Origin of the sequence: Streptomyces sp. NPDC050423 (genome assembly GCF_040655445.1) — a bacterium.
Taxonomy (GTDB): Bacteria; Actinomycetota; Actinomycetes; order Streptomycetales; family Streptomycetaceae; genus Streptomyces.
On record NZ_JBFAJY010000048.1, the window covers coordinates 1 to 57,126 of the forward strand.

The 57,126-nt window shown below is 71.0% G+C and carries 49 protein-coding genes, 2 pseudogenes and 1 riboswitch; of the genes and pseudogenes, 36 read left to right on the forward strand and 15 right to left on the reverse strand.

What is annotated here, in order from left to right:
* The first annotated feature begins 122 nt into the window (after positions 1-122).
* Both AB0I52_RS28555 and AB0I52_RS28560 read left to right on the forward strand, forming a co-directional pair.
* Positions 123-785: an endonuclease V gene (locus AB0I52_RS28555; RefSeq protein ID WP_363077389.1), complete on the forward strand. Its 663-nt coding sequence runs from the start codon at positions 123-125 to the stop codon at positions 783-785.
* A gap of 79 nt (positions 786-864) precedes the next feature.
* On the forward strand, positions 865-1,008 hold the full coding sequence (locus tag AB0I52_RS28560) for a hypothetical protein (protein WP_363077391.1): 144 nt from the start codon (positions 865-867) through the stop codon (positions 1,006-1,008).
* 7 nt (positions 1,009-1,015) lie between these two features.
* Here the strand turns inward: AB0I52_RS28560 and AB0I52_RS28565 are convergent, their stop codons facing one another.
* Positions 1,016-2,206 carry a saccharopine dehydrogenase NADP-binding domain-containing protein gene (locus tag AB0I52_RS28565; protein ID WP_363077393.1) on the reverse strand — a complete coding sequence of 397 codons (1,191 nt, stop codon included), beginning with the start codon at positions 2,204-2,206 and terminating at the stop codon, positions 1,016-1,018.
* A gap of 204 nt (positions 2,207-2,410) precedes the next feature.
* Here AB0I52_RS28565 and AB0I52_RS28570 point away from each other — a divergent pair, with 204 nt between their 5' ends.
* The 4 genes from AB0I52_RS28570 to AB0I52_RS28585 all read left to right on the forward strand — a co-directional run bounded on the left by AB0I52_RS28570 (position 2,411) and on the right by AB0I52_RS28585 (position 8,226).
* Complete coding sequence (locus AB0I52_RS28570; RefSeq protein ID WP_363077395.1) at positions 2,411-3,571, forward strand: CaiB/BaiF CoA-transferase family protein; 1,161 nt, start codon at positions 2,411-2,413, stop codon at positions 3,569-3,571.
* Positions 3,571-4,713: an acyl-CoA dehydrogenase family protein gene (locus AB0I52_RS28575; protein ID WP_363077397.1), complete on the forward strand. Its 1,143-nt coding sequence runs from the start codon at positions 3,571-3,573 to the stop codon at positions 4,711-4,713. The genes AB0I52_RS28570 and AB0I52_RS28575 overlap by 1 nt, the downstream gene beginning before the upstream one ends.
* A gap of 89 nt (positions 4,714-4,802) precedes the next feature.
* Positions 4,803-6,017: an acetyl-CoA C-acetyltransferase gene (locus tag AB0I52_RS28580; RefSeq protein WP_363077399.1), complete on the forward strand. Its 1,215-nt coding sequence runs from the start codon at positions 4,803-4,805 to the stop codon at positions 6,015-6,017.
* 37 nt (positions 6,018-6,054) lie between these two features.
* Complete coding sequence (locus AB0I52_RS28585; RefSeq protein ID WP_363077401.1) at positions 6,055-8,226, forward strand: 3-hydroxyacyl-CoA dehydrogenase NAD-binding domain-containing protein; 2,172 nt, start codon at positions 6,055-6,057, stop codon at positions 8,224-8,226.
* A 22-nt stretch (positions 8,227-8,248) separates the two neighbouring features.
* Here AB0I52_RS28585 and AB0I52_RS28590 read toward each other — a convergent pair whose 3' ends face one another.
* Positions 8,249-8,980: a MerR family transcriptional regulator gene (locus AB0I52_RS28590; protein WP_363077403.1), complete on the reverse strand. Its 732-nt coding sequence runs from the start codon at positions 8,978-8,980 to the stop codon at positions 8,249-8,251.
* Between the two features lie 259 nt (positions 8,981-9,239).
* Here AB0I52_RS28590 and AB0I52_RS28595 point away from each other — a divergent pair.
* Positions 9,240-9,601 (forward strand): annotated as a pseudogene (locus tag AB0I52_RS28595) (long-chain fatty acid--CoA ligase); the annotation flags it as partial.
* A gap of 116 nt (positions 9,602-9,717) precedes the next feature.
* A complete protein-coding gene (locus AB0I52_RS28600) occupies positions 9,718-10,350 on the forward strand; it encodes a TetR/AcrR family transcriptional regulator (RefSeq protein ID WP_363077405.1) in 633 nt (210 codons plus the stop codon).
* Here the strand turns inward: AB0I52_RS28600 and AB0I52_RS28605 are convergent.
* Positions 10,347-11,294: an oxygenase MpaB family protein gene (locus AB0I52_RS28605; protein ID WP_363077407.1), complete on the reverse strand. Its 948-nt coding sequence runs from the start codon at positions 11,292-11,294 to the stop codon at positions 10,347-10,349. The genes AB0I52_RS28600 and AB0I52_RS28605 overlap by 4 nt on opposite strands.
* A gap of 229 nt (positions 11,295-11,523) precedes the next feature.
* Entirely contained in the window at positions 11,524-12,567 is a 1,044-nt protein-coding gene (locus AB0I52_RS28610; protein ID WP_363077409.1) for a LacI family DNA-binding transcriptional regulator, read from the reverse strand.
* A 370-nt stretch (positions 12,568-12,937) separates the two neighbouring features.
* Between AB0I52_RS28610 and AB0I52_RS28615 the strand changes: the two genes are divergently transcribed.
* Positions 12,938-14,302, forward strand: coding sequence for a M14 family metallocarboxypeptidase (locus AB0I52_RS28615; protein ID WP_363077411.1), 1,365 nt, complete (start codon positions 12,938-12,940; stop codon positions 14,300-14,302).
* A 74-nt stretch (positions 14,303-14,376) separates the two neighbouring features.
* Positions 14,377-16,122, forward strand: coding sequence for a BCCT family transporter (locus tag AB0I52_RS28620; protein ID WP_363077413.1), 1,746 nt, complete (start codon positions 14,377-14,379; stop codon positions 16,120-16,122).
* An 81-nt stretch (positions 16,123-16,203) separates the two neighbouring features.
* Here the strand turns inward: AB0I52_RS28620 and AB0I52_RS28625 are convergent, their stop codons facing one another.
* Positions 16,204-17,127 (reverse strand): FAD-dependent oxidoreductase, encoded by a 924-nt coding sequence (locus AB0I52_RS28625; RefSeq protein WP_363077415.1) that lies wholly within the window; start codon positions 17,125-17,127, stop codon positions 16,204-16,206.
* Positions 17,128-17,359: 232 nt separating this feature from the next.
* Between AB0I52_RS28625 and AB0I52_RS28630 the strand changes: the two genes are divergently transcribed.
* Positions 17,360-18,997, forward strand: coding sequence for an ABC-F family ATP-binding cassette domain-containing protein (locus AB0I52_RS28630; protein WP_363077417.1), 1,638 nt, complete (start codon positions 17,360-17,362; stop codon positions 18,995-18,997).
* A 127-nt stretch (positions 18,998-19,124) separates the two neighbouring features.
* On the opposite strand, the gene AB0I52_RS28635 is transcribed toward AB0I52_RS28630, so the two are convergent.
* Positions 19,125-21,590, reverse strand: coding sequence for a Tex family protein (locus tag AB0I52_RS28635; RefSeq protein ID WP_363077419.1), 2,466 nt, complete (start codon positions 21,588-21,590; stop codon positions 19,125-19,127).
* A 155-nt stretch (positions 21,591-21,745) separates the two neighbouring features.
* Positions 21,746-22,603, reverse strand: coding sequence for a hypothetical protein (locus tag AB0I52_RS28640; protein ID WP_363077421.1), 858 nt, complete (start codon positions 22,601-22,603; stop codon positions 21,746-21,748).
* A 134-nt stretch (positions 22,604-22,737) separates the two neighbouring features.
* Between AB0I52_RS28640 and AB0I52_RS28645 the strand changes: the two genes are divergently transcribed.
* On the forward strand, positions 22,738-23,766 hold the full coding sequence (locus AB0I52_RS28645) for a GlxA family transcriptional regulator (RefSeq protein WP_363077423.1): 1,029 nt from the start codon (positions 22,738-22,740) through the stop codon (positions 23,764-23,766).
* Positions 23,767-23,786: 20 nt separating this feature from the next.
* A complete protein-coding gene (locus tag AB0I52_RS28650) occupies positions 23,787-24,422 on the forward strand; it encodes a DJ-1/PfpI family protein (protein ID WP_363077425.1) in 636 nt (211 codons plus the stop codon).
* A 42-nt stretch (positions 24,423-24,464) separates the two neighbouring features.
* Here the strand turns inward: AB0I52_RS28650 and AB0I52_RS28655 are convergent, their stop codons facing one another.
* The gene (locus tag AB0I52_RS28655; RefSeq protein ID WP_363077427.1) at positions 24,465-25,223 is read right to left on the reverse strand and encodes an enoyl-CoA hydratase/isomerase family protein; all 759 of its coding nucleotides are present in this window, start codon (positions 25,221-25,223) and stop codon (positions 24,465-24,467) included.
* Positions 25,224-25,303: 80 nt separating this feature from the next.
* On the opposite strand from AB0I52_RS28655, the gene AB0I52_RS28660 reads away from it, so the two are divergent.
* Together AB0I52_RS28660 and AB0I52_RS28665 are read left to right on the forward strand one after the other, a co-directional pair.
* Complete coding sequence (locus AB0I52_RS28660) at positions 25,304-25,939, forward strand: DUF308 domain-containing protein (RefSeq protein ID WP_363077429.1); 636 nt, start codon at positions 25,304-25,306, stop codon at positions 25,937-25,939.
* 133 nt (positions 25,940-26,072) lie between these two features.
* Entirely contained in the window at positions 26,073-26,528 is a 456-nt protein-coding gene (locus AB0I52_RS28665) for an ATP-binding protein (RefSeq protein ID WP_363077431.1), read from the forward strand.
* 40 nt (positions 26,529-26,568) lie between these two features.
* Here the strand turns inward: AB0I52_RS28665 and idi are convergent, their stop codons facing one another.
* The 3 genes from idi to galE all read right to left on the reverse strand — a co-directional run bounded on the left by idi (position 26,569) and on the right by galE (position 29,621).
* Positions 26,569-27,162 carry an isopentenyl-diphosphate Delta-isomerase gene (gene idi, locus AB0I52_RS28670; protein WP_363077433.1) on the reverse strand — a complete coding sequence of 198 codons (594 nt, stop codon included), beginning with the start codon at positions 27,160-27,162 and terminating at the stop codon, positions 26,569-26,571.
* A gap of 355 nt (positions 27,163-27,517) precedes the next feature.
* Positions 27,518-28,459 (reverse strand): cation diffusion facilitator family transporter, encoded by a 942-nt coding sequence (locus AB0I52_RS28675; RefSeq protein WP_363077435.1) that lies wholly within the window; start codon positions 28,457-28,459, stop codon positions 27,518-27,520.
* Between the two features lie 178 nt (positions 28,460-28,637).
* Positions 28,638-29,621, reverse strand: coding sequence for a UDP-glucose 4-epimerase GalE (gene galE / locus AB0I52_RS28680; RefSeq protein ID WP_363077437.1), 984 nt, complete (start codon positions 29,619-29,621; stop codon positions 28,638-28,640).
* Positions 29,622-30,373: 752 nt separating this feature from the next.
* On the opposite strand from galE, the gene AB0I52_RS28685 reads away from it, so the two are divergent.
* The 19 genes and pseudogenes from AB0I52_RS28685 to AB0I52_RS28775 all read left to right on the forward strand — a co-directional run bounded on the left by AB0I52_RS28685 (position 30,374) and on the right by AB0I52_RS28775 (position 50,574).
* A complete protein-coding gene (locus AB0I52_RS28685) occupies positions 30,374-31,978 on the forward strand; it encodes a DUF5941 domain-containing protein (RefSeq protein ID WP_363077439.1) in 1,605 nt (534 codons plus the stop codon).
* Positions 31,975-32,712 carry a phosphocholine cytidylyltransferase family protein gene (locus AB0I52_RS28690; RefSeq protein WP_363077441.1) on the forward strand — a complete coding sequence of 246 codons (738 nt, stop codon included), beginning with the start codon at positions 31,975-31,977 and terminating at the stop codon, positions 32,710-32,712. The genes AB0I52_RS28685 and AB0I52_RS28690 overlap by 4 nt, the downstream gene beginning before the upstream one ends.
* On the forward strand, positions 32,700-33,761 hold the full coding sequence (locus tag AB0I52_RS28695; RefSeq protein WP_363077443.1) for an iron-containing alcohol dehydrogenase family protein: 1,062 nt from the start codon (positions 32,700-32,702) through the stop codon (positions 33,759-33,761). Before AB0I52_RS28690 ends, AB0I52_RS28695 begins: the two co-directional genes overlap by 13 nt.
* A complete protein-coding gene (locus AB0I52_RS28700) occupies positions 33,739-34,518 on the forward strand; it encodes a CDP-alcohol phosphatidyltransferase family protein (RefSeq protein ID WP_363077445.1) in 780 nt (259 codons plus the stop codon). Before AB0I52_RS28695 ends, AB0I52_RS28700 begins: the two co-directional genes overlap by 23 nt.
* 8 nt (positions 34,519-34,526) lie before the next feature.
* Positions 34,527-35,399, forward strand: coding sequence for a glycosyltransferase (locus tag AB0I52_RS28705; protein WP_363077489.1), 873 nt, complete (start codon positions 34,527-34,529; stop codon positions 35,397-35,399).
* Between the two features lie 106 nt (positions 35,400-35,505).
* On the forward strand, positions 35,506-36,435 hold the full coding sequence (locus tag AB0I52_RS28710; RefSeq protein ID WP_363077447.1) for an ABC transporter permease: 930 nt from the start codon (positions 35,506-35,508) through the stop codon (positions 36,433-36,435).
* Complete coding sequence (locus AB0I52_RS28715) at positions 36,428-37,210, forward strand: ABC transporter ATP-binding protein (RefSeq protein ID WP_363077449.1); 783 nt, start codon at positions 36,428-36,430, stop codon at positions 37,208-37,210. The genes AB0I52_RS28710 and AB0I52_RS28715 overlap by 8 nt, the downstream gene beginning before the upstream one ends.
* A gap of 444 nt (positions 37,211-37,654) precedes the next feature.
* Positions 37,655-38,575: a squalene synthase HpnC gene (hpnC, locus tag AB0I52_RS28720; protein ID WP_363077451.1), complete on the forward strand. Its 921-nt coding sequence runs from the start codon at positions 37,655-37,657 to the stop codon at positions 38,573-38,575.
* Positions 38,576-38,604: 29 nt separating this feature from the next.
* Positions 38,605-39,525 (forward strand): presqualene diphosphate synthase HpnD, encoded by a 921-nt coding sequence (hpnD, locus tag AB0I52_RS28725; RefSeq protein WP_363028862.1) that lies wholly within the window; start codon positions 38,605-38,607, stop codon positions 39,523-39,525.
* A 119-nt stretch (positions 39,526-39,644) separates the two neighbouring features.
* Complete coding sequence (hpnE, locus tag AB0I52_RS28730) at positions 39,645-41,033, forward strand: hydroxysqualene dehydroxylase HpnE (RefSeq protein WP_363077453.1); 1,389 nt, start codon at positions 39,645-39,647, stop codon at positions 41,031-41,033.
* Positions 41,030-42,133, forward strand: coding sequence for a polyprenyl synthetase family protein (locus AB0I52_RS28735; RefSeq protein ID WP_363077455.1), 1,104 nt, complete (start codon positions 41,030-41,032; stop codon positions 42,131-42,133). The genes hpnE and AB0I52_RS28735 overlap by 4 nt, the downstream gene beginning before the upstream one ends.
* A gap of 107 nt (positions 42,134-42,240) precedes the next feature.
* On the forward strand, positions 42,241-44,244 hold the full coding sequence (shc, locus tag AB0I52_RS28740; RefSeq protein WP_363077457.1) for a squalene--hopene cyclase: 2,004 nt from the start codon (positions 42,241-42,243) through the stop codon (positions 44,242-44,244).
* Complete coding sequence (locus AB0I52_RS28745) at positions 44,244-44,903, forward strand: 1-hydroxy-2-methyl-2-butenyl 4-diphosphate reductase (protein WP_363077459.1); 660 nt, start codon at positions 44,244-44,246, stop codon at positions 44,901-44,903. The genes shc and AB0I52_RS28745 overlap by 1 nt, the downstream gene beginning before the upstream one ends.
* A gap of 5 nt (positions 44,904-44,908) precedes the next feature.
* A complete protein-coding gene (hpnH, locus tag AB0I52_RS28750; RefSeq protein WP_363077461.1) occupies positions 44,909-45,928 on the forward strand; it encodes an adenosyl-hopene transferase HpnH in 1,020 nt (339 codons plus the stop codon).
* A gap of 213 nt (positions 45,929-46,141) precedes the next feature.
* A pseudogene (locus tag AB0I52_RS28755) lies at positions 46,142-46,296 on the forward strand (4-hydroxy-3-methylbut-2-en-1-yl diphosphate synthase); the annotation flags it as partial.
* Positions 46,297-46,321: 25 nt separating this feature from the next.
* Positions 46,322-48,283, forward strand: a complete 1,962-nt coding sequence (gene dxs / locus AB0I52_RS28760; RefSeq protein WP_363077463.1) for a 1-deoxy-D-xylulose-5-phosphate synthase — start codon at positions 46,322-46,324, stop codon at positions 48,281-48,283.
* Entirely contained in the window at positions 48,280-49,674 is a 1,395-nt protein-coding gene (locus AB0I52_RS28765) for an aspartate aminotransferase family protein (RefSeq protein ID WP_363077465.1), read from the forward strand. Before dxs ends, AB0I52_RS28765 begins: the two co-directional genes overlap by 4 nt.
* A gap of 67 nt (positions 49,675-49,741) precedes the next feature.
* Positions 49,742-50,350 (forward strand): XRE family transcriptional regulator, encoded by a 609-nt coding sequence (locus AB0I52_RS28770; protein WP_363077467.1) that lies wholly within the window; start codon positions 49,742-49,744, stop codon positions 50,348-50,350.
* 47 nt (positions 50,351-50,397) lie between these two features.
* Positions 50,398-50,574 carry a DUF6126 family protein gene (locus AB0I52_RS28775; protein WP_363077469.1) on the forward strand — a complete coding sequence of 59 codons (177 nt, stop codon included), beginning with the start codon at positions 50,398-50,400 and terminating at the stop codon, positions 50,572-50,574.
* Positions 50,575-50,602: 28 nt separating this feature from the next.
* Here AB0I52_RS28775 and AB0I52_RS28780 read toward each other — a convergent pair whose 3' ends face one another.
* Positions 50,603-51,415, reverse strand: coding sequence for a tyrosine-protein phosphatase (locus AB0I52_RS28780; RefSeq protein ID WP_363077471.1), 813 nt, complete (start codon positions 51,413-51,415; stop codon positions 50,603-50,605).
* A gap of 410 nt (positions 51,416-51,825) precedes the next feature.
* Positions 51,826-52,015: riboswitch (cyclic di-AMP (ydaO/yuaA leader) on the forward strand.
* A 3-nt stretch (positions 52,016-52,018) separates the two neighbouring features.
* On the opposite strand from AB0I52_RS28780, the gene AB0I52_RS28785 reads away from it, so the two are divergent.
* Positions 52,019-52,990 carry a peptidoglycan DD-metalloendopeptidase family protein gene (locus AB0I52_RS28785; protein ID WP_363077473.1) on the forward strand — a complete coding sequence of 324 codons (972 nt, stop codon included), beginning with the start codon at positions 52,019-52,021 and terminating at the stop codon, positions 52,988-52,990.
* A 183-nt stretch (positions 52,991-53,173) separates the two neighbouring features.
* Positions 53,174-54,019: an SGNH/GDSL hydrolase family protein gene (locus tag AB0I52_RS28790; protein WP_363077475.1), complete on the forward strand. Its 846-nt coding sequence runs from the start codon at positions 53,174-53,176 to the stop codon at positions 54,017-54,019.
* A gap of 14 nt (positions 54,020-54,033) precedes the next feature.
* Here AB0I52_RS28790 and AB0I52_RS28795 read toward each other — a convergent pair whose 3' ends face one another.
* From AB0I52_RS28795 to AB0I52_RS28805, 3 genes are read right to left on the reverse strand one after another with little or no spacing between them, the layout of a single operon-like run.
* Complete coding sequence (locus tag AB0I52_RS28795) at positions 54,034-54,915, reverse strand: STM4011 family radical SAM protein (RefSeq protein WP_363077477.1); 882 nt, start codon at positions 54,913-54,915, stop codon at positions 54,034-54,036.
* Positions 54,916-54,922: 7 nt separating this feature from the next.
* A complete protein-coding gene (locus tag AB0I52_RS28800) occupies positions 54,923-56,296 on the reverse strand; it encodes an STM4012 family radical SAM protein (protein ID WP_363077479.1) in 1,374 nt (457 codons plus the stop codon).
* A complete protein-coding gene (locus AB0I52_RS28805; RefSeq protein ID WP_363077491.1) occupies positions 56,293-57,108 on the reverse strand; it encodes an STM4013/SEN3800 family hydrolase in 816 nt (271 codons plus the stop codon). The genes AB0I52_RS28800 and AB0I52_RS28805 overlap by 4 nt, the downstream gene beginning before the upstream one ends.
* Between the last annotated feature and the right edge of the window lie 18 nt (positions 57,109-57,126).

Below are 57,126 nucleotides of genomic sequence, written 5' to 3' on the forward strand. Positions count from 1 at the left end.
TGTCGCAATCCACACCGAACCCGGAAGGCCCTCACTCGTTCAAGATCCCCAAGCCGTGGGATCCGTCACCAACCTCCATGGACAGAACACCTAGGCTGGTCAGCACCGTGACAACTTTTCAGATGCCATCCGACGAGGCCGGTGCCCGCGCCGTTCAGGACTCCCTGCGCTCCCGCGTGGTGCTCGACGAGCCGGGCCCGCCGCCCGGCACCGGCCGGGTGACAGGTGTCGACGTCGCCTACGACGACGAGCGTGATGTCGTCGTGGCGGCGGCCGTCGTGCTCGACGCGGTCACCCTGGAGGTGGTGGCCGAGTCCACCGCCGTCGGCCGGGTCACCTTCCCCTACGTTCCCGGACTCCTGGCCTTCCGCGAGATCCCCACCGTGCTGGCCGCGCTGGAGTCCCTGCCGGCCGATCCGGGCCTCGTCGTCTGCGACGGATACGGGCAGGCGCACCCGCGCCGCTTCGGGCTCGCCAGCCATCTGGGGGTGCTCACCGGGCTGCCGGTCATCGGTGTCGCGAAGAACCCGTTCACCTTCTCGTACGAACAGCCCGGCCCACGCCGCGGCGACTGCTCGCCGCTGCTCGACGGGGACGAGGAGGTGGGCCGGGCGCTGCGTACCCAGGACGGCACCAAACCGGTCTTCGTCTCCGTCGGCCACCGCACCGGCCTCGACAACGCCTGTGCGCACACGCTGCTGCTCGCCCGGGACTTCCGTCAGCCCGAGACCACCCGCCGGGCGGACGCGCTCTGCCGGCGAGCGCTGCGTGAGGCGACCTCCTGAGGGCGGTGCGGGCGGGGGCGAGGGCGTCTGAGTATCCGTACGGATAGCGTTCGCCGATCATGGTCGGCACTCTGGACACATGAACGTACCTCGCACACCCGCCCGAACCGCACCTCTTCACCCCGCCCAGCGCCGCGCCGCGGTGGGCATGCTGATCGGAGGTGCGGTGGCGTTCGTCTGGGCCGGAGCGATGCTCTACACGCTTGCCTCGTGGATCTTCTAGAGGTGCGTCAGCGCACCGCCGCCACCCGGAAGCCCAGCCCGGCCGCCCGCAGGCGTTCCCCCAGCGCATCGCCCATCGCGACGGCCGTGGTGACCTGCCCCGACACCGTCGGCAGCTCGTCCAGCGCCAGACACAGCGCGGACTCCGCCAGCATCCTGGCCGTCTCGCCGTAGCCCGGGTCGCCGCCCGACACCTCGGTGAACACCCGGCGGCCGCCGCCCTCGCCGACGAACCTGACCGTGAACCAGCTGCGGCTCCTGCGCTCGGCGTCCGGGCCCGAGCCGGGCTCGTACCGGTCCATCAGCCACGCCCGCGCGGCCGGCAGCTGCGCCGCGCCCATCAGGGCGCCCAGCGCCGCCGTGCCGCCCAGCGCCACCGGCAGGTGCTTGACCGACGCGTAGTGCCGGTAGCGGAAGTCGGGGCCGTAGCGGGGCAGCGCGCGGGCCGAGCGCTCCACGATCCGCGCGTCGAGGGTGGGCAGCGGAAGCGCCCAGGTGCCGGTCTCCGTGCTGAAGTGCGGCGCGCCGAGCGGGGCGCGGGCGCGGCGGCCGACGAGGCGCGGCTCGTGCAGCCGGCGCTCCTTCGCGGCGCGCAGCATCTGCGGGCCGCGGCCCATCGCGGTGAGCGCGGAGGCGAACGTACCGCCCGAGAAGGCCGCGTTGCTGCGGACGAAACCGTCGATGCGCAGGGGCACGTCCTCGGGCAGCTGCTGGACCGTGAAGTACACCCCGAGATCGTGCGGTACGGAGTCGAAGCCGCACGCGTGCACGATCCGGGCGCCGGTCTCGCGCGCCCGTGCGTCGTGCTCCAGATACATCCGGTCCGCGAACTCCGGCTCACCGGAGAGGTCCGCGTAGTCCGTCCCGGCCTCGGCGCAGGCGGCGACCAGCCGCTCCCCGTACCAGACGTACGGGCCGACCGTCGTGGCCACCACATGGGCGGACTCGGCCAGCTCGCGCAGCGAAGAGGCGTCGTCCGCGTCGGCGTGCAGCAGGGGGATGTCCGCGCAGCCCGGATCGACGGAGGTGAGGTGATTGCGCAGCTGTTCCAGTTTGGCGCGGTTGCGGCCGGCCAGGGCCCAGCGGCAGCCGTCCGGTGCGTGTGCCGCCAGATGTTCGGCGGTGAGGACTCCCACGAAGCCGGTGGCGCCGAAGAGGACTACGTCATAGGGGCGTTGTGCCCCGTTCTGCCTGTTCACGAGTGCCTCCGCAGGGGCCGGCGCCGATGTAGCAGGCAGAGGCTAGCGGAGGCGGCCGTGGCGGTGTGCGCCCGGGAGGGCTTCGTGGGGGAGGATCGGCGGGAAAAGAACTAAGCGCTTGCTCGCCCAAGGGGTTGTGCGGAGCGCTGTACGTTCTTAGCATCATCGGTGTTACATCGGTTGTGTCATACCGCTGGGGGCTCGATGGCAACAGCAGGGAACGGTGCGCACGGCCCGCGGGGCCCGCTCGCCGGGGTACGGGTGGTCGAGCTGGCGGGCATCGGCCCCGGCCCGTTCGCCGCGATGCTCCTGGCCGATCTGGGCGCCGACGTGGTGCGGGTCGACCGGCCCGGCGGCGCCGGGCTCGGCATCGATCCGGCCCATGACCTCACCAACCGCAACAAACGCTCCGTCCTCGTCGACCTCAAGGCCGAGGACGGCCCGGACACGGTCCTGGAACTGGCCGAGCGCGCCGACATCCTGATCGAGGGCTACCGGCCGGGCGTCGCCGAGCGGCTCGGGGTCGGCCCCGACGCCTGTCTGGCCCGCAACCCGCTCCTTGTCTACGGGCGGATGACCGGCTGGGGCCAGGACGGGCCGCTCGCCGCACGGGCCGGGCACGACATCGCCTACATCGCCCTCACCGGCACCCTCTCTATGATCGGGAAGCCGGGCGAGCCGCCCACCGTCCCGGCCAACCTGCTCGGCGACTACGCGGGCGGCTCGCTCTACCTCGTCGTCGGCGTCCTCGCCGCCCTCCAGCACGCCCGTACCCCCGGCGGCCGCGGCCAGGTCGTGGACGCGGCGATCGTCGACGGCGCCGCCCATCTCGCCATGATGATCCACGGGATGCTGGCGGCCGGCGGCTGGCAGGACCGGCGCGGCTCCAACCTGCTGGACGGCGGCTGCCCGTTCTACGGCTCGTACGGGACCGCCGACGGCGAGTACATGGCGGTCGGCCCCCTGGAGCAGCGGTTCTACGCCGAGTTCACCGAACTCCTCGGCATCGGGGAAACGGCCCCCGACCGGGGCGACATCTCCCGCTGGGACGAACTGCGCGAGGTCGTCGCCGCCCGGTTCCGCACCCGTACCCGCGCCGAATGGACCGAGGTCTTCGACGGGTCGGACGCCTGCGTGGCGCCCGTCCTCTCGCTCCGCGAGGCACCGCACCACCCGCACCTCGCCGCCCGCGCCACCTTCATCGAACACGGCGGACTCACCCAGCCCGCGCCCGCGCCCCGGTTCTCGGCCACGCCGTCCTCGGTGCGCAGCGGCCCGGCGCGGCCGGGCGCGGACACCGACGCCGTCGCCGCCGACTGGGACGTACCGGGCCTGCGGACCTCCCGGAAGGACACCACCGACTGATGCAGCGGCAGATCTTCACCGAAGAGCACGACGCGTTCCGCGAGGCCGTCCGCACCTTCCTGGCCAAGGAGGTGCTCCCGCACTACGAGCAGTGGGAGAAGGACGGCATCGTCTCGCGCGAGGCCTGGCTCGCGGCCGGACGGCAGGGGCTCCTCGGCCTCGCGGTGCCCGAGGAGTACGGGGGCGGCGGCAACACCGACTTCCGCTACAGCGCCGTCCTCGCCGAGGAGTTCACCCGGGCGGGCGCCGCGGGGCTGGCGCTCGGCCTGCACAACGACATCATCGGCCCCTACCTCACCGGTCTCGGCACCGACGAGCAGAAGCGGCGCTGGCTGCCCGGCTTCTGCGGCGGCGAGATCATCACCGCCATCGCGATGACCGAACCCGGTGCCGGCTCCGACCTCCAGGGCATCCGCACCACGGCCCAGGACAAGGGCGACCACTGGGTGCTCAACGGATCCAAGACGTTCATCTCCAACGGCATCCTCGCCGACCTCGTCGTGGTCGTGGCGAAGACCACCCCGGACGGCGGCGCGAAGGGACTCTCCCTCATCGTCGTCGAGCGGGGTACGGAGGGCTTCGAACGCGGCCGCAACCTCGACAAGATCGGCCAGAAGTCACAGGACACCGCCGAGCTGTTCTTCAACGACGTCCGCGTGCCCAAGGGAAACCTCCTCGGTGACCTCGACGGCGCCTTCATCCACCTGATGACCAACCTCGCCCAGGAGCGGATGGGCATAGCCGTCGCCGGCATCGCCGCCGCCGAGTACCTGCTGGAGATCACCACCGCGTACGTCAAGGAGCGCGAGGCCTTCGGGCGGCCGCTCTCCAAGCTTCAGCACATCCGCTTCGAGATCGCGGAGATGGCCACCGAGTGCGCCGTCACCCGTGCCTTCCTCGACCGGTGCATCGTCGACCACTCCGAGGGGACGCTCGACGCCGTGCACGCCTCGATGGCCAAGTGGTGGGCCACCGAACTGCAGAAGCGCGTCGCCGACCGCTGCCTCCAACTGCACGGAGGCTACGGCTACATGACCGAGTACCGGGTGGCCAAGGCGTTCACCGACGGCCGCATCCAGACCATCTACGGCGGTACGACCGAGATCATGAAGGAGATCATCGGCCGCTCCCTGCTCGCCTGACCCCTGCCCGGCCACCACCCCTCGCTTGTGCCACACCTCTCCCTGTGCCACACCCCCTGTTGCGCCACCACCCTCGAAAGGCAGCTGTCTTGAGTACCGAAGCGTTCGTCTACGACGCGATCCGCACCCCGCGCGGCCGCGGCAAGGCCAATGGGGCCCTGCACGGCACCAAGCCGATCGATCTCGTCGTCGGCCTGATCCACGAGATCCGCGACCGGTTCCCGGGCCTGGACCCGGCGGCCATCGACGACATCGTCCTCGGCGTGGTCAGCCCGCTCGGCGACCAGGGCTCCGACATCGCCCGCATCGCCGCCATCGCGGCCGGCCTCCCGGACACCGTCGCGGGCGTCCAGGAGAACCGCTTCTGTGCCTCGGGCCTGGAAGCCGTCAACCTGGCGGCCGCCAAGGTCCGTTCGGGCTGGGAGGACCTCATCCTCGCGGGCGGCGTCGAGTCGATGTCCCGGGTGCCGATGGGTTCCGACGGCGGCGCCTGGGCGATGGACCCGATGACCAACTACGAGACGGGCTTCGCGCCACAGGGCATCGGTGCCGACCTCATCGCGACGATCGAGGGCTTCTCGCGCCGTGACGTCGACGAGTTCGCCGCGCTGTCGCAGGAGCGCGCCGCCGAGGCGTGGAAGGACAACCGCTTCGCGCGCTCCGTCGTCCCCGTCAAGGACCGCAACGGCCTCGTCGTCCTCGACCACGACGAGCACATGCGGCCCGGCACCACGGCCGACTCCCTCGCCGCGCTCAAGCCGTCGTTCGCGGCGATCGGCGAGATGGGCGGCTTCGACGCGGTGGCCCTGCAGAAGTACCACTGGGTGGAGAGGATCGACCACGTCCACCACGCGGGCAACTCCTCCGGCATCGTCGACGGCGCGGCCCTGGTCGCGATCGGCTCGAAGGAGATCGGGGAGCGGTACGGCCTCACGCCGCGCGCCCGGATCGTCTCCGCCGCGGTCTCCGGATCCGAGCCCACCATCATGCTCACCGGCCCCGCGCCCGCCACCCGCAAGGCGCTCGCCAAGGCCGGGCTCACCATCGACGACATCGACCTCGTCGAGATCAACGAGGCCTTCGCCGGCGTCGTCCTGCGCTTCGCCAGGGACATGGGTCTGCCCCTCGACAAGATCAATGTCAACGGCGGCGCCATCGCGCTCGGCCACCCCCTCGGCGCCACCGGCGCGATGATCCTCGGCACGCTCATCGACGAGCTGGAGCGCCGGGACAAGCGCTACGGCCTCGCCACCCTCTGCGTCGGCGGCGGCATGGGCGTCGCCACCGTCATCGAGCGTCTCTGACCGTCCCGGCCACCCCTGCTTACGGAGAAGAAGAGCAATGACCGAGAGCACGACCATCCGCTGGGAACAGGACGGGACCGGCGTCGTCACCCTCGTACTCGACGACCCCGACCAGTCCGCCAACACGATGAACCAGGCCTTCAAGGACTCCATCGCGGCCGTCGCGGACCGCGCCGAGGCCGAGAAGGACTCCATCCGCGGCATCATCTACACCTCCGCCAAGAAGACCTTCTTCGCGGGAGGCGACCTCAAGGACATGATCAAGGTCGGCCCCGAGAACGCCCAGGCCGCCTTCGACACCGGCACCGCGATCAAGCGCTCGCTGCGCCGTATCGAGACCCTCGGCAAGCCCGTCGTCGCCGCCATCAACGGAGCCGCCCTCGGCGGGGGTTACGAGATCGCCCTCGCCTCCCACCACCGCGTCGCCCTCGACGCGCCCGGCTCCCGGATCGGCCTGCCCGAGGTCACCCTCGGCCTGCTGCCCGCGGGCGGCGGCGTCACCCGCACCGTACGCCTCATGGGCATCGCGGACGCGCTGCTGAAGGTGCTGCTCCAGGGCACCCAGTACACCCCGCGGCGCGCCCTGGAGAACGGTCTGGTCCACGAAGTCGCCGCCACCCGTGAGGAGATGCTCGACCGGGCCCGCGCCTTCATCGACGCCAACCCCGAGTCGCAGCAGCCCTGGGACGTCAAGGGCTACCGGATCCCCGGCGGCACGCCGTCGAACCCCAAGTTCGCCGCCAACCTGCCCGCCTTCCCGGCCAACCTGAAGAAGCAGCTCGCCGGGGCCCCCATGCCCGCGCCGCGCAACATCCTGGCCGCCGCGGTCGAGGGCTCGCAGGTCGACTTCGAGACCGCGCTCACCATCGAGGCCCGCTACTTCACCGAGCTGGTCACCGGCCAGGTCTCGAAGAACATGATCCAGGCGTTCTTCTTCGACCTCCAGGCCGTCAACTCCGGCGCCAGCCGCCCCAAGGGCGTCGAGGAGCGCCAGGTCCGCAAGGTCGCCGTACTCGGCGCCGGGATGATGGGCGCGGGCATCGCCTACTCCTGCGCCCGCGCCGGTATCGAGGTCGTCCTCAAGGACGTCTCCGCCGAGGCCGCCGCCAAGGGCAAGGCGTACAGCGAGAAGCTGCTCGACAAGGCGCTGTCCCGGGGACGTACGACCGAGGCGAAGCGCGACGGGCTCCTCGCCCTCATCACCCCGACCGGCGACCCGGCCGACCTGGCCGGCTGCGACGCCGTCATCGAGGCCGTCTTCGAGGACACCGCGCTCAAGCACAAGGTGTTCCAGGAGATCCAGGACGTCATCGAGCCCGACGCCCTGCTCTGCTCCAACACCTCCACCCTGCCCATCACGGCCCTGGCCGAAGGCGTCTCGCGCCCGGCCGACTTCATCGGGCTGCACTTCTTCTCACCCGTCGACAAGATGCCGCTCGTCGAGATCATCAAGGGCGAGAAGACCGGCGACGAGGCCCTGGCCCGCGCCTTCGACCTGGTCCGCCGGATCAAGAAGACGCCGATCGTCGTCAACGACTCGCGCGGCTTCTTCACCTCACGCGTCATCGGCCAGTTCATCAACGAGGGCGTCGCGATGGTCGGCGAGGGCGTCGAGCCCGCCTCCGTGGAGCAGGCCGCCGCCCAGGCCGGGTACCCGGCCAAGGTGCTCTCCCTGATGGACGAGCTGACGCTCACCCTGCCCCGCAAGATCCGCGACGAGACCAGGCGGGCCGTCGAGGCGGCGGGCGGCACCTGGGCCGGCCACCCGTCGGACTCCGTCATCGACCGGATGGTCGACGAGTTCGGACGCCCGGGACGCAGCGGCGGCGCGGGCTTCTACGACTACGACGAGAACGGCAGGCGCACCCGGCTGTGGCCCGGTCTGCGCGAGCACTTCACCCGGCCGCAGACGGACATCTCCTTCACCGACATGCAGGAGCGGATGCTCTTCTCCGAGGCCCTGGACAGCGTCCGCTGCCTGGAGGAGAACGTACTGATCACCGTCGCCGACGCCAACATCGGCTCCATCATGGGCATCGGCTTCCCGCCGTGGACCGGCGGCGTGCTCCAGTACATCAACGGGTACGAGGGCGGCCTGTCCGGCTTCGTGGCCCGCGCCCGGGAACTCGCCGAGCGGTACGGCGACCGCTTCCTGCCGCCCGCGCTGCTCGTCGCGAAGGCGGAGCGGGGCGAGACCTTCCACGACTGACGCGGGGAGCTGCGGGCCGTACTCACTCAGCGGTGAACGCGGCCCGCAGCTCCTCCTTCAGCGACCGCTGGAAGGCGGTCACCAGCGCCTGGAGCACCATCGGCTGCATGTGCGCCGACAGCGACTTCATCGCCCTGACGTGCTCCGGATCCGCCTCCCGCTCCCGGTACGGGCTCCACACCTCGTCCCGGAACAGCTGGGTCAGCTGCTGGGCGGCCGAGCGGGTGTGCTCCAGCAGGACCGTCCGGGCGGCCAGGATCGTCTCGTGCGCGATCGGCACGTCGAGCAGTTCCACACCGAGCCGCAGCAGCCCGGGATCCACCCGGTAGGGGGCCTCGCCCGGATCGGCCCGTTCCAGCACACCCATCGCGGCCAGCCGGTCGAGATCCTGTTCGGTCAGCGCCCGCCCCGCGCGGAGTTCCAGCTCCGCCCGGGTCGCGTCCTGCGCCGAGTCCGGTGCCCAGGCCGCCACCAGCGCCCGGTGGATCGCCAGATCCTGTGCGCTCAGATCGGGCGGCAACTGCTCCAGATAGCGTTCGATCGCGGCGAGCGTCATGCCCTGGTGCTGAAGCTCCTCGATGAGCGCGAGCCGGGAGAGGTGGTCGTGCCCGTAGTGCCCCACCCGGCGCGGCCCGATCACCGGCGGCGGCAGCAGCCCCCGGGTGCTGTAGAAGCGCACCGTGCGCACGGTCACCCCGGCACGCGCCGCCAGCTCGTCGACGGTGAGCGTCGGCTCCTCGGTCCCGGTCGCCATATCTGCTCCTCGTGTCCGACCCCGCGGGTGAACTGCCGGGCGTGTGCGTCAATCAGGTTCAACAGTATTGCTGTCTCACCACTGTTGTGAAAGTGTCCGGCAGCAGCGAAGCGCAGTCCACCCCCAGGTGCGGGCCCGCACGGTCCGGCCGAAGGCGACAGGAGGCGGCCGTGCCCACGACCCTGAGACTCCCCGCGGACCCCGATCAGCTCACCCTCCCCGCACTGCTCCTGCGCAACGCCGAGGACCGACCGCGGACGAACACCCCCTGATCGGCCAGGCCCTCGTCCACGGGGACGGCCGCTCCTGCCTGGTGGCCCTGCTGGTCCTGGACCCGATACGGCACAGGCCTGGGCGGCCGCGCGGGGCATCGACGCGGACGCCTCCGCACTCGCCGGCCACCCGGCCGTCCAGGAGGAGGTCGCCGCGGCCGTACAGGCGGCCAACGCGCGGCTCAACCGCACCCAGCAGATCAAACGCCACCGCCTGCTCGGGGCGGAGTGGGGCCCGGAGACCGGCGAGCTGACCCCCTCGCTGAAACTGCGGCGCAAGGCGATCACGGACAGGTGCGCCGACACCATCGACGCGCTGTACCGGCCGGAGCCCGACGTGGGGAATTGACGCACCGCCGTCCTCGACCCCGCGCGGACAGCAGGCGGACACAGAGAGACGGGCAGCGGCTCTGTGTTCCGGCGCCGCTATGGTGGACCGGAACCGGCGGAGAGCGGGGAGGGCCCATGGCCGCACGGAGTACGGACGAAACACTGCTGGTCCGGGCGCTCGGCGAGACGCCGCCCTCCGACGCGCTGACCGAGCAGATTCTCGACGCCGCTCGTGAGCAGTTCATGACCTTCGGGCTGCGCCGCTCCACCGTCGACGACGTCGCCAAGCGGGCCGGGGTCTCGCGCGTGACGGTGTACCGGCGGATCGGCAACAAGGACGGCCTGGTGTCGGCCTGCCTGCTGCGTGAGTACCGGCGCTTCGTCGTCGAGGTGGACGAGGCGGTCGCCGCGCTGCCCACCACCGAGGACCGGATCGTCGAAGGGTTCGTGGCCGTCCTCGGCCACATCCGCGAACACCCTCTGGTGGGCGGTCTGCTGAGGCTGGAGCCGGAGATCATGCTCCCGTTCCTGACGGTGGAGAGCGGGCCGGCCCTCGTCGCCATGCGCGGTTACGTGGCCGGCCGGCTGCGCGAGGCCCGGCGTGCGGAGGGGAGGCCCGAGGCCGATGCGACACCCGTCGCCGAGCTGATGGTGCGCATCACGGTCTCCTTCCTCCTCAACCCGGTGAGCTGTTTCGAACTCGACGACGACGAGCAGCTGCGGGCGTTCGCCCGCAGCTACCTGGTACCGCTGATCGCCGTCGCCTAGGGTTTTTCGAACACCTCTCGGGTGCGCTGGTCCGCGGACGCGTCCCGCAGCGACCCCGAAGGCGTGGGGTGACGCTCGTCGGGCAGCGGCTCCACGGGGCGGCTGCCCGCCCAGTGCGGGCCGAGATCGTCGAGCCGCCAGCCGAACGGATAGGAACGCGGCTGCGGGCGGGAGGGCAGCCAGCGGGGCCGGGCAGGGAGCAGGCGCACACACCGCGAGCGGGCGCGCAGCGTTCCCGCGGCGGCCGACCGGACCCAGCGGGGCTGCGCCCTGAACCCCAGGGCCCGCAGCAGTGGCTCGTCCAGCAGCGCGAGCGAGAACCGTGCGATCGCCGGACGCAGCGGGCGCGGGTACCAGCTCGCCATGATCCGGAACGTGGCGTTGGCGACCCGCCGGTTCGCCGGGTCGTAGGCGAACATCCGCTCCTCGTAGGAGTCCAGCAGCCGCTCGAACCCCTCGTAGGTGTCCGGCGCGCCCTCGATGTCCATCATCGCGGCCATCTTCCGGCCCACCTCGGTCAGCGCCTCGGTCTCCACCGGGCACAGGGGCCGCCAGCCGAACCGGTCGATCCAGCGCTTCGGCCCGACGACCGTGGTCGCCAGGACGTACAGGAAGTCCTCATTGGGTATCCGGTACTTGCCGTGGATGCGGTTGAGATGGCGGGCCGCCGCACGCCCGCGCTCCGAGTCGAAGCCGTCGGCGGCCATCTCGTACCCGATCAGTACCGTGTCGTCGTAGCGCTTCTGTCCGGACCGTTCGAACTCCTGCGTGCGGTCCAGGAGTACGGAGATGCGGGGTACCCCGTAGTCGCGGAGGAACGCGACGCTCACCCCCTGCCGGTAGTCCCAGGGGAACTCGTACTGCGAGATCAGCCGGAGTATCTCGGCGCAGTCGCGGACGGGATCCATTCGGCGTATCTCACGAAGGCGGCTGTAGCGGCCCATGGTGCGCCCTCCTGTCGGGCGGTGCGTGTGGCGCCTCCGGCCCAACTCCCTTGAACCGGAGGAGATCTGACAGACACTTGGAGCAGAGAGTCAATGTTACAAAGACTATCGACTTGTTGCACGGGTCGCGTCAACAGCGTCGGCGCGGATCGGGTCGTCGCTCACACCGCCGTGGCGGTGCCGTGGCGGTGTGTGGTGGGAGGTGCCCGGCCTCATGCCGGTGCCTGCGTCACGCCGACGCGCGGTGGATGAGCTCCGTGGGCGTGATCACCGAGTCCTGTTCGGTGGCTCCGTCGTTCAGCCGCTCCATCAGTATCCTGACCATCAACCGGCCCATTCCCACCACGTCCTGACGGACCGTGGTCAGTGGCGGGTCGGTGGCCTCGGACACCGACTCCATGTCGTCGAAGCCGACCAGTGCCACGTCCTGCGGTACCCGGCGGCCGTGCTCGCGCAGCACCCGCAGGGCGCCCGAGGCCATCAGGTCGTTGGCGGCGAAGACCGCGTCCAGGTCCGGCCGCCTGTCCAGCAGCCCGGCCATGGCGCGGGCGCCGCCCTCCGCGGTGAAGTCGCCGTCCGCGACCAGCGCGGGATCGGAGTCGGGCAGCACGTCGAAGTAGCCGTCGACGCGGTCGATCGCCGAGGTCTGGTCGCGCGGGCCCGCGATGTGCGCGATGTGCCGGCGGCCGAGCGAGACCAGATGGCGCACGGCCTCTCGGGCGCCGCCGCGGTTGTCGCAGTCGACGTAGGGGACCGCGAGCCCGGAGACGGCGCCCGGCCGTCCGGGGCGTCCGCCGTAGACCGTCGGTACCCGGAACCGGCGGATGACCGCGGACAGTTCGTCGTCCGTGTGCATCGAGAAGGCCAGCACACCGTCCACATGGCCACCGGCCAGATAGCGGGTGACCCGGTCGAAATCCCCGCTGCCCTCCACCAGGAGCAGCACCAACTGTGCGTCGTAGGTGATGAGTTCACGGCTTATGCCGCGGATGTGCTGGGAGAAGAAGGGGTCGGAGAAGATCCGGATCTCGGGTTCGTCGATGATCACGGCGACGGCTCCGTTGCGCCGGGTCACCAGCGTCCGGGCGGCGTGGTTCGGTATGTAGCCGAGCTCGTCGACCGCCTTGCGCACCTGCTCCACGAGCGGCTGCCGTACCCCGGCGCCGCCGTTGACCACCCGGGAGGCCGTTGCCCGGGACACCCCGGCGCGGGCTGCCACGGCTTCCAGTGTGGGGCGTGCGTCGTGAGGGGCATCGGGGGTCGGACGGGGCAAGGGACGCTCCTCGGAGGCGCGGGAGGGGGCCGGAGACGGCCGGGGCCCGGCCGTCCGGCACGAACCTCGCCAGCCTAGGGCCTTTCGCCGAGCGGTGACCGGGGAGCCTGTCGCGCGGGCGCCGGCCACGGTACCTTCCGCCCATGCCGACACGTGCGCGGGGTGCCCGCTCGACGTACAGAGAGCCCGTCCCGGCCCCCGCCGGCGGTCCGCGCGGCACGGGAGGCGTCGGCCGATGACGCGCCGCGCACCGGACGGCCGCGAGCGGCGGGCGGGCCGTCGCCGGGTCCGCGGCCTCGCGCGGGCGGCCCCAGGCCGTGTTTCGGAAGTCCCGTCTGCCCGGCGGTGTCTGGCACGCACGCTCGCCGCGTTGTCGGGATCGCCCCGATACAACCAGTACCGGGGCGACCCTCCGCCTTGCGCTCGCACGCACCGGACGCCGCCGGGCCCGCCGTTCGGGCGGACGGCGCTACTTTCGAAACACGCCCTGGTCGCCGTACTGGCCGGCCTGCTGCTCACAGGGTCCGCACAGGCCGCGCGGACACCGCCGCCCACCGGATTCGAATCCACCGGCGGGGCGCGCTGGACCGGCCCGGCCGAGGAGCGCTCCCTGCTCGCGACCGCAGGCCGGCGCGGCGGCCGGGTCTCCGTGGAGCGGATCGGTACGACGAAGCAAGGGCGCCCGCTCCGGCTCGTCCGGATCGGCAGCCGGCGTCCGGCCGTCCTCACCGTGCTCCTCGTGTGCAGTCAGCACGGCGACGAACCCGCCGCCCGCGAGGCCTGCCTGACGGTGATCCGTGACCTCGGATACGCCAGGGACCGGGCGACCCGGGACTTCCTCTCCCATACCGAGATCCTCGTCATTCCCACCGCCAACCCCGACGGCCGCGCCGCCGGAACACGGGGCAACTCCGACGACGTGGACATCAACCGCGACCACATCGCGCTGCGCACCGCCGAGGGCCGCGCCATCGCGGCAGTCCTCCGGGACCACCGGCCCGATGTGGTCTACGACCTGCACGAGTACAGCGCGACCCCGCCGTACTACGACAAGGACCTGACCGTCCTGTGGCCCCGCAATCCCAACGTCCAGGACCGGGTGCACGACGAATCGGAGCTCCTGGCCGAACACCATGTGCGCCCGGCCGCCGATGACGCCGGACACGACAGCGGGCTCTACGGCATCTGGACCGACCCGGTCACCGGCGGGCCGGTCAAGCAGACCGCGGGCGACGGACAGGAGCGCATCCTGCGCAACGCGGCGGGCGTCAAGCATGCCGTGGCCCTGCTCGTCGAGTCCCGCGTGGACGCGCTCACCGACGCCGAGCGGGCCGACCCCGCACTCAACAACCGTCGCCGGGTGCACGCCCAACTCGCCGCGCTCAAAGGCCTTTTCTCCTACGTCGAGGAGCGGCGCGGCGAGATCGGCGCCGCCACCGCCCGCTCCCGGGCGGCCGGGTTCACCGACCGGGGCCCGGTCCGGTTCGGCGGGGCCGACAACGAGGCGGCGGGACCCGGCGAGATCCTCACGCACCCGCCCTGCGGTTACCGGCTCACGGTGGCCCGGTTCGCCCGGGTCGGGGACGAACTCGCCCTGCACGGCGTCAGCTCCCGGCCCGACGGTGACGGTGTGTACGTATCGCTGGCCCAGCCCGCCCGGCGACTCATCCCGCTCCTTCTGGACGGGGATGCGGCATATCACCTCACAAACGGTCAAGCCGATACCGCTTGTTGATCCCGGGGGATGCGCGCTGCGTGTGGTACTGCCTACGGAGAGCGAAACTTCAGCTTCCGTGAAAGGTGCCATTCGTGTCGCAGGACGATCAGAGAACGGGCGGCAGGGGGGATCTGTCGGTGACGGCGAATCTGCCCGGCGACCCGACCCAGAGCCGGCGCCCCACGACCGACCGGGTGGTGTTCGGCGTCACCGCCGTCCTCACCCTCGCCTTCGTGGTCTGGGGGGCCACCGCCACCGACTCGCTGGAGAACGTCTCCAGCACCCTGCTCAACGGCCTCATGCACAACGGCGGTTGGGCCTTCATGCTGGCCGCCTCCGGATTCGTGGTCTTCGCGCTCTGGCTCGCCGTCAGCCGCTACGGAAAGATCACCCTCGGCCAGGAGGGCGAGGAGCCGGAATTCCGGACCGTGTCCTGGGTCGCCATGATGTTCAGCGCCGGAATGGGCATCGGCCTGATGTTCTACGGAGTGAGTGAGCCCCTGGCGCACTTCGTTCACCCGCCGCCCGGCACTCATCCCGCCGACGCCGCCGACGCGATGCAGACGGCGATGGCCACCACCCTCTTCCACTGGACGCTCCACCCCTGGGCGATCTACGCGGTGGTCGGTCTCGCCATCGCGTACAGCACCTTCCGGCGCCGCAGGCGGCAGACGATCAGCGCCGTCTTCGAGCCGCTCATCGGCGCCCGGCACGCCCACGGCGGCGTCGGCCGGCTGATCGACATCCTCGCCATCTTCGCCACGCTCTTCGGCTCGGCCGCCTCGCTGGGGCTGGGAGCCCTCCAGATCGGCAGCGGTTTCCACGAGCTGAACTGGATGGAGAAGACGAGCACCGGGCTGCTCGTCCTGATCATCGCCGTGCTGACCGTGGCTTTCGTCGCCTCGGCGATCTCCGGTGTGGAGAAGGGCATCCAGTGGCTGTCCAACATCAATATGGTGCTCGCCCTGATCCTCGCCGTCTTCGTGTTCATCGCGGGCCCCACCATCATCGTGCTCGACCTGCTGCCCACCTCGATCGCCGCCTACATCGGTGATCTGCCCCAGCTCGCCGGCCGCACCGAGGCGACCGGCAAGGGAGAGGTCGCCGACTGGCTCAGCAGCTGGACCGTCTTCTACTGGGCCTGGTGGATCTCCTGGACCCCGTTCGTCGGCATGTTCATCGCCAGGATCAGCCGCGGCCGGACGATCCGTCAGTTCATCGGCGGGGTCATCCTGGTCCCCAGCACGGTCAGCCTGGTCTGGTTCGCGATCTTCGGCGGCACCGCCATCAAGCTCCAGGAAGCGGGGAAGCTGAACGGCGCCGAGACCCAGGAGGCCCAGCTCTTCGGCGTCCTCCAGCAGTTCCCCATCCCCACGGTGATGAGTCTGCTGGTGATGATCCTGGTCGGCATCTTCTTCGTGTCGGGCGCGGACGCCGCCTCCGTCGTGATGGGCACCCTGTCCCAGAAGGGCGTCCTCGAACCGGCCAAGTGGGTCGTCGTCTTCTGGGGCGTCACCACCGGCGCGGTGGCGGCGGTCATGCTGCTGATCGGGAACGGCAAGGGCGATGCGCTGGCCGGCCTGCAGAACCTGACCATTCTGGTGGCCGCGCCCTTCACGATCGTCATGATCGGCATGTGTGTGTCCCTGATGCGGGACCTGCGCGAGGACCCGCTCATCGTGCGCCGCGAGTTCGGGGTGGAGGCGGTCGAGTCCGCGGTCATCGAGGGCCACGCGAAGTACGACGGTGACTTCGAGATCCGGATCGGCCCCGGCGGCAGCCAGATCACCACCGAACACGGGGACAGGTCCGGCGGTTCGAGCCCGGCGGCCGACTGAGGGCGCGCCGTACGCCGTATCAGGCTGGGCCCGGGGGCCGCCTGAGGGGAACCCGTACCCGCCTGCCCGGCGCGCGGCGGGTCAGCCCACCAGCCGGGCCGCCGCCTCCGCGCACCCCAGGGCCACCGTCACCCCCGCGCCCCCGTGTCCGTAGTTGTGGACCAGGCGCCCGCCGCCGGGCAGCGGCTCGGCGTCGATGCGGACCCCCGCGTCCCGGGCGGGCCGCAGCCCCACCCGGTGCCCGATGATCCGCGCGCGGGCGATCTCCGGCCGGACCCGGGCACACCGCGCCACGATCTCCTCGGCCGCGCGGGGGTCGGGCACGGTGCTCCAGTCGTCCGTCCCGGCGGTGCCGCCCAGCACCAGCCGGCCCGGCTGCGGGAAGAAGTACGTCGTCGCGCTCGACGCCGGGTCCGCCTCGGTGAACCACTCGTCGATCCCCGGGTTCTCCACCATGACCAGCTGACCGCGGACCGGACGCATCCCGGTGTCCGGAACCAGCTCGCGGGCACCGAGACCGGTGCAGTTGACCACCGTCGCCGCCTCGGCGGCCGCCTCGTCGAACGAGGTGACCGTGCGCCGCTCGACCGAGCCCCCGGCCGCCCTGACCTGCTCCTCCAGCCAGTCCAGATGGACCGGCATGTCGATCAGCGGCAGCCGGCACCGCAGCCCCTCGGCGCTCTCCACCACGTCGTTCAGCTTCCCGGCCCACGCCCCGAGCGCCGCGAGCCGCTCGCCCCGGTGCAGGCCGCTGACCAGCCGTACCCCGGTTTCCTGCGGACGGGCGGCCAGCTCCTCGTACCAGCGCAGCGAAGTCAGCGACCAGTCGCCGACCCGGTCCTGCGGCTCGATCCGGTACGGCCACCACAGGGCGCCCGCCACCGCCGAAGCCGTGGCCGCCGCGGGCTGCCGGGACCAGACCCGCACCCGGTGACCGTGCCCGGCCAGCACCACCGCCGTGGTGAGGCCGCTGACCCCACCGCCCACCACGATCACTTCCGACACTGCCGCACCGCCGCTCGTCTCTGTCGGGACCCGTTCGGGACCGGACACCAGGGCCTCTCGCCCGGCCCGGTCCGGGCCCGGTCCACTCGATCCAGGGGAAGGACCCTAGCGGAGGCACCCGGACAGGGCGACGCCCCGGGGGTGACGGTACGCGTGAGGGCGGGGGCGTGCCGGTCACGCGCCCGGGGCCCGCCGCCGGCAGCCCCGGCCGCCGATTAGGATCGGCATCCTGATGACTGCCACCCTCGTCGCCAAGGACCTCGCCGCCGGACACGGCGACCGCACTCTCTTCGCCGAACTCGACCTCGTGGTCGCTCCCGGTGATGTGATCGGTCTCGTCGGAGTGAACGGCGCCGGAAAATCGTCGCTCCTGCGGCTGCTCGCCGGGCTCGACCAGCCGGAGGAGGGGGAACTGCGGCTCTCCCCGCCCACCGCCACCGTCGGCCATCTGCCGCAGGAACCGGAGCGGCGCCCCGACGAGACCGTACGGGAGTTCCTGGCCCGCCGGACGGGCGTCGCCGAGGCCCAGGCGACGATGGACACCGCCACCCAGGCCCTCGTCGACGGGGCGCCCGGCTCCGACGACGCGTACTCCGAGTCCCTGGAGCGCTGGCTCGCCCTCGGCGGCGCCGACCTGGACGAACGGGCCGAGGAGGTCGCCGCCGACCTCGGCCTGACCGTCGGTCTCGACCTGCCGATGACCACGCTCTCCGGTGGCCAGGCGGCCCGCGTCGGCCTCGCCTCGCTGCTGCTCTCCCGCTACGACATCTTCCTGCTCGACGAACCCACCAACGACCTCGACCTCGACGGCCTGGAGCGGCTGGAGCGGTACGTCTCCGGGCTGCGCGCCGGCACGGTCGTCATCAGCCACGACCGCGAATTCCTGATGCGCACGGTCACCAAGGTCCTCGAACTCGACCTCGCCCAGCAGCAGATCAACCTCTACGGCGGTGGCTACGCGGCCTACCTGGAGGAGCGCGAGCGGGCCCGCAGGCACGCCCGCGAGGAGTTCGAGGAGTTCGCCGACAAGCGCTCCGCGCTCGAGGGCCGCGCCCTGATGCAGCGCTCCTGGATGGACAAGGGCGTCAGGAACGCGCGCCGCAAGGCCGGCGACTCCGACAAGATGGCCCGCAAGTTCCGGAGCGAGTCCAGCGAGAAGCAGGCTGCGAAGGCCCGCCAGACCCAGCGCATGATCGAGCGCCTCGATGTCGTGGACGAGCCGCGCAAGGAGTGGGAGCTGCGGATGGAGATCGCCTCCGCCCCCCGTTCCGGCTCCGTCGTGGCGACCTTGCGCGAGGCACGGGTCGTGCTCGGGGACTTCGTGTTCGGCCCGGTCTCGCTCCAGATCGACTGGGCGGACCGGATCGCCATCACCGGTGCCAACGGTGCCGGGAAGTCGACCCTGCTCGCGGCTCTGCTCGGCCGTCTCCCGCTGGAATCGGGGCACGCGAGCCTGGGCTCGGGGGTGGTGGTCGGTGAGGTGGACCAGGCGCGGAAGCTGTTCCACGGGACGGAATCCCTGCTGGAGGCGTTCTGCGCGGCCGTCCCTGACACGGAGCCGGCCGAGGTCCGCACCCTCCTCGCCAAGTTCGGCCTGCGCGCCGACCATGTGATGCGCCCGGCGACCACGCTCTCCCCGGGCGAACGGACCCGGTCGGCACTCGCCCTGCTCCAGGGCCGCGGCGTCAACCTCCTCGTCCTGGACGAGCCCACGAACCATCTCGACCTGCCGGCGATCGAGCAGCTGGAATCGGCGCTGGACTCGTACACGGGGACACTGCTGCTGGTCACGCACGACCGCCGGATGCTGGAAGCGGTCCGTACGACGCGCCGCGTCGAGGTGGCGGCCGGAAGGCTCACGGAGATCTGACCGACGGCCTCGCGTACATCCCAGCCCCTCCGGCGCCTGAGGAGCGGAGCCCCGGACACGGGAAGGGGCGGGGAGCAGGTCCGCCGCAGGCGAACCCCTCACCGCCCCGCCCCGATTCGGGCCCCCGCTACCGCTTCTTGCCGCCCTGCTTCGGATCCAGCAGGCCCGCCCGCCGAAGCGCGTCCGCCATCGCCCCGTTGGCGGGAGTCGCGGCCGGCGCCTGACGCCCGCCACTGTTACCGCCACCGTTGCCACCGCCGCCACCGCGCCGGTCACGCCCCTGACCGCCCTGGCCGCCCTGACCGCCACGCGGCCCCGCACCGCCCTGCCCCTGCCGCTGCCGCGGCGGACGCCCGCCCCGCTCGCCGCCCGCGCCGCCGGAACCGGACCCCGCTCCGGCCGTCGGGCCCGAACCCGCCCCCGCCTCGTCGTCCAGCCGCAGCGTCAACGAGATCCGCTTCCGCGGGAGGTCGATCTCCATGACCTTGACCTTGACGATGTCACCCGGCTTCACGACATCACGCGGGTCCTTCACGAACGTCCTCGACATCGCCGACACGTGGACCAGGCCGTCCTGGTGCACCCCGATGTCCACGAACGCGCCGAACGCCGCGACATTCGTCACGACCCCCTCCAGCACCATCCCGGACGCCAGATCGCCGAGCTTCTCGACGCCCTCCTTGAAGGTGGCCGTCTTGAACGCCGGACGCGGGTCGCGCCCCGGCTTCTCCAGCTCCTTGATGATGTCGGTGACGGTCGGCAGCCCGAACTTCTCGTCCACGAAGTCGTCCGCCCGCAGGGATCGCAGCACACCGGTGTTGCCGACCAGGGAGGCGACGTCACCGCCCGTCCGCTTCACCATCGCCCGGACCACGGGGTACGCCTCCGGATGCACGCTGGACGCGTCCAGCGGGTCGTCACCCCGGATCCGCAGGAAGCCCGCGCACTGCTCGTACGCCTTCGGGCCGAGCCTGGCCACGTCCTTGAGACCCTTGCGGGAGCGGAACGGGCCGTTGGTGTCGCGGTGCGCGACGATGTTCTCCGCGAGCCCCGAGCCGATGCCGGAGACCCGTGAGAGCAGCGGCGCCGACGCGGTGTTGACGTCGACCCCGACGCCGTTCACACAGTCCTCGACGACCGCGTCCAGCGAGCGCGACAGCTTCACCTCGGACAGGTCGTGCTGGTACTGCCCGACCCCGATCGACTTCGGGTCGATCTTCACCAGCTCCGCGAGGGGGTCCTGGAGCCGGCGCGCGATCGAGACGGCGCCGCGCAACGAGACGTCCATGTCCGGGAGTTCCTGCGAGGCGAAGGCGGACGCCGAGTACACGGAGGCGCCGGCCTCCGACACCATTACCTTGGTGAGCTTCAGCTCAGGGTGCGTGTCGCACAGTTCACCGGCGAGCTTGTCCGTCTCGCGCGACGCCGTGCCGTTGCCGATCGCGATCAGGTCGACGTCGTGCGCCTTCGCCAGCTGCTCCAGTTTCGCCAGCGACTGGTCCCACTTGTTGGCCGGGACGTGCGGGTGGATGACATCGGTCGCGACGACCTTGCCGGTCGCGTCGACGACGGCGACCTTCACCCCGGTACGGAACCCCGGGTCGAGCCCCAGCGTGGCCCGCGTCCCGGCCGGCGCGGCGAGCAGCAGATCGCGCAGGTTCGACGCGAAGACACGTACCGCCTCGTCCTCCGCCGCCGTGCGCAGCCGCAGCCGCAGGTCGATGCCGAGGTGGACCAGGAGCCTGGTGCGCCAGGCCCAGCGCACGGTGTCGGCGAGCCACTTGTCCCCGGGACGCCCGCGGTCGTTCACCCCGAAGCGCCGGGCGACCATGTTCTCGTACGAGGACGGGCCGGGCTCCCCGGACGGCTCCTCCGGCTCCAGGACGAGGTCGAGGACGTCCTCCTTCTCGCCGCGGAGCATCGCGAGCACCCGGTGCGAGGGCAGCGCGGTGAACGGCTCGGTGAAGTCGAAGTAGTCCGCGAACTTGGCGCCCGCCTCCTCCTTGCCGTCCCGCACCTTCGCCACCAGCCGGCCCCGTGTCCACATGCGCTCACGCAGCTCGCCGGTCAGATCGGCGTCCTCCGAGAACCGTTCCGCGAGGACGGCGCGGGCCCCCTCCAGAGCCGCCGCCGGGTCCGCGACGCCCTTGTCCGCGTCGACGAAGGCCGACGCCGCGACGAGCGGATCCACCGACGGGTCGTCCAGCAGGCCCGAGGCGAGCGGTTCGAGCCCGGCCTCCCGGGCGATCTGCGCCTTGGTCCGCCGCTTCGGCTTGAACGGCAGATAGATGTCCTCAAGGCGCGCCTTCGTGTCGGCGGCCCGGATCCGCGCCTCCAGCGCGCTGTCGAGCTTGCCCTGCTCCCGCACGGATTCGAGGATCGCCGCACGGCGGTCCTCCAGCTCCCGCAGATACCGCAACCGCTCCTCGAGCGTGCGCAGCTGCGCATCGTCGAGCATCTCGGTCGCTTCCTTGCGGTAGCGCGCGATGAACGGCACGGTCGATCCGCCGTCGAGCAGCTCGACGGCCGCCTTCACCTGTCGCTCGCGTACGCCGAGCTCCTCGGCGATCCTGCCTTCGATGGACGTCGTCACGGTTTTACCGACTCGCCTTCTCGTACTGGCTGTGCTGGTCGGGCCCCGGGGTCCGTGGTTCGGACCGGTCCTGGGCCACTCGCCTGCATTCTGCCGGGTGGCGGGCGCCGTGTCGCCCGACCGCCCCAGGTACGGGCTGTCGTCCGCCCGGCGGGTCAGCCGTTCAGATCCGCCGGGAACGCGCCGGCCGCCAGCGCCGTGCCGAGGAATCCGCGTCCCAGCTCGGTCAGGCGGGCCACGCCCGGACCGCCGAGCCGCTCGTACGGTGCCAGGTCCATCCGGTCCGTGTCCTCCTCCAGACCGGTCCGCAGCAGGGCGCCCGCCTCCGTCAACTCGCCCTCGGCGGTGAGCAGTCCGCGGTCGCGCAGCCGCGCGGAGGCGTCCTCCCAGTCACCGCGGTGCCACCCGCGGGTGGCCCGGATCCAGCGCGGCGGCATGCCCTTGCCGGTGGCGGTGTGGCTGACCAGGGCCTCGACCGGGTCGAGACCGGCCGCGAGGAGCGCGGCGAGGTGGGCGTCACCGCGGTGCTCGCGCAGCAGTGTCGCGGCATGCCAGTACGCCAGGTGCGGCTGCTCCGGCACCGGGAGATCGGCGTGCGCCGCGTACAACGGCCGGGCGTGTCGCGTGCAGCCCTCGACGGCGCGGAGCGCCAGCCGGGCGGCCTCGGCCAGCTCGGGGGAGGCGATGGTCTCCTCGCCCAGGAGTCGGCGCAGCGTCGAATCGACGGCACGCAGCCGCGCGGCCAGCACGGCCTCGGGCGAGGCGATGTCCCAGACGGCGGGCAGGTGCGCGGCCACTAGGTCGTGGTTGAAGTTGTAGAAGGTCGCGGTGACCGTACCGGGGCCGACCGCCCCGAGAGCGGCCGCGCGCGAGGCGAAATACGCGGCGGACGCGTCCTTGATCCCGATCCCGCCCAGCTCCTTCCCGAGGTCGGGGGAGAAGTAGAGCGCGGAGTGCAGAGGGTTGAGAGCGTTGTGGCAGCGGCGTCCGGCACGGGGCGGCAGAGTACTCATGCCCGCACGTTACCGACTGGTCGGTACGGCAGGGAACCCCGGGCCGCACGTGAAGTGCGTCGCGGTCCGTCATGGCAGGAAAGGTGGGGAACCCGTCATTGCGGCCATCAGGGAGGCCGCACAGGATGGCAGGCATGAAGCAGCGAACCGTACTCGTCGTCCTCTTCGACGGCGTCCAGAGCCTCGACGTGAGCGGGCCGATGGAGGTCTTCGCCGGGGCCTCCCGGTTCCCGGAGGTCTCGTACGAACTGCGCACCGCCTCGCTGGACGGCGCACCGGTCCGGTCGTCGAGCGGGCTCACGCTCGTTCCCGACAGCAGCCTCGCGGACGCCGGGCCCGCCCACATCCTCCTCGTTCCCGGCGGACAGGGCACCCGCGACCCCGGCTCCGCCCTCGTCGACTGGCTGCGCGAGCACGCCCCGCACGCCGAACGGCTCGTATCCGTCTGCACTGGTGCCCTGCTGCTCGCCGAGGCCGGACAGCTGGACGGACACCGGGTGACCACGCACTGGACGCTCTGCGACCACCTCGCCCGCACCTATCCGGCCGTCGAGGTCGACCCGGAACCGATCTTCGTGCGGGACGGCAGGCTGGCCACCTCCGCCGGAGTCACCGCGGGCATCGATCTCGCGCTCGCACTGGTCGAGGAGGACCACGGCCGGGACGTGGCACTCACGGTCGCCCGGCATCTGGTGGTCTTTCTGCGCAGGCCGGGGAACCAGGCCCAGTTCAGCGCCCAGCTCAGCGCCCAGACGGCCCGGCGCGAACCGTTGCGCGAGGTCCAGCACTGGATCACCGAACACCCCGGCGACAACCTGTCCGTCGAGGCCCTCGCCGCCCGCGTCCGGCTCTCGCCGCGCCACTTCGCCCGTGCGTTCCGGGCCGAGACCGGTATGACACCCGGCCGGTACGTCGACCTTGTCCGTCTCGAACAGGCCCGCAGACTCCTGGAGGACACCTCCGACGGCGTCGCCGGTATCTCGCGGGTGTGCGGCTACGGCACACCGGAGGCGATGCGCCGCGCGTTCGTCAAGGCGCTGGGCACCGCGCCCGCCGAGTACCGCAGACGGTTCAGTCACCGGCCGGCCGGCGAGCCCGTCGACCGGCCCCGCCCCACCGAGTCCGTCACCCTCCCTCCCTCACTGACCGAACTCCCTCACTGACCGAAGGCAGGCAGCCACCCATGCAGATCGCCATCGTCCTCTTCGACCGCTTCACCGCGCTCGACGCCGTCGGACCGTACGAGATCCTGTCCCGAGCGCCCGGCGCCGAGACCGTCTTCGTCGCCGAGCGGACCGGCCCGGTGCCCAACGACAGCGGCAGCCTTTCGCTGGTCGCCGAGCGGACGCTCGACGACGTCCCGGCGCCCGATCTGGTCATCGTCCCCGGCGGCCCGGGGCAGAGCGCCCAGATGGAGAACGAGACCCTGCTCGGCTGGCTGCGCACCGCCGACGCCACCAGCACCTGGACGACCTCCGTCTGCACGGGTTCGCTGCTGCTCGCGGCCGCCGGGCTCCTGGAGGGGCGGCGAGGGACCTCGCACTGGCTCGCCCTCGACGCGCTGCGGGACTACGGCGTGGAGCCGACCGGGGAACGCGTCGTCATCGACGGCAAGTACGTCACGGCCGCGGGCGTCTCCTCCGGCATCGACATGGGCCTCACCCTGCTCGGCCGGATCGCGGGCGAGCGGCACGCCCGGTCCGTGCAGCTGCTGACCGAGTACGACCCGCGGCCGCCGTACGACGCCGGGTCCCCCGACAAGGCGCCGCCCGAGCTGGTCGAGGAGTGGCGCGCCAAGAGCCGCTTCATCCTCCAGTAGCGGGAGGGGCAGGCCGCGGACGGCCAGGTGGGGCGGGGACGGTCAGGCCCGGGACGGCCAGGTGAAGCGGGGCGTGCGCCGCTCCAGGAACGCGGCGACGCCCTCGGCGGTGTCGCCGCTGCGGCGTGCCCGGTCCGCCCAGTGGGCGTCCCGGTCCTCGCGCCCCGCGGCGAACTCCTTCGCGGCCGACTGGGTCAGCCGGGAACGGGACACCAGGACCCGGACGTACGCCTCCACCCGCTCGTCCAGCTCGCCGGCGGGCAGCACCTCGTCGACCAGACCGGTCCGCAGCGCCCGGTCCGTACCGATCAGCTCGCCGGAGAAGAGCAGGTGCTTCGCCGTCGACGGGCCCGTCAGCGCGACCAGCCGGCGGGTCGACGACGCGGCGTAGACGATCCCGAGCTTGGCGGGGGTGACGCCGAACAACGCCCCCTCCTCGGCGAACCGCAGATCGCAGGCGGCCGCCAGCTGGCTTCCCCCGCCCACGCAGTAGCCGCGCACCGCCGCGACGACCGGCAGCGGGAAAGCGGCGAGTGCCTCCTCGGCCGCCACCGCGAGCTCCTGCGGGGCGCCCGAGGGATCGCGGAGGGAGGAGATGTCCGCCCCGGCGCAGAAGGTGTCCCCGGCGCCCGTCAGCACCAGCGCGCGCACCGAGGAGTCGGCGGCCAGCTCCTCCAGCAGCACGGGCAGCGACTGCCACATCGCGGCCGTCATCGCATTGCGCTTGGCGGGGTTGCTGATCACGAGGGTGGCGACGCCGTCCGCGACGGTGAGCTCCAGCCGGGGTTCCGTACGGTCCATGCGCCGGATGCTATCCGTACCGTTCGAACCTATGATCAAGAAGGGGCCGCGAAGCAGGCACGCACCCCGAGGAGTTCCCGGTGGCCGATCCCGCACAAGAGGGCAGGAGGCTCAGCCGCAGTTTCAGCGGCCTCGCCCTGCTCGGCGCTCTCCTCGTCGTCGCCGGTCTGGTCGGTCTCGTCTACACCGGCGTCGCGACGCTCACCTCGATGATCCTCTTCGGCTGGCTGCTGCTGATCGGCGGCCTGGTCGGGCTGCTCCACGCGATCCAGTCGCGCGGCACCAGCTACTTCTGGCTGGGCGTGGTCGTCGCCGCGCTGAACATCGCCGCCGGGGTCGTGGTCATCCGCCACCCGCACGGCACGGCCGAGGCGCTGACCATGTTCGCCGCACTGCTCTTCCTGACCGGTGGGGTGTTCCGCCTCGTCGGCAGTGTCGTGGTGCGTGGCCCGCAGTTCGGCTGGACACTCCTGCAGGGCGCCTTCGGTCTGCTGCTGGGTCTGCTGGTCCTCTTCGACTGGCCGCACAGCAGCCTCTACGTGCTCGGCTGCTTCTTCTCGCTCGCCCTGCTCTTCGACGGACTCGGGCTCATCGCGATCGGTGTGGGGGGCCGCCGGATCGTCTCGATGGTCTCGGACCAGTTGACGCCCGCGGGAGGGGCTCAGGGCGGGCAGGACCAGCCTTCAGGAGACGGTCAAAAACGGTCCGATAGCTGACGTACCCACAGCTGTTCGGTCAAGTTCTGTCGATAGAGGTCGACTTCTGCTCAGTGGTGCGGACCTGCCCGACTACGCCCCGCACCCTGTACTCGACGTGCAGTCACCATCGAGTGGAAGCGGGTACCGGTCAATGGAGAGCCGCGGGAGTGTCCCCGCCAGGCCCGTGCCGTACGAAGGGGTCTGGCGGTTCACCGCCCCGGCCACGGACGTCTCCGTACCCCAGGCCCGGCACGCCGTACGCGATCTGCTGGACCGCCAGGGCGTGCCCCTGGACGACGACATCGCCCAGGGGCTGCTGCTCATCGTCTCCGAGCTGGTCACCAACGCCGTGAAGCACGCGGCACTGCTCTCTCCGGAACTCGCCGTGGAGGTGGCCGTGGGTACCGACTGGGTCAGGGTGTCCGTCGAGGACAACCATCCGTACCGCCCGACGGCGCTGGAGACCGACCACGCGCAGACGGGCGGGCGCGGACTGCTGCTGGTCCGGGAGATCACCCGGGAGGCGGGCGGGGCCTGCGACGTGGAGCACACCGCGGGCGGCGGAAAGGTCATCTGGGCGGCCCTGCCGCTAGGCCCGCGCCCCTGACCCCGCCGCGCCCCTGACCCAGCCGCGCCCCTGGCCCCGCCTACCAGCCGGCAGCCGGACCGGTCAGCTCCCGGATCGCGGGCCTGGCGGCGTCCAGCACCGTCATGAACCAGGCTGAGAACGGCGCCCGGTCATGCCGTTCGGCCAGCTCCTCGGCCGATACGAACGCAGTCTCGCCCACCTCCTCCGGATCCGGCCGCAGCCGGTTCTGCGCCATGCCCACGAAGAGGTGGTTGAACTCCTGCTCCACCAGACCCGAGGCGGGGTCCGGGTGGTTGTAGCGGACGGTGCCCGCCTCCGCCAGCAGCGAGGGGGAGATGCCCAGCTCCTCGTACGTCCGCCGGGCGGCGGCGGCGAAGGGCGCCTCGCCCGGGTACGGGTGACCGCAACAGGTGTTGGACCAGACACCGGGGGAGTGGTACTTGCCCGGGGCGCGCCGCTGCAGCAGCAGCCGGCCCTGCTCGTCGAAGAGGAACACCGAGAACGCGCGGTGCAGTTGGCCGGGTGCCTGGTGGGCGGCGAGCTTCTCCGCCGTGCCGATGGTGGTGCCGTTCTCGTCGACCAGTTCGAGCATGATCGCTTCTGCTGCGCCGTTCGACGAGGTGTTCGCCGCGGTGGCTGGTGTGGTCGGCATACCCATCCTTCGCTGTGGTCCCGGCCTCGTGCGCCGGTCCCGTCGAGTCTGCTCAAGTCTGCCGTACAAAGGCGGCTTGTCCGCACTTCGGGTCCTGGCATGTCCGGCGCCGGGGCGTCACGGTCACGGCCCCACACGTCGGACGCCGAACGCCGCCGGGTACTGAATCGTGCCCCGGGGAACCGGCCCGGAATCATCGACGACCCGCGCCGTCATCGCCTCGTCCGGCGAGTGTCGTGATCATTGTCGGTCAACGTGAGAACCCTTGATCGAGAGGGGATTACACCGTACATCGGGGATTTCGACGGGCCTTCCCGGGGCCGTCGCCCCAGCGCGGCCGTGGGCCTTCACGTACTCAGCGGCAGAGCTTCGCCTCGTGCTCCGCGTGCCCGCTCGGCTCCAGCTGGAAGGTGCAGTGCTCGACGTCGAAGTGGTCTCCGAGACAGCCCTGCAGTTCGTGCAGGAGCTTCTCGTGCCCGATCGAGTCGAGCAGTTCCTGGTGCACCACCACATGGGCGGAGAGCACCGGCATGCCGGAGGTGATCGTCCAGGCGTGGAGGTCATGGACGTCCAGCACTCCGGGCAGTGCCGTGATGTGGTCGCGCACCTCCCCCATGTCGACGCCCTTGGGCGCCGACTCCAGCAGGACGTTCAGCGTCTCCCTGAGCAGCTTCACCGTACGCGGAACGATCATGAGGCCGATGAGCAGCGAGGCGATCGGATCCGCGGCCTGCCAGCCGGTGGCAAGGATGACGCCCGCCGAGATCAGCACGGTCACCGAACCGAGGGTGTCCGCGAGTACTTCCAGATACGCGCCCCGCACATTGAGGCTGTCCTTCTGCCCGCGCATCAGCAGCGACAGCGACACCACGTTCGCCACCAGGCCGACCAGGGCGAAGGCGATCGTCAGTCCGCCCCTGGTCTCGGCCGGGCTGACGAAGCGCTCCACCGCCTCGAAGAGGAGGTAGCCGCCGACCCCGAGCAGCAGCAGACAGTTGGCCAGCGCGGCGAGGATCTCGGCGCGGGCGTAGCCGAAGGTTCGGTTCGGTCCGGCCGGCTTGTTGGCGAAGTGGATCGCCAGCAGAGCCATGCCGAGGCCCAGCGCGTCGGTCGCCATGTGGGCCGCGTCGGCGATCAGCGCCAGGGAGCCGGACAGCAGCCCGCCGACGATCTCCATGACGGTCACGGTGAGCGTGATGCCCAGCGCGATCCGCAGCCGTCCCTGGTACGCGGCGGCCGCCGTGCCGGTGGGTGCGGGGCCGCCGTGCGAATGTCCGTGATCGTGCCCAGCCCCCATGGGGACGCCTCCCGGTCGTCGCGCGGACCCGGACGCGATCGGCCCGAGCAATGCCAGTGAACTACGGGCGGGGGGTATCGGGCAACACGGCAGTGAACACCGTTGTCAACTGCTCTGACCTGCGGAAATGGTTGCAGGTCAGAGCGGTTGACGGGTGGCGGTCAGAGCGGCGGACAGCTCACGGGGCGGACGGCACGGGGTGGTGCAGCAGCCAACCCTGCCAGGCCGACGTGACCATCTCGCGCACCCCGCGCCGGGCCGACCAGCCCAGCTCGCCGGAGATCCGGTCGCAGGACGCGACCGCCTTCGACGCGTCCCCGGGCCGGCGGGGCTCGGACTCGGGCTTCCGGTCGAGGCCGGTGACCTCCGCCACCAGATCGGCCAGCTCGCGCACCGAGACGCCCTCGCCGCGGCCGATGTTGACGGTCAGGTCCCCGGGTCCGTCCTGCGCGGCCAGCCGCCCTGCGACAGCCAGATGCGCGTCGGCGAGGTCGGCGACATGGATGTAGTCACGGATGCAGGTGCCGTCGGGGGTGGCGTAGTCGTCACCGAAGATACGCGGGGCCTCACCGCGGGTCAGCCGTTCGAAGAACATCGGGATCACGTTGAAGACGCCGGTGTCCGACAATTCCGGCTCGGCCGCGCCCGCCACGTTGAAGTAGCGCAGACAGCCGGTGGACAGCCCGTGAGCCTGCCCGGCCGCCCGCACCAGCCACTCCCCGGCGAGCTTGGTCCCGCCGTACGGATTGATCGGTTCGCAGGGAGCCTCCTCGGTGATCAGCTCCGCCTCCGGTACGCCGTACACCGCGGCCGACGAGGAGAACAGGAAGCTGCGCACGCCGGCGGCCGCGACGGCCTCCAGGAGGACGGTCAGCCCGCCGATGTTCTCCCGGTAGTACAGGAGCGGCTTCTCGACGGATTCACCGACCTGCTTCTTCGCCGCGAGATGGATGACACCGCTCACCGCGTGCTCCGTCAGTACCCGGTCCAGCAGTGCGCGGTCGGCGGTCGAGCCCCGCACCAGCGGGACTTCGGCGGGCAGTCGGTCCGGGTTGCCGGTCGAGAGGTCGTCGAGAACGACCACCCGCTCCCCGGCCTCCTTCATGGCCCGCACCACATGTGCCCCGATATATCCAGCTCCGCCTGTGATCAGCCATGTCATGCGGGTCAGACTAGGCCGTGTCGTCAAACTGCCGTCGTCGCCCGAAGGGCGGCCGCGCGGCGTCTGGTGGGTGCGATCGTAAGGCGCCGGGATGGATGCGGATGGGGTCTCCCCTGCTCGAACGCAGTTGAGAGCTCGGGGAAGGAGCTACTAGGGCATTCCGGTAACGCGGGAGGGGGCCCCTCCCTGCTCGAGCGAAGCCGAGAGCTTGGGGGAGTGCGTGCCAGACGCCGCGCGGCAGGCGGCAGTTTGACGACACGGGTCAGTACACCCAGGGCCTGTCCGGCCTTGATCCACCGGGCAGGCCGCGGATCCGTCCCACCGCGTTTTGTCAGGCGGGGTGGCCATCGACGATGATGATCGCGGACGGTGCCGCATGATCCAGGTCCGCCCGGAACGGAGCATAAACGGGCAGTGAACTCCCGCTTCCGTTCATCCGATAGCCTCTGCCGACATGCCGCCGGCCCGCATCGGGGCCGTGCCGTCGCGCACCGACCCATGTCAGCACCAAGGAGTGAGTTCGTCTGTCGACCGCCATTCTCACAGGTGCTCCGGTACCCGGATCGTCCATCGAGGCCGATCTGCGGTCACTGGGCTTCGACGTCCAGGCCGCCGCCGATGCCGGAGAGGCCGCGCGGCTGCTGTCCGCCGTCCCCGCCGACAGGCGGGTCGCGCTCGTCGACCCCCGTTTCGTCGGCCATGTCCACGCCCTGCGGCTCGGACTGACCGATCCCCGCTTCCCCGCCGCCACCGTGCCCGGCGCTCTCACCGTGCAGCCCGAGGCGCGTCCCGCGCTGGTCCGCGCCCTGAGCAGCACCGGCAAGGCGGTCGGCGCGGACGTTCCCGCCGGCCCGCCCGGCAGCACCGCCACGGTCGTCGACCGCACCGTGCCCGGCCGGCTCGCCGCCACGATGGACGCCGAGGGCGCCGAGGTGCAGCGCCCGGAGCTCGGCTCGCTCGTCGCGGCCGTACCGGCGGACGACGCCGCGCGTGCCACCGCGCTCTCCGGCGTCGCCGCCGTGGATGACGAGGCGGTCCGGTTGCGCAGCGCCGTCAAGGCGCGCGACGGCTTCTTCACCACGTACTGCATCAGCCCGTACTCGCGCTACATCGCCCGCTGGTGCGCGCGCCGCGGGTTCACCCCCAACCAGGTCACCACCGCGTCACTGCTGACCGCCCTGGTCGCGGCCGGCTGCGCGGCCACCGGCACCCGCGGCGGATATGTCGCGGCCGGGCTGCTGCTGCTCTTCTCCTTCGTCCTGGACTGCACCGACGGGCAGCTCGCCCGTTACTCGCTCCAGTACTCGACGATGGGCGCCTGGCTGGACGCCACTTTCGACCGCGCCAAGGAGTACGCCTACTACGCGGGCCTCGCACTCGGCGCCGCCCGCGGCGGCGACGACGTCTGGGCCCTGGCGCTCGGCGCGATGGTGCTCCAGTCCTGCCGGCACGTCATCGACTTCTCGTTCAACGAGGCGAACCACGACGCGGTGGCGAACTCCAGCCCCACCGCCGCCCTCTCCGACAAGCTCGACAGCGTCGGCTGGACGGTCTGGCTGCGCCGGATGATCGTGCTCCCGATCGGCGAGCGCTGGGCGATGATCGCCGTACTGACCGCGCTCACCACCCCCCGGATCGTCTTCTACGCACTGCTCGTCGGCTGCGCCTTCGCGGCCTGCTACACCACGGCGGGCCGGCTGCTGCGCTCCCTGACCCGCAGGGCCCGCCGCACCGACCGGGCCGCCCAGGCCCTCGCGGACCTCGCGGACTCCGGTCCGCTCGCCCAGCTCGTGGCGGCCCGCGGCCCCCGGATCCCGGGCGCCTGGACCGCCCCGGTGGTCGCGGTCGTGGGCGCCGGCGCACTGATCGCCGCCGCGCTCCAGCAGCCCTTCGGCAGCCGGCAGATGATCGTCGCCGCGGTCTTCTACGCGGTCTGCTCCGGCATAGCCGTGGCCCGCCCCCTCAAGGGCGCGCTCGACTGGCTCGTACCCCCGGTCTTCCGGGCGGCCGAGTACTGCACGATCCTCGCGCTGGCCGCCCGCAGCGACATAGACGGGGCGCTTCCCGCGGCCTTCGGACTGGTATCGGCCGTCGCCTACCATCACTACGACACGGTGTACCGCATTCGAGGCGGCACCGGCGCGCCGCCCCAGTGGCTGGTGCGAACGATCGGCGGGCACGAGGGCCGCACCCTGGTGGTGGCCGTACTCGCCGCCGTACTCACCGGAGCCCCGGGCTTCACCGTGGCACTCACCGCTCTCGCGGTGGCCGTGGCACTGGTCGTGCTGGTGGAGTCCATCCGCTTCTGGGTGTCCTCCGGGGCACCCGCCGTTCACGACGAAGGAGAACCCGCATGATCGGCCTCGTACTGGCAGCCGGCGCAGGACGGCGCCTGCGCCCCTACACCGACACGCTTCCCAAGGCTCTCGTGCCGGTGGACGGCGAGAAGACCGTCCTCGATCTCACGCTGGCCAACTTCGCCGAGATCGGCCTCACCGAGGTCGCGATCGTCGTCGGCTACCGCAAGGAAGCCGTCTACGACCGCAAGGAGGAGCTGGAGGCGAAGTACGGCCTCAAGATCATCCTGGTCGACAACGACAAGGCCGAGGAGTGGAACAACGCCTACTCCCTGTGGTGTGCCCGCGAGGTCCTCAAGCGCGGTGTGATCCTCGCCAACGGCGACACCGTGCACCCGGTCTCCGTCGAGCGGACCCTGCTGGACGCGCGCGGCAAGGGCCAGAAGATCATCCTCGCCCTCGACACGGTGAAGAACCTCGCCGACGAGGAGATGAAGGTCATCACCGAGGACGGCAAGGGCGTTCGGCGGATCACCAAGCTGATGGACCCGGCCACCGCCACCGGTGAGTACATCGGCGTCACCCTCATCGAGGCGGAGGCCGCCGAGGCGCTCGCGGACGCCCTGAGGACGACGTTCGAGCGCGACCCGGACCTCTACTACGAGGACGGCTACCAGGAGCTCGTCAACCGCGGCTTCACCGTCGACGTGGCGCCCATCGGTGAGGTCACCTGGGTCGAGATCGACAACCACGACGACCTCGAGAAGGGCAGGAAGATCGCGTGCCAGTACTGACCCGGCTCATCCCGTCCCCCGTCTTCGTCGACATCAGCCGGGGCGCCATGGACGATCTGGCCGGTCTCCTCGCGGACCAGCGGATCTCCGCCTCCGGCAAGCTCGCGATCGCGATCAGCGGCGGCTCCGGACAGGCCCTGCGCGAGAAGCTCGCACCGGCCCTGCCGGGCGCCGACTGGTACTGCGTCGCGGGCGGCAACATCGACGCCGCCGTACAGCTGGCCGACGACATCAAGGGCAAGCGGTACGACGCCGTGGTCGGTCTCGGCGGCGGCAAGATCATCGACGTGGCGAAGTACGCCGCGGCCCGGGTCGGCCTGCCGCTGGTCTCGGTCGCCACGAACCTCGCCCACGACGGCCTCTGCTCACCCGTGGCGACCCTGGACAACGACAACGGACGCGGCTCCTACGGTGTCCCGATGCCGATCGCCATGGTCATCGACCTCTCGGTGATCAGGGCGGCCCCGGACCGCTTCGTGCGCTCCGGCATCGGTGACGCGATCTCCAACATCTCCGCGATCGCGGACTGGGAGCTCTCGCACCAGGTCAACAACGAGCAGATCGACGGACTGGCCGCGGCCATGGCCCGTACCGCCGGCGAAGCCGTGCTGCGCCACCCCGGCACCGTCGCCGACGACGAGTTCCTCACCGTCCTCGCCGAGTCGCTGGTGCTCTCCGGCATCGCCATCTCGATCAGCGGCGACACCCGGCCCTCGTCCGGCGCCTGCCACGAGATCAGCCACGCCTTCGACCTGCTCTTCCCCAAGCGGGCCGCGAGCCACGGCGAGCAGGTCGGCCTCGGCGCCGCCTTCGCCATGCACCTGCGCGGAGCCCACGAGGCGTCGGGGCTCTTCGCGGAGGTCCTTCGCCGGCACGGCCTCCCGGTCCTGCCCACGGAGATCGGCTTCACCGCCGACGAGTTCGTCCAGGCCGTCGACTACGCCCCGCAGACCCGTCCGGGACGCTTCACGGTCCTGGAACACCTCAGCCTGTCCACCGACCAGATCAGGGACGCGTACGCCGACTATGCCAAGACCATCAGTAGCTGAACTTCGCCCGGTCGTTCACCCCCCGGGCGTCAAGGACCGGCGCAGCGGTGAACACTGGGCGGGCCGGATCTACATGCGCGAGGTCTCGCTGCGCGTGGACCGGTACCTGGTCAACACCAAGGTCACGCCCAACCAGCTGACCTACCTGATGACCGTCGCGGGTGTGCTCGCCGCTCCGGCCCTGCTCGTTCCGGGGATCACCGGTGCGCTGCTCGGCGTGCTCATGGTCCAGCTCTACCTGCTGCTCGACTGCGTCGACGGCGAGCTGGCCCGCTGGAAGAAGCAGTTCTCGCTGGGCGGGGTCTATCTGGACCGGGTCGGCGCCTACCTCTGCGACGCGGCCGTGCTGGTCGGCTTCGGCCTGCGCGCCGCCGACCTGTGGGGCAACGGACGGATCGACTGGCTGTGGGCCTTCCTGGGCACACTCGCGGCCCTGGGCGCCATCCTGATCAAGGCCGAGACCGACCTCGTCGGTGTCGCACGCCACCAGGGCGGTCTGCCGCCGGTCAAGGAGGCGGCGTCCGAGCCGCGCTCGTCCGGCATGGCGTTCGCGCGCCGGGCCGCCGGTGCGCTGAAGTTCCACCGGCTGATCCTCTGCGTCGAGGCATCGCTGGTGATCCTGGTCGCGGCCGTCGTGGACTCGGTCAGGGACGACCTCTTCTTCAGCCGCCTCGCGGTCGCGGTGCTGGCCGGCATCGCCCTGCTGCAGACCCTCCTCCACCTCGTGTCGGTCCTGGCGTCGAGCAGGCTGAAGTGAGCACCCCCATGAAACTCGGCGCGGTCATCATCACGATGGGCAACCGCCCGGCCGAGCTGCGCGCCCTGCTCGATTCGGTCGCCAAGCAGGACGGCGACCGGATCGAGGTGGTCGTCGTCGGCAACGGCTCTCCCGTACCGGACGTCCCCGCGGGCGTGCGCACCGTCGAACTGCCCGAGAACCTGGGCATCCCCGGCGGCCGCAACGTCGGCATCGAGGCCTTCGGGCCGTCCGGCGCCGACGTGGACGCCCTGCTGTTCCTGGACGACGACGGGCTGCTGCCGCTCACGGACACCGCGGAACTGTGCCGGCAGGCGTTCGAGGCCGATCCCAAGCTCGGCATCATCAGCTTCCGGATCGCCGACCCGGACACCGGGGAGACCCAGCGGCGCCACGTGCCGCGGCTGCGCGCCGCCGACCCGCTGCGCTCGTCTCGGGTGACGACGTTCCTCGGGGGCGCCAACGCCGTACGCACCCGGGTCATCGCCGAGGTCGGCCCGCTGCCCGGCGACTTCTTCTACGCGCACGAGGAGACCGATCTCGCCTGGCGGGCGCTGGACGCCGGCTGGCTGATCGACTACCGCGCCGACATGGTGCTCAACCACCCCACCACCGCCCCGTCCAGGCACGCCGTCTACCACCGCATGGTGGCCCGCAACCGGGTCTGGCTGGCCCGCCGCAACCTGCCCGCGCCGCTGGTCCCCGTGTACCTCGGTGTGTGGCTGCTGCTCACTCTGCTCCGCAGGCCGTCCGGCCCGGCGCTGAAGGCATGGTTCGGCGGCTTCCGGGAGGGCTGGTCGAAACCCTGCGGACCGCGGCGCCCCATGAAGTGGCGTACGGTGTGGCGGCTGACCAGACTAGGCCGCCCTCCGGTCATCTGAGAGGCTCGCCTCTGGGAGCATGAGGCGTATTTTTCTTATCGGGACCTGTCCGCCCTGAGCCGCGCCCGCGACTGGCTGCGCATTTTGAATACGAGAGTTTCATCTGGTGAGTGACACAACCCATGATGGTGCGGTTGCGCTGAGCAAGCCGCCATCAGCCGACGACGGCCTGAGCGCGGCCGAGCTGGCCGCGAAATACGGTCTGACAGTCAGCGGTGCCCGGCCCGGACTCCTCGAGTACATCCGCCAGCTCCGCGGGCGGCGCCACTTCATCATGGCGTTCTCCCGGGCCAAGCTGACCGCGCAGTACAGCCAGGCCAAGCTCGGGCAGCTCTGGCAGGTGGCCACCCCGCTCCTGAACGCCGCGGTGTACTTCCTTATCTTCGGCCTGATCCTCGGCACGAAGAGGGGGATGACCCAGGAGGTGTTCATCCCGTTCCTGGTGACCGGGGTCTTCGTCTTCACCTTCACCCAGAGCTCGGTGATGGCCGGCGTCCGCGCCATCTCCGGCAACCTCGGGCTGGTGCGGGCGCTGCACTTCCCGCGTGCATCGCTGCCCGTCTCCTTCTCGCTCCAGCAGCTCCAGCAGCTTCTGTACTCGATGATCGTGCTGGTCGCGGTCACCGTGGCTTTCGGCAGCTATCCCCGGCTGTCCTGGCTGCTCGTGATCCCCGCCCTGGTGATGCAGTTCTTCTTCAACACCGGTCTGGCGCTGGTCATGGCGAGGCTCGGGGCGAAGACTCCCGACCTGGCCCAGCTGATGCCCTTCGTCATGCGGACCTGGATGTACGCGTCGGGCGTCATGTTCTCCATCCCGGTGATGCTGGAGAACAAGCCGGCCTGGATCACCGATGTGCTGCAGTACAACCCGGCGGCCATCTACATGGACCTGGTCCGGTTCGCGCTGATCGACGGTTACGGCTCCGAGAACCTGCCGTCGCACGTCTGGGCGGTCGGCCTCGTCTGGGCGCTCCTGGTGGGCATCGTGGGCTTCGTGTACTTCTGGAAGGCAGAGGAACGGTACGGCCGTGGCTGAGGACAACACCGGGGCGCGCGTCCCCACCGTGATCGCCGACGACGTGCACATCGTGTACCGCGTCAACGGCGGCGGTGGCAAGGGCAGCGCCACCGCGGCACTGAACCGGATGCTGCGCCGGGGCAAGGGCGAGGAACGCGGGGTCCGCAAGGTGCACGCCGTGCGGGGCGTGACCTTCACCTCCTACCGGGGCGAGGCGATCGGTCTCATCGGGACCAACGGTTCCGGCAAGTCGACCCTGCTGCGGGCCATCGCCGGTCTGCTCCCGACCGAGCACGGCAAGGTCTACACCGACGGCCAGCCCTCGCTGCTCGGGGTGAACGCGGCGCTGATGAGCGATCTGACCGGCGAGCGCAACGTCGTCCTGGGCGGACTCGCCATGGGGATGAGCCGCGAGGAGATCCGGGAGCGGTACCAGGACATCGTCGACTTCTCCGGGATCAACGAGAAGGGCGACTTCATCACCCTGCCGATGCGGACGTACTCCTCGGGCATGGCCGCCCGGCTGCGGTTCTCGATCGCGGCCGCCAAGAACCACGACGTCCTCATGATCGACGAGGCTCTGGCGACCGGTGACCGGAAGTTCCAGATCCGTTCCGAGGCGCGCATCCGCGAGCTCCGCAAGGAGGCCGGCACCGTCTTCCTGGTCAGCCACAGCAACAAGTCGATCAGGGACACCTGCGACCGGGTGCTGTGGCTGGAGAAGGGCGAGCTGCTGATGGACGGTCCGACCGACGAGGTCCTCAAGGCGTACGAGCGGGAGACCGGCAAGTAACGCCTCCCCGACACTCCGCAGGGCAGCGGCCTCCGCCGGACGACTCCGGCGGAGGCCGCTGTGCGCGTCCGGATCGTGGACCGGACTCCGGGCGTCCACGGCTCGTCGTATGCCTCCCGGCAAGATCTCCTCCCGCCGGATGACGTCAATTTACTTGCACACGGGGAAAGTTGGCACGGCACGGCGCGCACTCGATGTGCGTCCCGCACCCCGGCGTATCGATGAGCGTTGTACAACGTAAGCTGTACCGGTGCTGATTCGTTGCAAGTGGGGCGATACCGCCTGAGTGGAAGGCCTCCAGGGTCCTCCGCACTGGGGAGGGCGGGCGGCGTGTCCGGAATGGGTTGTTTTGGGTCGGCAGTGTAGAACGGGAGATGTGACGGCTATGACGGATGATCTCCAGCTCCGAGGTGCTCACGCCGTCCCCGCGCAGGGCGGTCCGCAGTGACGCGTGCCCGCCGGACGCGGCTCGATTCCGACGTACCCGGAACCCTTGACAAGGCCGCCGACGAGAATTTTCCGGTGGCTCCCTTCTTCCTGCCGCGCGCCTGGCGCGACGACCTGATGGCCGTCTACGGCTACGCCCGGCTCGTCGACGACATCGGCGACGGCGACCTCGCCCCCGGCGGCGGTGACGCCCGCCACCTCGGTCTCGACCCGGCCCAGGCGGAGGACCGGCTCGCGATGCTCGACGCCCTGGAGACCGACCTGCGCCGTATCTTCACCACCACGGGCGAGACCCCGCACCACCCCCTCATGCAGGCACTCCGCCCCACCGTGCGGCGCTGCTCGCTCACGCCCGAACCCTTCCTCGGCCTCATCGAGGCCAACCGGCAGGACCAGAAGATCCGCCGCTACGGGACGTACGAGGAGCTGCTCGCCTACTGCGAGCTCTCCGCGAACCCCGTCGGCCGCCTGGTCCTCCAGCTCACCGGGACCGCGAGCCCCGAACGGATCCGCCGCTCCGACGCCGTCTGCACCGCGCTGCAGATCGCCGAGCACCTCCAGGACGTCACCGAGGACCTCGGACGGGACCGGATCTACCTGCCGGCCGACGACATGGCAAGGTTCCATGTGGCCGAATCCGATCTGGCGGCGCCCTCCGGGGGCGCATCCGTGCGGGCGCTGGTCGCGTACGAGGCGGAACGCGCCGGGGATCTGCTGAATGAAGGCACCCCCCTGGTGGGTAGCGTCCACGGCAGGCTCAAGCTGCTTCTCGCCGGATTTGTGGGTGGGGGGCGTGCCGCCCTCACCGCGATCGCGGCCGCCGGGTTCGATGTACTGCCCGGACCGCCCAAGCCCACCAAGCCCAGCCTGCTGCGCGAGGTGGGAGTTGTCTTGCGAAGAGCGCGTAGAGAGGGGTGAGCCGGACCGTGGAGGGACAGACGACGTACATGTCGGCACCGGTACAGGCCGCATACAGTTACTGCGAGGCGGTCACCGGACAGCAGGCGCGGAACTTCGCGTACGGCATCAGGCTGCTGCCGGCCGAGAAGCGACAGGCCATGTCGGCGCTGTACGCCTTCTCCCGTCGTGTCGACGACATCGGTGACGGCGAGCTGGAGCCGGAGACCAAGCGCGTCCGCCTGGAGAGCACCCGCACACTGCTGGACCGGGTACGGGACGGCGCGGTCGACGACGACGACACCGATCCGGTGGCCGTCGCACTCGCCGACGCCGCCCGCAGGTTCCCGCTGCCGCTGGAGGGGCTCGACGAGCTCATCGACGGCGTGCTCATGGACGTGCGCGGCGCGACCTACGAGACCTGGGACGACCTCAAGACCTACTGCCGGTGCGTCGCGGGCGCCATCGGCCGTCTCAGTCTGGGCGTCTTCGGTACGGAACCGGGCGCGCCCGGCGCCGAACGCGCAGCGGAGTACGCCGACACGCTCGGCCTCGCGCTCCAGCTGACCAACATCCTGCGCGACGTGCGCGAGGACGCGGGCAACGGGCGCACCTACCTGCCCGCCGACGACCTCGCCAAGTTCGGCTGTTCCGAGGGCTTCCACCGGGCCACCCCGCCGCCCGGCTCGGACTTCGCGGGACTGATCCACTTCGAGGTCCGCCGCGCCCGCGCCCTGTTCGCCGAGGGCTACCGGCTGCTGCCGATGCTGGACCGGCGCAGCGGTGCGTGTGTGGCGGCGATGGCCGGTATCTACCGCAGGCTCCTCGACCGGATCGAGCGCGACCCCGAGGCGGTGCTGCGCGGCCGGGTCTCGCTGCCGGGCCACGAGAAGGCATACGTGGCGGTGCGCGGCCTGTCGGGTCTCGACGCCCGCTACATCTCGCGCCGGACGGCCAGGGGGCGTGTCTGAATGCGCCTCACGGACATCTCGCGCACCATGAGCACCATGGATGATCAGTCCGGACGGTGGGCAACCTCCGGCCGTACCGCTGCGTCCCTGACGGGAAAGACCTGGCGAGAGGGGGATTCATGACGGACCGCAGCCTGCGTTCGTCCCGGGCGGTGGTGATCGGCGGCGGGCTTGCCGGCATCACTTCGGCCCTGCGTCTGGCCGACGCCGGGCTTGACGTGACCCTGCTCGAAGGACGGCCCCGGCTCGGCGGCCTCGCCTTCTCCTTCCGGCGCGGCGAACTGACGGTCGACAACGGCCAGCACGTCTATCTGCGCTGCTGCGACGCCTACCGCTGGTTCCTCGACCGCGTCGACGGCGCCCGTCTGGCCCCCCTGCAAAACCGTTTGGACGTGCCCGTTCTCGACGTCGGACGGCCCGCGGGACCGCGGCTCGGGCGGCTGCGCCGCAATGGGCTGCCGGTTCCGTTCCACCTCGCCGCCGGACTCGCCGGATACCCGCACCTCTCGCTCGCCGAGCGGGCGAGCGTGGGGCGCGCCGCGCTGGCCCTCGGCCGGCTCGACCCGGACGATCCGGCGCTGGACGACACCGACTTCGGCAGCTGGCTCGCCCGGCACGGCCAGTCGCCGCGCACCGTCGAGGCCCTCTGGGACCTGGTCGGCGTCGCGACGCTCAACGCCACCGCGCCGAACTCCTCGCTCGCGCTCGCCGCGAAGGTCTTCAAGACCGGCCTCCTCTCGGATCCCGGCGCCGCCGACATCGGCTGGGCGAGCGTGCCGCTCGGCGACATCCACGACACGCTGAGCCGCAAGGCCCTGGACTCCGCCGGTGTCCGCACCGAACTGCGGACGAAGGCCGGATCGCTCACCCGTACCGACGACGGGCGCTGGGTGGTCGACACCGGGGCCGAGCGGATCGAGGCGGACACCGTCGTGCTGGCCGTACCGCAGCACGAGGCCCACGGCCTGCTGCCCGAGGGCGCGCTCGACGCGCCGGAGCGGCTGCTGGAGATCGGCAACTCGCCGATCCTCAACGTGCACGTGGTCTACGACCGCAAGGTGCTGCGGCGGCCGTTCTTCACCGCGCTCGGCTCACCGGTCCAGTGGGTCTTCGACCGTACCGAGGCCTCGGGCCTCACCGGACCCGGGCAGTACCTCGCGGTCTCCCAGTCCGCGGCCGGTGAGGAGATCGACCTGCCCGTCGCCGAGCTGCGCGCGCGCTACCTGCCCGAGCTGGAGCGGCTGCTGCCGGCCGCTCGCGGCGCGGGGATCAGGGACTTCTTCGTCACCCGGGAGCGGACGGCGACCTTCGCGCCCGCCCCCGGAGTCGGCAGGCTGCGGCCCGGGACCCGGACCAGGGCACCCGGCCTCTTCCTGGCCGGCGCCTGGACCGCCACCGGCTGGCCGGCCACGATGGAGGGCGCCGTCCGCAGCGGTGCCGGCGCCGCGGACGCCGCGCTCCTGGCGCTCGGCCACCCCCACGAACATCCGCTGCAGGAGGCGGCATGAGCAGTACCACCGGAACAAGAGGAGAGTCAGTGACCCCGGCGAATCCGGCTTCCGACACCGTGGCGGACACCACGGACGTCACCGCGCTTCTGGAGCGCGGACGGGCCCTTTCCACGCCGGTGCTCCGGGCCGCCGTCGACCGGCTCGCACCGCCCATGGACACCGTGGCCGCCTACCACTTCGGCTGGATCGACGCCCAGGGAAGGCCCTCCGACGGCGACGGCGGCAAGGCCGTGCGCCCGGCGCTGGCCCTGCTGTCCGCCGAGGCGGCCGGCGCAGCCGCGGAGGCCGGTATCCCCGGCGCCGTGGCCGTCGAACTCGTGCACAACTTCTCGCTGCTGCACGACGACCTGATGGACGGGGACGAGCAGCGGCGCCACCGCGACACGGTGTGGAAGGTGCACGGCCCCGCCCAGGCGATCCTGGTGGGTGACGCGCTCTTCGCGCTGGCCAACGAGGTCCTGCTGGAGCTGGGGACGGTCGAGGCGGGCCGCGCGGCCCGGCGGCTGACCTCGGCCACCCGCAAGCTCATCGACGGGCAGGCCCAGGACATCTCCTACGAGCACCGCGAGCGGGTCACCGTCGAGGAGTGCCTGGAGATGGAGGGCAACAAGACGGGCGCCCTGCTCGCCTGCGCCTGCTCCATCGGTGCGGTGCTCGGCGGCGCCGACGACCGTACCGCCGACGTCCTGGAGGCGTACGGCTACCACCTGGGCCTCGCCTTCCAGGCGGTCGACGACCTGCTGGGCATCTGGGGCGACCCGGAGACCACCGGCAAGCAGACCTGGAGCGATCTGCGCCAGCGCAAGAAGTCCCTGCCGGTCGTCGCCGCGCTCGCCGCGGGCGGACCGGCCTCCGAGCGCCTGGGCGAGCTGCTCGCCGCCGACGCGAAGAGCAGCGACTTCGACAGCTTCTCCGAAGAGGAGTTCGCCGCCCGTGCGGCACTCATCGAGGAGGCGGGCGGCCGCGAATGGACCGCTCAGGAGGCGCGTCGTCAGCATGCGGTCGCCATCGAGGCGCTGCACGGTGTCGATATGCCCGAAACCGTGCGGGCGCAGCTCACGGCGCTCGCGGACTTCGTCGTCGTACGAAAGAGATGATCGCCATCTGGTCCATATGACTCGCAGTCGCCGGCCGGCGTTCGTCACGGACGCCGGCCGACGGAGACCCCAGCACAGCAGAGGACCAACTGCACGAAGGGGAAGCCATGACAGCGACGACCGACGGAAGCACCGGGGCTGTGGATCCCCGCGCGGCCTCGGCCAGTAGACCGACAACCGAATCAACCATCGCCGCGGACGACGTACTGGCCGCCGCGCGGCGGGCCGCGGAACGCTCGGTGGAGCATCTCCTCGGCAAGCAGGACGAGCAGGGCTGGTGGAAGGGCGACCTCGCCACCAACGTCACCATGGACGCCGAGGACCTCCTCCTGCGCCAGTTCCTCGGAATCCAGGATTCCGCCACGGTCCGGGCGGCCGGGCGTTTCATCCGCGGCGAGCAGCTCGGTGACGGCACCTGGGCCACGTTCCACGGCGGCCCCGGGGACCTCTCCGCCACCATCGAGGCGTACGTGGCACTGCGGCTGGCCGGCGACCGGCCGGAGGACCCGCACATGGCCCGTGCCGCGGGGTGGGTCAGGGAACAGGGCGGGATCGCGGCGAGCCGGGTGTTCACGAGGATCTGGCTGGCCCTGTTCGGCTGGTGGAAATGGGACGACCTGCCGGAGCTCCCGCCCGAGCTCATGTTCTTCCCGAAGTGGGTCCCGCTCAACATCTACGACTTCGGCTGCTGGGCCCGCCAGACCATCGTGCCGCTCACGGTCGTCTCCGCGAAGCGGCCGGTGCGGCCCGCCCCCTTCGCGCTGGACGAGCTGCACACCGACCCGGGCGACCCGAACCCAGCCAGGCGCCCCGCTCCGGCGGCCAGTTGGGACGGTGTCTTCCAGCGCCTCGACAAGGCGCTGCACCTCTATCACCGGATCGCACCGCGCGCAGTGCGGCGTCTCGCCATGAACGCGGCAGCCCGCTGGATCATCGAACGTCAGGAGAACGACGGCTGCTGGGGCGGGATCCAGCCGCCCGCCGTCTACTCCGTCATCGCGCTGCATCTGCTGGGCTACGACCTCGACCACCCGGTGATGCGGGCCGGACTCGCCTCGCTGGACCGGTTCGCGGTCTGGCGCGAGGACGGCGCCCGCATGATCGAGGCCTGCCAGTCCCCGGTCTGGGACACCTGTCTCGCCACCATCGCGCTCGCCGACGCCGGGCTCAGCCCCGACCATCCGGCGCTCGTGAAGGCGGCCGACTGGATGCTGGACGAGGAGATCGCCCGGCCGGGCGACTGGTCGGTACGACGGCCCCAACTCCCGCCGGGCGGCTGGGCGTTCGAGTTCCACAACGACAACTACCCCGATATCGACGACACCGCGGAGGTGGTCCTCGCGCTGCGCCGGGTCCGCCACCCGGATCCGGCACGGATCGAGGCAGCCATCGAGCGGGGGGTGCGCTGGAACGTCGGCATGCAGTCCCGCAACGGCGCCTGGGGAGCGTTCGACGCAGACAACACCAGTCCGTTCCCCAACCGGCTGCCCTTCTGCGACTTCGGCGAGGTCATCGACCCGCCGTCGGCGGACGTCACGGGGCACGTGGTGGAGATGCTGGCCATCGAGGGCCACTCCGCGAACCCCGTCACCCGGCGCGGCATCGAGTGGCTGCTCGCCGAACAGGACGTGGCAGGCGGCTGGTTCGGCCGATGGGGCGTCAACTATGTATACGGAACGGGGTCGGTGGTTCCCGCGCTGATCGCCGCCGGACTGCCCGCGGCGCATCCCTCGATCCGGCGCGCGGTCGGCTGGCTGGAGTCCGTCCAGAACGACGACGGCGGCTGGGGCGAGGACCTGCGCTCGTACAACGAGGACAAGTGGATCGGCCACGGTGCCTCGACGGCGTCCCAGACGGCCTGGGCGCTGCTCGCACTGCTCGCCGCGGGCCGGCGGGACACCGCGGCCGTGGCCCGCGGGGTCGCCTGGCTCACCGAGACCCAGCAGGCCGACGGCTCCTGGGACGAGCCGTACTTCACCGGGACCGGCTTCCCCTGGGACTTCTCCATCAACTACCACCTCTACCGGCAGGTCTTCCCGCTCACCGCACTCGGGCGGTACGTGCACGGCGACCCCTTCGCCGGCCGCACGGACCTCCGTAGGGGGGCCTGATGGGCGAACCCGCGGGGCCGTCCGGCCCCGCCGCCCCGCTGCTGATCGCGTGCGCGCTCGGCATCGAACAGCTCGCCCTGCGCACCGGCAGGAGCAGGGCGGACAGGGCTCCGGGCCCGGTGACCGTGCTCCGTACGGGCATGGGGCCGGGAGCGGCCGAAACGGCCGTGGCGCGGGCGCTCGGCGAGGGCCGGGCGTTCGGCGCCGCCGTCATCGCCTCGGGGTTCTGTGCCGGGCTGACGCCCGGCATGCACCCCGGGGATCTGGTCGTGGCCGACGAGACCCGGTTCGCCGGGGAGTCGACCGCCTGCACCGGCACCGAACTGCTTGCCGACGCACTGGCCAGAGCAGTACCGGGACGCACCGTCCACACCGGTCCGCTGACCGGCTCCGACCACGTCGTACGCGGGCATGAGCGGGCCGAGCTGCGGACCACGGGAGCGATCGCGGTGGACATGGAGTCCGCCGCCACTCTGCGCACCGCCCTGCGCTCCGGGCCACGCCCGGTTGCGGCCGTACGGGTGGTCGTGGACGCTCCACAGCATGAGCTCGTCCGCATCGGCACGGTCCGCGGTGGAATATCGGCATTCCGCGTTCTCCGTGCCGTCCTACCGGCTTTCTATGAATGGCACCGATCTTTGCTGCTCCCCAGGAGGTGAGCTAGATGGCCATGCCACTCCGTCAGACCATCAAGATTGCGACGTACCTTGCTGAACAGAAGCTCCGCAAGCGGGAGAAGTTCCCGCTGATTGTCGAGCTGGAGCCTCTGTTCGCCTGCAATCTCGCCTGCGAAGGCTGCGGGAAGATTCAGCATCCGGCCGGAGTTCTCAAGCAGCGCATGCCGGTGGCCCAGGCCGTCGGCGCGGTGCTCGAATCGGGCGCCCCGATGGTCTCCATCGCGGGCGGCGAGCCGCTGATGCATCCGCAGATCGACGAAATCGTCCGTCAGCTGGTGGCGAAGAGGAAGTACGTCTTCCTCTGCACCAACGCGATGCTGCTGCGGAAGAAGATCGAGAAATTCACGCCGTCGCGCTACTTCGCGTTCGCCGTGCACATCGACGGCCTGCGCGAGCGGCACGACGAATCGGTTGCCAAGGAAGGAGTGTTCGACGAGGCGGTGGCCGCGATCAAGGAGGCCAAGCGCCGGGGTTTCCGGGTCACCACCAATTCCACCTTCTTCAACACCGACACCCCGCAGACCATCATCGAGGTCCTCAACTACCTCAATGACGATCTGAAGGTCGACGAGATGATGATCTCGCCCGCCTACGCGTACGAGAAGGCACCCGACCAGGAGCACTTCCTGGGAGTCGAGCAGACCCGCGAGCTGTTCAAGAAGTCCTTCGCGGGCGGCAACCGGGCCAAGTGGCGGCTGAACCACTCGCCGCTCTTCCTGGACTTCCTGGAAGGAAAGGCCGACTTCCCGTGCACGGCATGGGCCATTCCCAACTACTCGCTCTTCGGCTGGCAGCGCCCCTGCTATCTGATGAGCGACGGCTACGTGCCGACGTACCGGGAACTCATCGAGGAGACCGACTGGGACAAGTACGGCCGCGGCAAGGACCCGCGCTGCGCCAACTGCATGGCGCACTGCGGCTACGAGCCCACCGCCGTACTCGCCACCATGGGGTCGCTGAAGGAGTCCCTGCGTGCCGCGCGGGAGACCATCGGCGGGAACCGGTGAGGTGATGACCGCCGGAGAACCAGGCCTACTGGGTCTCTCCGAGCCGCCGGCCCGGCCGCTCACGGTGCGCCGCCACTCGTGGCGCATCCAGGCCGGGCCGGTGGCGGTCGGCGGGGACGCGCCGGTCTCGGTGCGGTCGATGACGACGACGCGTACGTCCGGCACAACGACCCGGTCGTGATGGTGGACGCCTGCCGGCAGCTCGCCGCACGGAGCGGTTTCGGCAAGGGTCAGATCTTCGTCAACGGCGAGATCATCAAGACGGTGCCCGGGTCGTCGAGACCCTCATCGAGGAAGCCCTGAAGATCGCTGAGGGCATGGACGACGCCGGGACACCATCGGGGGTCCCGGCCGTCACCGTGAGCTGAGACAGGATTAGAGAGGGGGCCCGGCATGACGCTTCTGCAGAGCATCCGGGGGCCGCACGATCTCAAGACGCTCAACGAACCACAACTCGGCGAACTGGCCGAGGACATCAGGAAGTTCCTGGTGCACGCCGTGGCCAGGACCGGCGGTCACCTGGGGCCGAACCTCGGCGTGGTGGAGCTCTCCATCGCCCTGCACCGGGTCTTCGACTCGCCCGTGGACCGCATCCTGTGGGACACCGGCCACCAGAGCTACGTGCACAAACTCCTCACCGGGCGGCAGGACTTCTCCAAGCTGCGCGGCAAGGGCGGCCTCTCCGGCTACCCCTCCCGCGAGGAGTCCGCGCACGACGTCATCGAGAACTCGCACGCCTCCACGGTGCTCGGCTGGGCCGACGGCCTGGCCAAGGCCAACCAGGTGCTGGGCCGCCCCGACCACGTCGTCGCCGTCATCGGCGACGGAGCACTCACCGGCGGTATGGCCTGGGAGGCGCTGAACAACATCGCCGCCGCCAACGACCGGCCACTGATCATCGTCGTCAACGACAACGAGCGCTCCTACGCGCCGACGATCGGCGGCCTCGCCGACCACCTCGCCACGCTCCGCACCACCGACGGCTACGAACGCTTCCTCTCCTGGGGCAAGGGCGTCCTGCAGCAGACGCCCGTCATCGGGCAGCCGCTCTACGAATCGCTGCACGGCGCCAAGAAGGGGTTCAAGGACGCCTTCGCCCCGCAGGGAATGTTCGAGGACCTGGGCCTGAAGTACGTCGGTCCCATCGACGGGCACGACACCGCCGCCGTCGAGTCCGCGTTGCACCGGGCGAAACGCTTCCACGGCCCGGTGCTCGTGCACTGCATCACCGAGAAGGGCCGCGGCTATCGGCCCGCCCTCCAGGACGAGGCCGACCGGTTCCACACCGTAGGTGCGATGGACCCGCTGACCTGCGCCCCGCTCGCCCCGGCGGCCGGTCCGTCCTGGACCTCGGTGTTCGGGGACGAGATCGCCGCGATCGGGGCCGAGCGGCCGGACGTCGTCGCCATCACGGCCGCGATGCTCCACCCGGTGGGGCTGACGAAGTTCGCCGAGGCGTTCCCGGACCGGGTCTGGGACGTCGGGATCGCCGAGCAGCACGCGACCGTCTCCGCGGCGGGACTGGCGACCGGCGGACTGCACCCCGTCGTCGCCGTCTACGCCACCTTCCTCAACCGGGCCTTCGACCAGCTGCTGATGGACGTCGCGCTGCACCGCTGCGGCGTGACCTTCGTCCTGGACCGGGCCGGGGTCACCGGCCCGGACGGGGCATCCCACAACGGCATGTGGGACATGTCCCTGCTCCAGGTCGTGCCGGGGCTGCGGATCGCGGCACCGCGCGACGCCGGCCAGCTGCGGGCCCAGCTGCGCGAGGCCGTCGACGTCGATGACGCGCCGACCGTGATCCGGTTCCCCAAGGAGTCGGTGGGGGAGCCGGTCCCCGCCATCGGCCGGATCGGCGGCATGGACGTACTGCACCGCGACGAGGACCCCGATGTCCTGCTGGTCGCGGTCGGCGTCATGGCCCCCGTCTGTCTGCGGGCCGCCGATCTGCTCGCGGGCGCCGGCATCCGCTGCACCGTGGTCGACCCCCGCTGGGTCAAACCGGTCGACGAGCAGCTGGCCCCGCTCGCCGCGCGGCACCGGCTGGTCGCCGTCGTCGAGGACAACAGCCGGGCGGGAGGCGTCGGTTCGGCGGTCGGACAGGCCCTGCGGGACGCCGGGACCGACGTACCGCTGCGCACATTCGGCATTCCCGAGCAGTTCCTCGCCCACGGGAAACGCGCCGAGGTGCTCGCCGACATCGGACTCACACCGATCGAGATCACCGGCCGGATCAGCGCCGCGCTGGCCGCCGGGAAGCCGGTCGCGGCCGGCGGAAACGGACGCCCCGTCGACGACGGGTACAACGAGCGCGACGCCCTGGGCAACGGGCACAAGGAGAGCGGGGCATGAAGGACGACGGGCCCAAGGGCTTCGATCTGGCGCAGCTCCTCGCGGAGCGCGGCGCCGAGCGCTACGAGCTGCACACGAAGCACCTCAACCACCAGCTCCCGCGCATGCTGCACACCATCGGTTTCGACAAGGTCTACGAACGGGCCGAGGGCGCGCACTTCTGGGACGCGGAGGGCAACGACTACCTGGATATGCTGGCCGGCTTCGGGGTGATGGGGCTCGGCCGGCACCACCCCGTCGTACGCAAGGCGCTGCACGACGTCCTGGACGCCTCGCTCGCCGACCTCACCCGCTTCGACTGCCAGCCGCTGCCGGGGCTGCTGGCCGAGAAGCTGCTCACGCACAGCCCGCACCTGGACCGGGTGTTCTTCGGAAACAGCGGTACGGAGGCCGTCGAGACGGCGCTCAAATTCGCCCGGTACGCGACCGGGAAGCCGAGGATCCTCTACTGCACGCACGCCTTCCACGGCCTGACCACCGGTTCGCTCTCGGTCAACGGCGAGGCCGGGTTCCGGGACGGCTTCGCCCCCCTGCTGCCCGACACCGCCATCGAGCTCGGCGACCTCGACGCACTGCGGCGCGAGCTGCGGCGGGGCGATGTGGCCGGCCTGGTCGTCGAGCCGATCCAGGGCAAGGGCGTGCACGCCTCGCCGCCCGGCTTCCTGCGCGCCGCCCAGGAGCTGCTGCACAAGCACAAGGCCCTGCTCATCGCCGACGAGGTGCAGACCGGCCTGGGCCGTACCGGTGACTTCTACGCCTACCAGCACGAGGAAGGGGTCGAACCGGATCTGGTCTGCGTCGCCAAGGCGCTCTCCGGCGGCTATGTGCCGGTCGGGGCGACCCTCGGCAAGGACTGGATCTTCAAACGCGTCTACTCCTCGATGGACCGGGTGCTGGTCCACTCGGCCAGTTTCGGCTCCAACGCCCAGGCGATGGCGGCCGGGCTCGCGGTCCTCGCCGTGATGGAGGACGAGGAGACCGTGGCGAACGCCCGCCGCACCGGTGATCTGCTGCGCGAGCGGCTGGCCGCCCTGGTCGGCCGCTACGAGCTGCTGCACGAGGTGCGGGGGCGCGGGCTGATGATCGGCATCGAATTCGGCCGGCCGTCGTCGCTGAAGCTGCGCAGCCGCTGGACCATGCTCCAGGCGGCCCGCAAGGGACTCTTCGCGCAGATGGTGGTCGTACCGCTGCTCCAGAAGCACCGGATCCTCACCCAGGTCTCCGGCGACCACCTCGAAGTGATCAAACTGATTCCGCCGCTCGTCATCGACGAGACGGACGTGGATCGGTTCGTGACCGCGTTCACGGCGGTCATGGACGACGCGCACAACGGCGGGCTGATGTGGGACTTCGGCCGGACCCTGGTGAAGCAGGCGGTCGCCAACCGCTGATCGGCAAAAGGTTTGCCTCGGAGGCAAGAAATTTGCCTCCGAGGAAAGTTCCTGGCCCAATGGAGACATGAATCCTCCAGAAGGAGGGGTGGCCGACGAGCTGCCCGGTGTCGCGCCACGCCTGCGCGATCTGCGCCGGGGCCGCGGGCTCACCCTGGAGACAGCCGCCGAGCGCGCCGGGCTCTCGCCCGCCCATCTGTCCCGGCTCGAAACGGGCCGGCGGCAGCCCTCGCTGCCGATGCTGCTCGGACTTGCCAGGATCTACGGTACGACGGTCTCCGAACTGCTGGGTGAGATCCCACCGGAACGTGACTCGATCATCCGGGCCCGGAAGTTCGAGGGGGCCGAGGCCGACGGCTGGATGTACCAGCAGGCCGGTGGTCCGGGCCGGGCGATGCAGGCGCTGCGCGTCCGGGTCCCGTACGGCGCGCAGGGCGACCTGGTGCGCGTCCACCCCGGTGAGGAGTGGCTGTACGTCCTGGCCGGGCACCTCAGGGTGACCCTCGGGGACACCGTGCACGACCTCGGCCCCGGCGACAGCGCGCACTTCGACTCGCTCACCCCGCACCGGATCGCGGCACCGGAGCGCGAGGGCGCCGAGCTGCTCTTCGTCCACACCCTGCTGCAGAGCCCCGCTGCCGAGCTGTGCCTCGGCAGCGGGATCCACCGTCGCTGAGACGCCGTCCCCGCCGCCGGCGCGTCCGGTCGCCAGAGAGGACTGTCATGTCCGATTCCGAGAACTACGACCCGCTCACCCCGGCCAGGCGCAAGGAGTCCGACTCGCAGGAGAGCCGGATGCCGCGCGGGCTCGTCATCAGGCTGTTCGCCTATCTGGTGGCCGGGCACGTCATCGCGGGTTTCCTCTACCTGCTGTTCGCCGTGGGGATGCACAACCAGTAGCCGGGAGCTCGGTGTGCCGGCCGGCCGGTCACGCGTCGTCGAGGAGCCGCTCGCGCAGTCGCTCCCGGGTCTCGGGGGTGATTTTCAGCCCCTCGGAGAGGTAGCGGTCGGTGCCGCCCCAGGTCTCGTCGATCGTGGCGAAGGCCGCGGCGAGATATTCGCTGTGGGCGCCGAAGAGCGGGCTGAGGAGCTCCATCACCTCGGGCGACATCCCGGCCGCCGAGGTGTCGCTGCGGCGCACCCGGTAGCGGCGGTGGGCGTCGTTGGACTTGAGGTAGTCGGCCTCGACGGCTTCGCGCCCGACGCCGACCGCGAGCAGCGAGACCGCGATCGAGAGCCCCGCCCGGTCCTTGCCGGCCGCGCAGTGCATCAGGGCGGGGACGCTGTCCTCGGCCAGGGCGTGCAGCACGCGGCTGTGCTCGGCGGTGCGCTCCAGGATGATCGTCCGGTAGGAGGCGACCATGCGGTCGGTCCCCTTGCCGCCGTCGAGGAGGCCGCGCAGCTCGTCCGTGTTGCCGTCGCGCACCATCCGCCAGAACTCGGCGCCGTCCGCCGGGTCGGTGAGGGGGATGTTCACATTGCGTACGCCGGGCAGCTCGACGTCCAGTCCGTCCAGCTTCAGGTCGGCGGCATTGCGGAAGTCGAAGACGGTGTGGAGGCCGAGACCGCCGAGGAACGCGGCGTCCTCGGCGGTGGCGCCCGCCAGGTGACCGCTGCGGTAGAGCCGTCCGTACCGCACCCGGCGGCCGTCCGCGGTGGGCAGTCCGCCCACGTCACGGAAATTACGGACCCCCGCCAGCTCGGGTTCCGTCGACGGGGTCTGCGGCAGCTGCTGCGTCACGGTCACTCCTGGAGGCTCTGCCGCCGACGCGTGTCGCCGACGGGTCCACTCCCGTGACGATACGACATCGGATACTCGGGCAATCGTCTCGGTGACGGCCCCGCGCGGACTCCTGGGTGGGGCCCCGTCTGCGGCTCCGGTGCGAACTACGGGCGTGACATGTCCGTATTGAGGCTTTGGTCGAACATGCCCTGCTTGTGCGGGAGATGATCGCCCCCTCGTGAGCGGGATCATATCCGTGACGGTGTGTGGCGACGCCGCGGCTGGGTATTCCATGCGCCGCGCGGAAAGCCAAGATCCGTAATCCACGGAGTGTGACCGGAATTCCGCTCCGATTTCCCGGAGTGGAATCCGGTGTGGAACCCATGGCTTGTTTCCGCCGTCCCCACTCGCTTACGTTCGCTCTCAATCCGGATGGAACGCCTAATCCTGCCGCCGTCCGGAATTCGCACCCACTCACCGTGTGGCAGGAGCGGGGGAACCAGGTAAGCCGCCGACCGGAGAGATCCGGCCGGCTCGGGGTGAAGTCGCGCCAGGCGCGACCGGGCATCTCCAGCCCGAACCCGACAGCTCACCTCGTAGGCGCCGGAGAGGAAATTCTTCATGCCCATATCGGGTAAGCACCGCCGTCCGAAGTCCAGCACCATCGCCCGCGCCGTCGTCGTCGCGAGCGCCGGCGGAGCCGTCATCGCGCTTCCGCTGCTCGGCGCCACCGGTGCCAACGCCGCGGAGCAGGCCGCTCCCGGCACCGCGAACTCGGCCGTCGCCACGCACGCCGCCCAGGCCAAGCCGGTCTCGGAGAAGCAGGACGGCACCGCGACGTACTCCGTGGTCTCCGGCGACTACCTGTCGAAGATCGCTGCCGAGCACAAGCTCAAGGGTGGCTGGGAGAAGCTGTACCAGGACAACCGCAAGGTCGTCGGCGACGACCCGAGCCTGATCTTCCCGGGCATGAAGCTGACGCTCGGCGGCAAGGCCTGGGGCCACGCCTCGACCACCGGCTCGCCCACCTCCGCGGGTGCCACCACCCCGTCGAAGGCTCCCTCCAAGGCTCCTTCCAAGGCTCCGGCCAAGACCGAGTCCAAGGCCCCCACGGCCTCCAACGCCGCGTCCTCCTCCGACGCCCAGGCGTCCAACGGGACCTCGGCCCCGGCCGAGCGGAGCACCGGCTCCGGTTACGTCCACCCGGTTCCCGGCAACCACACCACCGCCTACCGTGCCTCCGGCGCCAGCTGGTCCAGCGGCAGCCACACCGGCATCGACTTCCCCGTGTCCACCGGCACCAGCGTGAAGGCGATCACCTCGGGCACCGTCGTCACCGCCGGCTGGGGCGGCGCGTACGGCAACGAGGTCGTCATCAAGCACGCCGACGGCCACTACTCGCAGTACGGACACATGTCCTCGCTCTCCGTCTCGGCGGGCCAGACCGTGACCGCGGGCCAGCAGGTCGGCCTCTCCGGCGCCACCGGCAACGCGACCGGCCCGCACCTGCACTTCGAGATCCGCACGGGTCCGGCGTACGGCTCGGACGTCGACCCGATCGCCTACCTGGCGTCGAACGGGATCAACGTCTGATCCAGGCAGCACCGGTCCGGTAACCCGGACCTGAGCAATACACAGAGGGACGGTGCGCGGCGGCGCACCGTCCCTCTGCTTATTCCCCCTTTACCAAAACCTGACCGGGTGGTCTATCTCACCACCCGTCAACCCCGTATTACGGTCGCGTAGGTCACATTCGACGGTGCAGGATATGCCCTTGTGGCAAACGATTCGAGAAACATCCGACAGAGCGTCATCAACAGGCAGGGCGCCATCGAGTCGTACGCGGCGATTGGCGACAGCTTCACCGAGGGAGTCGGCGATCTCGGCCCCGACGGGACATTCGTCGGCTGGGCGGACAGGTTCGCGGTCATCCTCGCTGACCAGCTCCCGGACCCCGGAACGGCACCGGGCCTCGCAGGCGCCGCGCACGGGAACTTCAGGTACGCCAATCTCGCCGTACGAGGACGTCTCCTCGACCAGATAGTCGAGGAGCAGGTGCCCCGCGCCAGGGAACTCGCCCCCGACCTGGTGAGCTTCTGCGCGGGCGGCAACGACATCATCCGGCCGGGCACCGATCCCGACGACGTCGCCGAGCGCTTCGAGCGCGCTGTCGCGGAGCTGACCGAATCGGTCGGCACCGTCATGGTCACCACCGGCTTCGACACTCGCGGCGTTCCCGTGCTGCGCCATCTGCGCGGCAAGATCGCCACCTACACCGCCCATGTGCGGTCCATCGCGGACCGCTACGACTGCCCGGTGCTCGACCTCTGGTCGCTGCGCTCGGTGCAGGACCGCCGCGCCTGGGACGGCGACCGGCTGCATCTGTCGCCCGAGGGACACACCCGGGTCGCGCTGCGCGCCGCCCAGGTCCTCGGCGTCGACGTACCGGCCGACCCCGACCAGGAGTGGCCGCCGCAGGCGCACCGGGGAACGCTGGAGGTCCGGCGCGACGACATCCACTGGGCCCGCGAGTACCTGGTGCCGTGGATCGGGCGCAGGCTGCGCGGCGAGTCGTCGGGGGACCACGTGGAGGCCAAACGGCCGGACCTGCTGCCGCTCTGAGGGGTGCGACCCGATCAGGGACCCACCCGCTCGACGGAGTGCGGCGTCCGGGCCGGGACGCGTTCCAGCACACCGCCCGCGAACACGTCGTACAGCGGCAGTGTCTCCAGATGGACGTAGCCGATGTGGCAGTCGCACACCGCCAGCGGGCAGGCCCGCGGGCCGAGCGCCCCGCGGTAGCTGCCGTCGTAGAGGTTGCCGAGCTCGGCCCGGACGAAGTGGCAGCGGCGCACCGTGCCGTCCCCGTCCACCGAGATGACCGACTCACCGGTCCGGCAGGGCAGCCCGGCCGAGCGGTGCGGATGACGGCTGTACGGGAACAGCGGGTCGATCTCCGTCCACCGGTCGGCCTCCTCGTCCGTATAGCTGTGCCCCTCCGCGGCGTTGACCCAGAGGTAGACCTCTTCGGGGAGCGCCGCCCGCAGCCGCCGGGCCTCTTCGAGATGGCCGTCAAGACCGACCACCCCGACGCTGTGGCGGATCCCCAGCGACGTCAGTTCCCCGCACCGGGCCAGGAAGCGCTCGTACGGCGTCTGGCCCGGGTGGTACGTGCACCAGAGCGCGATCTTGTCCCGGCCCGCGGTGCCCGCCGCGGCCAGCCACTGCGTACGGCCGCTGAGGTTCGTCTGGATCGCCACCCGGCGGATGTGCGGCAGCCGGGCCAGCTCGACCAGCGCCCGGCGGTACCAGGAGCGGACCAGCCCCTCGCCCCACGGGGTGAACAGCACCGAGACCCGGTCGTCGGTCTGCGCCGCCGCCCACGCGGTGAACCGCTCCAGCGCGGCCCGGTCGGCCCGCAGCTGCTCCCGGCTGTCGCGCCGCTTGGCGAACGGACAGTACGGGCAGTCGTAATCGCACGACGCGAGCGGACCGCGGTAGAGGATCGTCAGGTCCATGAGGGGCTCACTTCAGCTCGTACGAGGCCATCGCGGCCCGCACGGCGGGGGAGAAGAGGTCGGGGCCCAGGGCGTCGGAGTGCGCCAGCCCCTCGGGCGACAGACGCAGCAGCCCGGCGGCCGCCCCGTCCGGATCGAGCCAGCCCCGCTCCTCGAACAGGGCCAGCTCCTCGCGGAAGTCCTCGTGGGGAGAGGTGCCGAACCGCTCCCGGTACTCCGGCAGCCGCAGCCCCTCGGCCTGGAGGACCGACTGGAGGAGATGACGGCGGCGCGCCTCACCGCCGTCGGTGTACCGGCCGACCTCGGCGTACGAGAAGTCCTCGGCCGACGTGTAGTCGTCGATGATCCCCCGCACTTTCCCCGTCTCCACGGCGTAGTCGAAGGAGTAGTGCAGCCCGGAGGTGTACGAGCGGGCGCCGCAGCCCAGGCCGATCATGCCGTCGGTCTGGCAGGCGTAGTCGTCGGGGCCGCCGGCCCGCGGGGCGTCGGCGCGGTGGAACATCCGCATCGACACCTGCTCGTAGCCGTGGGCGAGGAGGTGATCGCGGCCCGCGCGGTACAGCCGCAGCCGCTGCTCGTCCCAGGCGGACTCCGCGTCCGCGGCCGAGGCGGCGATCCTGCCGAGGCCGGTCAGCGGACGTATGTACAGCGGGTAGAGGTACAGCTCCTCCGGCCGCCACCGGAGGGCCGCGTCCAGCGAGGTGCGCCAGCTCGCCTCCGTCTGTCCGTCGATGCCATAGATCAGGTCGATGTTGAGGACCGGGATCCGGGCGTCCCGGATCAGCCCGAGGGCCGACTCCACATCGGCACGGCGCTGCGGACGGACCGCCGCACGCGCCTCGGCCTCGACGAAGCTCTGCACACCGATGCTGATCCTGGTCACCCCCCGGTCGGCGAGGACGGCCAGCCGGTCGGCCGTCGCGGTCGACGGTGACGTCTCGACCGACAGCGGAACCGACCGGAGATCGGCGCCCATCCGCTTCTCCGCTATGTCGCACAGGCGCTCCAGCTCGCCCGCAGTCAGGAAGGTGGGGGTCCCGCCGCCGAAGGCCGCCGCGGCGAACCGCACCGGTTCCGTGTCGCCCAGCGCGTCCCGTACAGCCGTCGCCTGGCGGTCCAGTGCGTCGAGGTAGCGGGTGGTGAGCTCGTCGGGGGCGCCGATGCGGGTGAAGAGGTTGCAGAAGCCGCAGCGGACCTCGCAGAACGGTATGTGGAGATAGAGCGAGAGCGCGTCCTTGCGTTCTGCGGCCCACAGCTCACTCAGCGCGGGCCGCCCGCCCGGGTGCTCGGACAGCCTGCCGTACGCCGTCTTGTGCGGATAGGCGTAGACGTAGCTCTGGTACGGACGGGGGGTGAGGCGGGGGGAGTGCGGACTGTTCATCGGGCGGTGGCCCCCGGTTCCAGGAAGAAATGGGCGTACGGAACGGTCCAGACGGACTCGTGTCCGAGCCGGTGACCGGTGTAGCCGTCGTCGCCGTACGCCGTGCCGTGGTCGGAGCAGACGACGGCGAACGCCCGGCGGCGGCTGCTCGCGGCGGCGAAGAGGCGGCCGACATGGGCGTCGACGTACTCCAGCGCGGCGGCGTGGGTGGCGCGGCTGTCACCCGAGTCACGGGTGGCCCCCGGCAGGTGGAACCAGTTCGGCTGGTGCAGCGCGGAGACGTTGACGAAGAGGAACAGGCGTTGTCCGGGGGGAAGCCGCTCGACGACGCGTTCCGCGCGGGTCACCTGCGCCTCGAAGGACGTGTCCGAGGCGACGCCGAACTCGGGCTCCCAGTACGCCTCCTGGAACATTCCGGGCAGCACCGAGCCGAGCGGTGCCTGCCGGTTGAAGAACCCGACGCCGCCGATGCACACCGTGCGGTAGCCGGCCGCGGCCAGGCCCGACACCAGGTCGGGGGTGTCGAAGACGAAGGTGCGCTCCGCGGTGGTCTCGCTGCCCGCGAACCGGGCGGCGAACAGCCGCGGATGCGGCCCCGGGGCGGCCGGTGTGGGCAGGAATCCCGCGAAGATCGCCTGGTGCGACGCGTACGTGAAACTCCCAGGGGTGTGCCGGCGCTCCCAGACGCCCCCCGGCAGGTGCCGGGCCAGGTTCGGGATGCGGCCGGCGGCGGCGAGCTCCGCCGCGACGTCGTACCGCAGGGTGTCCAGGGTGACGAGCAGCAGATCGTGACTGCCGACGACCTCGCTCATATCGGGGTTCAGGGCGTC

What these genes read in the sequence shown, in the direction of transcription:
- AB0I52_RS28655 (WP_363077427.1), bottom strand. Translation starts at nt 25,223, where the DNA reads ATGGACCGTACGGAACCCCGGCTGGAGCTCACCGTCGCGGACGGCGTC.
- AB0I52_RS28665 (WP_363077431.1), top strand. Translation starts at nt 26,073, where the DNA reads ATGGAGAGCCGCGGGAGTGTCCCCGCCAGGCCCGTGCCGTACGAAGGG.
- AB0I52_RS28600 (WP_363077405.1), top strand. Translation starts at nt 9,718, where the DNA reads ATGGCCGCACGGAGTACGGACGAAACACTGCTGGTCCGGGCGCTCGGC.
- AB0I52_RS28605 (WP_363077407.1), bottom strand. Translation starts at nt 11,294, where the DNA reads ATGGGCCGCTACAGCCGCCTTCGTGAGATACGCCGAATGGATCCCGTC.
- AB0I52_RS28785 (WP_363077473.1), top strand. Translation starts at nt 52,019, where the DNA reads ATGCCCATATCGGGTAAGCACCGCCGTCCGAAGTCCAGCACCATCGCC.
- AB0I52_RS28675 (WP_363077435.1), bottom strand. Translation starts at nt 28,459, where the DNA reads ATGGGGGCTGGGCACGATCACGGACATTCGCACGGCGGCCCCGCACCC.
- AB0I52_RS28795 (WP_363077477.1), bottom strand. Translation starts at nt 54,915, where the DNA reads ATGGACCTGACGATCCTCTACCGCGGTCCGCTCGCGTCGTGCGATTAC.
- idi (WP_363077433.1), bottom strand. Translation starts at nt 27,162, where the DNA reads ATGCCGACCACACCAGCCACCGCGGCGAACACCTCGTCGAACGGCGCA.
- AB0I52_RS28630 (WP_363077417.1), top strand. Translation starts at nt 17,360, where the DNA reads ATGACTGCCACCCTCGTCGCCAAGGACCTCGCCGCCGGACACGGCGAC.
- AB0I52_RS28705 (WP_363077489.1), top strand. Translation starts at nt 34,527, where the DNA reads ATGAAACTCGGCGCGGTCATCATCACGATGGGCAACCGCCCGGCCGAG.
- AB0I52_RS28555 (WP_363077389.1), top strand. Translation starts at nt 123, where the DNA reads ATGCCATCCGACGAGGCCGGTGCCCGCGCCGTTCAGGACTCCCTGCGC.
- AB0I52_RS28770 (WP_363077467.1), top strand. Translation starts at nt 49,742, where the DNA reads ATGAATCCTCCAGAAGGAGGGGTGGCCGACGAGCTGCCCGGTGTCGCG.
- AB0I52_RS28575 (WP_363077397.1), top strand. Translation starts at nt 3,571, where the DNA reads ATGCAGCGGCAGATCTTCACCGAAGAGCACGACGCGTTCCGCGAGGCC.
- AB0I52_RS28690 (WP_363077441.1), top strand. Translation starts at nt 31,975, where the DNA reads ATGATCGGCCTCGTACTGGCAGCCGGCGCAGGACGGCGCCTGCGCCCC.
- hpnE (WP_363077453.1), top strand. Translation starts at nt 39,645, where the DNA reads ATGACGGACCGCAGCCTGCGTTCGTCCCGGGCGGTGGTGATCGGCGGC.
- AB0I52_RS28585 (WP_363077401.1), top strand. Translation starts at nt 6,055, where the DNA reads ATGACCGAGAGCACGACCATCCGCTGGGAACAGGACGGGACCGGCGTC.
- AB0I52_RS28570 (WP_363077395.1), top strand. Translation starts at nt 2,411, where the DNA reads ATGGCAACAGCAGGGAACGGTGCGCACGGCCCGCGGGGCCCGCTCGCC.
- hpnH (WP_363077461.1), top strand. Translation starts at nt 44,909, where the DNA reads ATGGCCATGCCACTCCGTCAGACCATCAAGATTGCGACGTACCTTGCT.
- AB0I52_RS28590 (WP_363077403.1), bottom strand. Translation starts at nt 8,980, where the DNA reads ATGGCGACCGGGACCGAGGAGCCGACGCTCACCGTCGACGAGCTGGCG.
- galE (WP_363077437.1), bottom strand. Translation starts at nt 29,621, where the DNA reads ATGACATGGCTGATCACAGGCGGAGCTGGATATATCGGGGCACATGTG.
- hpnD (WP_363028862.1), top strand. Translation starts at nt 38,605, where the DNA reads ATGTCGGCACCGGTACAGGCCGCATACAGTTACTGCGAGGCGGTCACC.
- AB0I52_RS28560 (WP_363077391.1), top strand. Translation starts at nt 865, where the DNA reads ATGAACGTACCTCGCACACCCGCCCGAACCGCACCTCTTCACCCCGCC.
- AB0I52_RS28640 (WP_363077421.1), bottom strand. Translation starts at nt 22,603, where the DNA reads ATGAGTACTCTGCCGCCCCGTGCCGGACGCCGCTGCCACAACGCTCTC.
- shc (WP_363077457.1), top strand. Translation starts at nt 42,241, where the DNA reads ATGACAGCGACGACCGACGGAAGCACCGGGGCTGTGGATCCCCGCGCG.
- AB0I52_RS28700 (WP_363077445.1), top strand. Translation starts at nt 33,739, where the DNA reads ATGCCAAGACCATCAGTAGCTGAACTTCGCCCGGTCGTTCACCCCCCG.
- AB0I52_RS28745 (WP_363077459.1), top strand. Translation starts at nt 44,244, where the DNA reads ATGGGCGAACCCGCGGGGCCGTCCGGCCCCGCCGCCCCGCTGCTGATC.
- AB0I52_RS28805 (WP_363077491.1), bottom strand. Translation starts at nt 57,108, where the DNA reads ATGAGCGAGGTCGTCGGCAGTCACGATCTGCTGCTCGTCACCCTGGAC.
- AB0I52_RS28735 (WP_363077455.1), top strand. Translation starts at nt 41,030, where the DNA reads ATGAGCAGTACCACCGGAACAAGAGGAGAGTCAGTGACCCCGGCGAAT.
- AB0I52_RS28765 (WP_363077465.1), top strand. Translation starts at nt 48,280, where the DNA reads ATGAAGGACGACGGGCCCAAGGGCTTCGATCTGGCGCAGCTCCTCGCG.
- AB0I52_RS28645 (WP_363077423.1), top strand. Translation starts at nt 22,738, where the DNA reads ATGAAGCAGCGAACCGTACTCGTCGTCCTCTTCGACGGCGTCCAGAGC.
- AB0I52_RS28800 (WP_363077479.1), bottom strand. Translation starts at nt 56,296, where the DNA reads ATGAACAGTCCGCACTCCCCCCGCCTCACCCCCCGTCCGTACCAGAGC.
- AB0I52_RS28775 (WP_363077469.1), top strand. Translation starts at nt 50,398, where the DNA reads ATGTCCGATTCCGAGAACTACGACCCGCTCACCCCGGCCAGGCGCAAG.
- AB0I52_RS28650 (WP_363077425.1), top strand. Translation starts at nt 23,787, where the DNA reads ATGCAGATCGCCATCGTCCTCTTCGACCGCTTCACCGCGCTCGACGCC.
- dxs (WP_363077463.1), top strand. Translation starts at nt 46,322, where the DNA reads ATGACGCTTCTGCAGAGCATCCGGGGGCCGCACGATCTCAAGACGCTC.